This window comes from Arthrobacter sp. CAN_A212, assembly GCF_015752345.1.
In the GTDB taxonomy this organism is placed as follows: domain Bacteria; phylum Actinomycetota; class Actinomycetes; order Actinomycetales; family Micrococcaceae; genus Arthrobacter_D.
In genome coordinates, this window is record NZ_JADOUT010000011.1 from 1 (window position 1) to 55,103 (window position 55,103).

At 64.3% G+C, this 55,103-nt stretch carries 59 protein-coding genes, 1 tRNA gene and 3 pseudogenes (1 of these 63 running past the window's edge); 31 read left to right on the plus strand and 32 right to left on the minus strand.

What is annotated here, in order from left to right; translation table 11 throughout:
• Positions 1–297 precede the first annotated feature (297 nt).
• Together IWX64_RS09645 and IWX64_RS09650 are read left to right on the plus strand one after the other, a co-directional pair.
• Positions 298–843, plus strand: a complete 546-nt coding sequence (locus IWX64_RS09645) for a TetR/AcrR family transcriptional regulator (protein ID WP_196866923.1) — start codon at positions 298–300, stop codon at positions 841–843.
• Positions 840–2,417: an MFS transporter gene (locus tag IWX64_RS09650; protein WP_334683229.1), complete on the plus strand. Its 1,578-nt coding sequence runs from the start codon at positions 840–842 to the stop codon at positions 2,415–2,417. The genes IWX64_RS09645 and IWX64_RS09650 overlap by 4 nt, the downstream gene beginning before the upstream one ends.
• Positions 2,418–2,698: 281 nt before the next feature.
• Here IWX64_RS09650 and IWX64_RS09655 read toward each other — a convergent pair.
• From IWX64_RS09655 to IWX64_RS09675, 5 genes and pseudogenes are all read right to left on the minus strand, one after another.
• A pseudogene (locus IWX64_RS09655) lies at positions 2,699–3,262 on the minus strand (NADPH-dependent FMN reductase).
• A 396-nt stretch (positions 3,263–3,658) separates the two neighbouring features.
• Complete coding sequence (locus IWX64_RS09660) at positions 3,659–4,912, minus strand: NAD(P)/FAD-dependent oxidoreductase (RefSeq protein ID WP_196866924.1); 1,254 nt, start codon at positions 4,910–4,912, stop codon at positions 3,659–3,661.
• The gene (locus IWX64_RS09665; protein ID WP_334683230.1) at positions 4,909–5,634 is read right to left on the minus strand and encodes a UBP-type zinc finger domain-containing protein; all 726 of its coding nucleotides are present in this window, start codon (positions 5,632–5,634) and stop codon (positions 4,909–4,911) included. The genes IWX64_RS09660 and IWX64_RS09665 overlap by 4 nt, the downstream gene beginning before the upstream one ends.
• A complete protein-coding gene (locus IWX64_RS09670) occupies positions 5,579–6,451 on the minus strand; it encodes an NmrA/HSCARG family protein (RefSeq protein WP_196866926.1) in 873 nt (290 codons plus the stop codon). Before IWX64_RS09670 ends, IWX64_RS09665 begins: the two co-directional genes overlap by 56 nt.
• A gap of 630 nt (positions 6,452–7,081) precedes the next feature.
• A pseudogene (locus IWX64_RS09675) lies at positions 7,082–8,044 on the minus strand (IS4 family transposase); the annotation flags it as partial.
• Positions 8,045–8,540: 496 nt separating this feature from the next.
• Here IWX64_RS09675 and IWX64_RS09680 point away from each other — a divergent pair.
• The gene (locus tag IWX64_RS09680) at positions 8,541–8,897 is read left to right on the plus strand and encodes a hypothetical protein (RefSeq protein WP_196866927.1); all 357 of its coding nucleotides are present in this window, start codon (positions 8,541–8,543) and stop codon (positions 8,895–8,897) included.
• A pseudogene (locus tag IWX64_RS17020) lies at positions 8,894–9,088 on the plus strand (DUF302 domain-containing protein); the annotation flags it as partial. The gene IWX64_RS09680 and the pseudogene IWX64_RS17020, both read left to right, overlap by 4 nt.
• A 173-nt stretch (positions 9,089–9,261) precedes the next feature.
• Here IWX64_RS17020 and IWX64_RS09690 read toward each other — a convergent pair.
• Positions 9,262–9,591, minus strand: coding sequence for a DUF7793 family protein (locus IWX64_RS09690; RefSeq protein WP_196866928.1), 330 nt, complete (start codon positions 9,589–9,591; stop codon positions 9,262–9,264).
• A 101-nt stretch (positions 9,592–9,692) separates the two neighbouring features.
• Entirely contained in the window at positions 9,693–10,817 is a 1,125-nt protein-coding gene (locus tag IWX64_RS09695; protein ID WP_196866929.1) for a baeRF2 domain-containing protein, read from the minus strand.
• 186 nt (positions 10,818–11,003) lie between these two features.
• Here IWX64_RS09695 and IWX64_RS09700 point away from each other — a divergent pair, with 186 nt between their 5' ends.
• The 3 genes from IWX64_RS09700 (at position 11,004) to IWX64_RS09710 (ending at position 12,696) form a co-directional block, all read left to right on the plus strand.
• Positions 11,004–11,681 carry a phosphoribosyltransferase gene (locus IWX64_RS09700; RefSeq protein ID WP_196866930.1) on the plus strand — a complete coding sequence of 226 codons (678 nt, stop codon included), beginning with the start codon at positions 11,004–11,006 and terminating at the stop codon, positions 11,679–11,681.
• Positions 11,682–11,759: 78 nt separating this feature from the next.
• Complete coding sequence (locus IWX64_RS09705; protein ID WP_196866931.1) at positions 11,760–12,008, plus strand: hypothetical protein; 249 nt, start codon at positions 11,760–11,762, stop codon at positions 12,006–12,008.
• Between the two features lie 43 nt (positions 12,009–12,051).
• The gene (locus IWX64_RS09710; RefSeq protein ID WP_196866932.1) at positions 12,052–12,696 is read left to right on the plus strand and encodes an alpha-ketoglutarate-dependent dioxygenase AlkB family protein; all 645 of its coding nucleotides are present in this window, start codon (positions 12,052–12,054) and stop codon (positions 12,694–12,696) included.
• 33 nt (positions 12,697–12,729) lie between these two features.
• Here IWX64_RS09710 and IWX64_RS09715 read toward each other — a convergent pair whose 3' ends face one another.
• Positions 12,730–13,245, minus strand: coding sequence for a mycothiol transferase (locus IWX64_RS09715; protein WP_334683231.1), 516 nt, complete (start codon positions 13,243–13,245; stop codon positions 12,730–12,732).
• 39 nt (positions 13,246–13,284) lie between these two features.
• Entirely contained in the window at positions 13,285–13,980 is a 696-nt protein-coding gene (locus tag IWX64_RS09720; RefSeq protein ID WP_196866934.1) for a FadR/GntR family transcriptional regulator, read from the minus strand.
• 142 nt (positions 13,981–14,122) lie between these two features.
• On the opposite strand from IWX64_RS09720, the gene IWX64_RS09725 reads away from it, so the two are divergent.
• Positions 14,123–15,352, plus strand: coding sequence for an alpha-hydroxy acid oxidase (locus IWX64_RS09725; protein ID WP_196866935.1), 1,230 nt, complete (start codon positions 14,123–14,125; stop codon positions 15,350–15,352).
• Between the two features lie 12 nt (positions 15,353–15,364).
• On the opposite strand, the gene IWX64_RS09730 is transcribed toward IWX64_RS09725, so the two are convergent.
• On the minus strand, positions 15,365–16,330 hold the full coding sequence (locus IWX64_RS09730; protein WP_334683232.1) for an alpha/beta hydrolase: 966 nt from the start codon (positions 16,328–16,330) through the stop codon (positions 15,365–15,367).
• A 117-nt stretch (positions 16,331–16,447) separates the two neighbouring features.
• Here IWX64_RS09730 and IWX64_RS09735 point away from each other — a divergent pair, with 117 nt between their 5' ends.
• The 4 genes from IWX64_RS09735 (at position 16,448) to IWX64_RS09750 (ending at position 20,868) form a co-directional block, all read left to right on the plus strand.
• On the plus strand, positions 16,448–16,765 hold the full coding sequence (locus IWX64_RS09735) for a hypothetical protein (RefSeq protein WP_196866937.1): 318 nt from the start codon (positions 16,448–16,450) through the stop codon (positions 16,763–16,765).
• 211 nt (positions 16,766–16,976) lie between these two features.
• Positions 16,977–18,803 (plus strand): S-layer homology domain-containing protein, encoded by a 1,827-nt coding sequence (locus IWX64_RS09740; RefSeq protein ID WP_196866938.1) that lies wholly within the window; start codon positions 16,977–16,979, stop codon positions 18,801–18,803.
• Positions 18,804–18,952: 149 nt separating this feature from the next.
• Positions 18,953–19,189, plus strand: a complete 237-nt coding sequence (locus tag IWX64_RS09745; protein WP_196866939.1) for a hypothetical protein — start codon at positions 18,953–18,955, stop codon at positions 19,187–19,189.
• 47 nt (positions 19,190–19,236) lie between these two features.
• Entirely contained in the window at positions 19,237–20,868 is a 1,632-nt protein-coding gene (locus IWX64_RS09750; RefSeq protein ID WP_196867043.1) for a ribonuclease J, read from the plus strand.
• A 72-nt stretch (positions 20,869–20,940) separates the two neighbouring features.
• Here IWX64_RS09750 and IWX64_RS09755 read toward each other — a convergent pair whose 3' ends face one another.
• The 4 genes from IWX64_RS09755 to IWX64_RS09770 are packed head-to-tail and all read right to left on the minus strand — an operon-like array spanning position 20,941 to position 23,160.
• Positions 20,941–21,795, minus strand: a complete 855-nt coding sequence (locus IWX64_RS09755; protein WP_196866940.1) for an SDR family oxidoreductase — start codon at positions 21,793–21,795, stop codon at positions 20,941–20,943.
• Complete coding sequence (locus IWX64_RS09760) at positions 21,792–22,238, minus strand: MarR family winged helix-turn-helix transcriptional regulator (protein WP_334683233.1); 447 nt, start codon at positions 22,236–22,238, stop codon at positions 21,792–21,794. The genes IWX64_RS09755 and IWX64_RS09760 overlap by 4 nt, the downstream gene beginning before the upstream one ends.
• Positions 22,235–22,867 carry an NAD(P)-dependent oxidoreductase gene (locus tag IWX64_RS09765; protein ID WP_334683234.1) on the minus strand — a complete coding sequence of 211 codons (633 nt, stop codon included), beginning with the start codon at positions 22,865–22,867 and terminating at the stop codon, positions 22,235–22,237. Before IWX64_RS09765 ends, IWX64_RS09760 begins: the two co-directional genes overlap by 4 nt.
• Before the next feature lie 59 nt (positions 22,868–22,926).
• Positions 22,927–23,160 (minus strand): hypothetical protein, encoded by a 234-nt coding sequence (locus IWX64_RS09770; RefSeq protein WP_196866943.1) that lies wholly within the window; start codon positions 23,158–23,160, stop codon positions 22,927–22,929.
• A gap of 176 nt (positions 23,161–23,336) precedes the next feature.
• On the opposite strand from IWX64_RS09770, the gene IWX64_RS09775 reads away from it, so the two are divergent.
• The gene (locus IWX64_RS09775) at positions 23,337–23,927 is read left to right on the plus strand and encodes a DM13 domain-containing protein (protein WP_196866944.1); all 591 of its coding nucleotides are present in this window, start codon (positions 23,337–23,339) and stop codon (positions 23,925–23,927) included.
• A gap of 92 nt (positions 23,928–24,019) precedes the next feature.
• Here the strand turns inward: IWX64_RS09775 and IWX64_RS09780 are convergent.
• A tRNA-Ala gene (locus IWX64_RS09780) sits at positions 24,020–24,092 on the minus strand.
• 51 nt (positions 24,093–24,143) lie between these two features.
• On the opposite strand from IWX64_RS09780, the gene IWX64_RS09785 reads away from it, so the two are divergent.
• From IWX64_RS09785 to IWX64_RS09795, 4 genes are all read left to right on the plus strand, one after another.
• Entirely contained in the window at positions 24,144–25,664 is a 1,521-nt protein-coding gene (locus IWX64_RS09785; RefSeq protein WP_196866945.1) for a DHA2 family efflux MFS transporter permease subunit, read from the plus strand.
• A gap of 187 nt (positions 25,665–25,851) precedes the next feature.
• Positions 25,852–27,351, plus strand: a complete 1,500-nt coding sequence (locus tag IWX64_RS09790; protein WP_196866946.1) for a S10 family peptidase — start codon at positions 25,852–25,854, stop codon at positions 27,349–27,351.
• Positions 27,352–27,451: 100 nt separating this feature from the next.
• A complete protein-coding gene (locus IWX64_RS17025) occupies positions 27,452–27,580 on the plus strand; it encodes a hypothetical protein (RefSeq protein WP_334683235.1) in 129 nt (42 codons plus the stop codon).
• Between the two features lie 9 nt (positions 27,581–27,589).
• Entirely contained in the window at positions 27,590–29,380 is a 1,791-nt protein-coding gene (locus IWX64_RS09795) for a glycoside hydrolase family 15 protein (RefSeq protein WP_196866947.1), read from the plus strand.
• A 9-nt stretch (positions 29,381–29,389) separates the two neighbouring features.
• Here IWX64_RS09795 and IWX64_RS09800 read toward each other — a convergent pair whose 3' ends face one another.
• Both IWX64_RS09800 and IWX64_RS09805 read right to left on the minus strand, forming a co-directional pair.
• A complete protein-coding gene (locus IWX64_RS09800) occupies positions 29,390–31,030 on the minus strand; it encodes an amidohydrolase (RefSeq protein ID WP_196866948.1) in 1,641 nt (546 codons plus the stop codon).
• An 88-nt stretch (positions 31,031–31,118) separates the two neighbouring features.
• Positions 31,119–31,619, minus strand: coding sequence for a DUF456 domain-containing protein (locus IWX64_RS09805; RefSeq protein ID WP_196866949.1), 501 nt, complete (start codon positions 31,617–31,619; stop codon positions 31,119–31,121).
• A 108-nt stretch (positions 31,620–31,727) separates the two neighbouring features.
• Here IWX64_RS09805 and IWX64_RS17290 point away from each other — a divergent pair, with 108 nt between their 5' ends.
• On the plus strand, positions 31,728–32,876 hold the full coding sequence (locus tag IWX64_RS17290; protein ID WP_442859046.1) for a TIGR04086 family membrane protein: 1,149 nt from the start codon (positions 31,728–31,730) through the stop codon (positions 32,874–32,876).
• 99 nt (positions 32,877–32,975) lie between these two features.
• On the opposite strand, the gene IWX64_RS09815 is transcribed toward IWX64_RS17290, so the two are convergent.
• The gene (locus IWX64_RS09815) at positions 32,976–35,084 is read right to left on the minus strand and encodes a cytochrome c oxidase assembly protein (protein WP_334683236.1); all 2,109 of its coding nucleotides are present in this window, start codon (positions 35,082–35,084) and stop codon (positions 32,976–32,978) included.
• A 117-nt stretch (positions 35,085–35,201) separates the two neighbouring features.
• Here IWX64_RS09815 and IWX64_RS09820 point away from each other — a divergent pair, with 117 nt between their 5' ends.
• Entirely contained in the window at positions 35,202–35,792 is a 591-nt protein-coding gene (locus IWX64_RS09820; protein WP_196866950.1) for a vitamin K epoxide reductase family protein, read from the plus strand.
• A gap of 64 nt (positions 35,793–35,856) precedes the next feature.
• Here IWX64_RS09820 and IWX64_RS09825 read toward each other — a convergent pair whose 3' ends face one another.
• Together IWX64_RS09825 and IWX64_RS09830 are read right to left on the minus strand one after the other, a co-directional pair.
• Positions 35,857–36,180, minus strand: a complete 324-nt coding sequence (locus tag IWX64_RS09825) for an ArsR/SmtB family transcription factor (protein WP_196866951.1) — start codon at positions 36,178–36,180, stop codon at positions 35,857–35,859.
• A gap of 123 nt (positions 36,181–36,303) precedes the next feature.
• Positions 36,304–37,215 (minus strand): SDR family oxidoreductase, encoded by a 912-nt coding sequence (locus IWX64_RS09830; protein ID WP_196866952.1) that lies wholly within the window; start codon positions 37,213–37,215, stop codon positions 36,304–36,306.
• A gap of 317 nt (positions 37,216–37,532) precedes the next feature.
• Between IWX64_RS09830 and IWX64_RS09835 the strand changes: the two genes are divergently transcribed.
• The 7 genes from IWX64_RS09835 to IWX64_RS09865 all read left to right on the plus strand — a co-directional run bounded on the left by IWX64_RS09835 (position 37,533) and on the right by IWX64_RS09865 (position 42,402).
• Complete coding sequence (locus IWX64_RS09835; protein WP_196866953.1) at positions 37,533–38,375, plus strand: SDR family oxidoreductase; 843 nt, start codon at positions 37,533–37,535, stop codon at positions 38,373–38,375.
• A 10-nt stretch (positions 38,376–38,385) separates the two neighbouring features.
• Entirely contained in the window at positions 38,386–39,015 is a 630-nt protein-coding gene (locus IWX64_RS09840; protein ID WP_196866954.1) for a flavin reductase family protein, read from the plus strand.
• Entirely contained in the window at positions 38,976–39,257 is a 282-nt protein-coding gene (locus IWX64_RS09845; protein WP_196866955.1) for a hypothetical protein, read from the plus strand. Before IWX64_RS09840 ends, IWX64_RS09845 begins: the two co-directional genes overlap by 40 nt.
• Positions 39,258–39,348: 91 nt before the next feature.
• The gene (locus tag IWX64_RS09850) at positions 39,349–39,540 is read left to right on the plus strand and encodes a helix-turn-helix transcriptional regulator (protein ID WP_196866956.1); all 192 of its coding nucleotides are present in this window, start codon (positions 39,349–39,351) and stop codon (positions 39,538–39,540) included.
• A complete protein-coding gene (locus tag IWX64_RS09855) occupies positions 39,530–39,958 on the plus strand; it encodes a hypothetical protein (RefSeq protein ID WP_196866957.1) in 429 nt (142 codons plus the stop codon). Before IWX64_RS09850 ends, IWX64_RS09855 begins: the two co-directional genes overlap by 11 nt.
• A gap of 154 nt (positions 39,959–40,112) precedes the next feature.
• Positions 40,113–41,195 (plus strand): fatty acid desaturase family protein, encoded by a 1,083-nt coding sequence (locus IWX64_RS09860; protein ID WP_334683237.1) that lies wholly within the window; start codon positions 40,113–40,115, stop codon positions 41,193–41,195.
• Positions 41,196–41,322: 127 nt separating this feature from the next.
• Positions 41,323–42,402: a tartrate dehydrogenase gene (locus IWX64_RS09865; protein ID WP_196866958.1), complete on the plus strand. Its 1,080-nt coding sequence runs from the start codon at positions 41,323–41,325 to the stop codon at positions 42,400–42,402.
• Positions 42,403–42,440: 38 nt separating this feature from the next.
• On the opposite strand, the gene IWX64_RS09870 is transcribed toward IWX64_RS09865, so the two are convergent.
• The 9 genes from IWX64_RS09870 to IWX64_RS09910 all read right to left on the minus strand — a co-directional run bounded on the left by IWX64_RS09870 (position 42,441) and on the right by IWX64_RS09910 (position 49,486).
• The gene (locus IWX64_RS09870; protein WP_196866959.1) at positions 42,441–43,286 is read right to left on the minus strand and encodes an HpcH/HpaI aldolase/citrate lyase family protein; all 846 of its coding nucleotides are present in this window, start codon (positions 43,284–43,286) and stop codon (positions 42,441–42,443) included.
• A gap of 1 nt (position 43,287) precedes the next feature.
• On the minus strand, positions 43,288–43,482 hold the full coding sequence (locus IWX64_RS09875; RefSeq protein ID WP_196866960.1) for a hypothetical protein: 195 nt from the start codon (positions 43,480–43,482) through the stop codon (positions 43,288–43,290).
• Entirely contained in the window at positions 43,457–43,888 is a 432-nt protein-coding gene (locus IWX64_RS09880; RefSeq protein WP_196866961.1) for a hypothetical protein, read from the minus strand. The genes IWX64_RS09875 and IWX64_RS09880 overlap by 26 nt, the downstream gene beginning before the upstream one ends.
• A gap of 4 nt (positions 43,889–43,892) precedes the next feature.
• Positions 43,893–44,015: a type B 50S ribosomal protein L36 gene (ykgO, locus tag IWX64_RS09885; protein ID WP_196866962.1), complete on the minus strand. Its 123-nt coding sequence runs from the start codon at positions 44,013–44,015 to the stop codon at positions 43,893–43,895.
• A 9-nt stretch (positions 44,016–44,024) separates the two neighbouring features.
• A complete protein-coding gene (locus IWX64_RS09890) occupies positions 44,025–45,095 on the minus strand; it encodes a GTP-binding protein (protein ID WP_196866963.1) in 1,071 nt (356 codons plus the stop codon).
• Between the two features lie 117 nt (positions 45,096–45,212).
• Positions 45,213–46,358 carry a glycerate kinase gene (locus tag IWX64_RS09895; protein ID WP_196866964.1) on the minus strand — a complete coding sequence of 382 codons (1,146 nt, stop codon included), beginning with the start codon at positions 46,356–46,358 and terminating at the stop codon, positions 45,213–45,215.
• Between the two features lie 208 nt (positions 46,359–46,566).
• A complete protein-coding gene (locus IWX64_RS09900) occupies positions 46,567–47,439 on the minus strand; it encodes a 2-hydroxy-3-oxopropionate reductase (RefSeq protein ID WP_196866965.1) in 873 nt (290 codons plus the stop codon).
• Complete coding sequence (locus IWX64_RS09905) at positions 47,436–48,245, minus strand: hydroxypyruvate isomerase family protein (RefSeq protein ID WP_196866966.1); 810 nt, start codon at positions 48,243–48,245, stop codon at positions 47,436–47,438. The genes IWX64_RS09900 and IWX64_RS09905 overlap by 4 nt, the downstream gene beginning before the upstream one ends.
• Before the next feature lie 299 nt (positions 48,246–48,544).
• Positions 48,545–49,486, minus strand: coding sequence for a type IV toxin-antitoxin system AbiEi family antitoxin domain-containing protein (locus IWX64_RS09910; RefSeq protein WP_196866967.1), 942 nt, complete (start codon positions 49,484–49,486; stop codon positions 48,545–48,547).
• Between the two features lie 319 nt (positions 49,487–49,805).
• Between IWX64_RS09910 and IWX64_RS09915 the strand changes: the two genes are divergently transcribed.
• Positions 49,806–50,783, plus strand: a complete 978-nt coding sequence (locus tag IWX64_RS09915) for a ring-cleaving dioxygenase (RefSeq protein ID WP_196866968.1) — start codon at positions 49,806–49,808, stop codon at positions 50,781–50,783.
• Between the two features lie 9 nt (positions 50,784–50,792).
• Positions 50,793–51,431 (plus strand): alpha/beta hydrolase, encoded by a 639-nt coding sequence (locus IWX64_RS09920; RefSeq protein WP_196866969.1) that lies wholly within the window; start codon positions 50,793–50,795, stop codon positions 51,429–51,431.
• 197 nt (positions 51,432–51,628) lie between these two features.
• Here IWX64_RS09920 and IWX64_RS09925 read toward each other — a convergent pair whose 3' ends face one another.
• The gene (locus IWX64_RS09925; RefSeq protein ID WP_196866970.1) at positions 51,629–51,826 is read right to left on the minus strand and encodes a hypothetical protein; all 198 of its coding nucleotides are present in this window, start codon (positions 51,824–51,826) and stop codon (positions 51,629–51,631) included.
• Positions 51,827–51,917: 91 nt separating this feature from the next.
• Here IWX64_RS09925 and IWX64_RS09930 point away from each other — a divergent pair, with 91 nt between their 5' ends.
• Together IWX64_RS09930 and IWX64_RS09935 are read left to right on the plus strand one after the other, a co-directional pair.
• Positions 51,918–52,916, plus strand: a complete 999-nt coding sequence (locus IWX64_RS09930) for an acetamidase/formamidase family protein (RefSeq protein WP_196866971.1) — start codon at positions 51,918–51,920, stop codon at positions 52,914–52,916.
• Positions 52,917–52,925: 9 nt separating this feature from the next.
• The gene (locus tag IWX64_RS09935; RefSeq protein ID WP_196866972.1) at positions 52,926–53,687 is read left to right on the plus strand and encodes an SDR family NAD(P)-dependent oxidoreductase; all 762 of its coding nucleotides are present in this window, start codon (positions 52,926–52,928) and stop codon (positions 53,685–53,687) included.
• 10 nt (positions 53,688–53,697) lie between these two features.
• On the opposite strand, the gene IWX64_RS17030 is transcribed toward IWX64_RS09935, so the two are convergent.
• Both IWX64_RS17030 and IWX64_RS17035 read right to left on the minus strand, forming a co-directional pair.
• The gene (locus IWX64_RS17030; RefSeq protein ID WP_334683238.1) at positions 53,698–54,159 is read right to left on the minus strand and encodes a DUF1206 domain-containing protein; all 462 of its coding nucleotides are present in this window, start codon (positions 54,157–54,159) and stop codon (positions 53,698–53,700) included.
• A gap of 6 nt (positions 54,160–54,165) precedes the next feature.
• On the minus strand, positions 54,166–54,525 hold the full coding sequence (locus IWX64_RS17035) for a DUF1206 domain-containing protein (protein ID WP_334683239.1): 360 nt from the start codon (positions 54,523–54,525) through the stop codon (positions 54,166–54,168).
• A 329-nt stretch (positions 54,526–54,854) separates the two neighbouring features.
• Here IWX64_RS17035 and IWX64_RS09945 point away from each other — a divergent pair, with 329 nt between their 5' ends.
• On the plus strand, positions 54,855–55,103 hold the 5' portion of the coding sequence (locus IWX64_RS09945) for a nucleoside deaminase (protein ID WP_245345508.1). 243 nt of this gene lie beyond the right edge of the window; the window shows 249 of its 492 coding nt (coding positions 1–249); its start codon is at positions 54,855–54,857; the stop codon falls past the right edge of the window.

A 55,103-nucleotide genomic window follows, 5' to 3' on the forward strand; every position in this document is an offset into this window, starting at 1 on the left:
AATCCGAGCCCACTGAGCATCCGACAAAACAGCAGTACGTGACATACCACCAGCATCCCAAAGACCTCACCGAACAATAAGGAGACACGCCCTAGGTTGTCCAGCCGGTATCAACCACTGTGCGTACAAGTCATTTTAATGACACCTCGGACGCGAGTTGGATGGCGTGACCATCCTGAGGTGACGACAGCCGGCGCTGGGCTGACCGCCCCCGAGAAGTCCAGGACACGGCCCATTTCAATGATCATGAAACCCAAGTGTGAGACATTTACGTCTCATTCGGGTATTGTGAGTCTCATGACGATTGATACATTGGTAGACAGTGCGATGGGTTTGTTGGCTTTGCGGCCTGCGGCGACGATGGATGAGATAGCGGAGAGTGCAGGTATCGGGCGGGCGACGCTATTCCGGCGCTTCGCGTCCCGAGACCTACTGGTCCGAGAACTGTCCAGGCAGGCTGTGTCGAGCTATGTGGATGTTGTGGCGGGTTCCACACTGCGGGAGGACCGACCATCGATTGCTTTGCGCCGCCTTGCGTGGGCATTAGCAGAACTGGCACCACGGTACGGTCTCCTCGCACTTCAACCGTTGTCGGAGCGTGTTGAATCGGAGATCCTCCTCGCTGCGGACGCAGCGGATGAGGAGATCAAGGATCTAATCAGACGCGGCCAATCCGGAGGAGAGTTTCGGGTTGACTTACCTGCCGAGTGGATTGCCCAGTCCCTGACCTGGCTCATCGTGGGCGCCGCGGACGGTCTTCGCCTGAAGACCGTGGCTGAAGCGGACGTTCCACGACTGGTCAGCGAGAGCATCCTCGCCATCGCAGCCAGGGGTGAATCGTGAGCGGCAGCCAGCCAAGTGATCCACTAGATCCGATCAGTCCGAAGAATCCGCTGAGGGCCGGACGGCGTGAGTGGGCAGCTTTGGTTTTCATTGCATTGGCCGTACTCCTGATCGCTATCGATGGGACGGTCCTCAGCCTGGCAATTCCGTTCATCAGCGCAGATCTGCAACCGACCTCGACCCAGATGCTCTGGATCGTAGACATTTACTCCTTCGTCCTGGCGGGACTGCTGGTCACGATGGGAACACTGGGTGACCGTATCGGCAGGCGTCGGCTGCTCCTGATAGGCGCCGCCGGCTTCGGTGCCGCTTCCGCCCTGATCGCATTCGCTCCGACAGCGGAGCTGCTTATCGCAGCACGTGCACTTCTTGGTATCGCAGGAGCGACCCTCCTCCCGTCGACCCTTTCACTGATCCGAAATATTTTCAGCGACCCGCGCCAGCGCACCCTAGCGATCGGCGTCTGGAGCGCCATGGCTGCCGGCGGGGCAGCGGCAGGGCCGATTCTCGGCGGAATACTGCTCGAACACTTCCCCTGGGGGTCAGTGTTCCTCATCAACATTCCAGTGATGGCCCTACTGCTGATCGCCGGACCCTGGACCATCCCTGAATCGAAGAATCCGGACCCAGGACACTTCGACGTCTGGAGCGCGATCCTTTCACTCGCGGCGGTCCTGCCCGTGGTCTACGGCATCAAAAACATCGTCGAACAAGGGCCCTCAACGCTCCTGCTGATGATCATGGCGGCAGGTTTCCTTGCAGGAACGGTCTTCGTTCGGAGACAAAAACGACTAACCCACCCGATGCTCGACATGCGCCTATTCAAGAACCGGATGTTCTCCGGGGCCGTCCTGACCAACCTGCTGACCATCTTCGCCTTCGTGGGACTGCTGTACTTTGGGTCGCAATACCTCCAACTCGTGCTGGCACTCGCACCGCTCGAGGCCGGGCTCGCGCTGCTTCCCGGCATGATCGCCTCACTCCTCGGATCACTCCTCGCTGCCCCCCTTGTCCAACGGATACAACTACACAGGTTGGTGGCAACGGGACTCCTCCTGGCGGCCAGCGGGTTCTTCCTCCTCACTCAGGTGCCCGTAGCCGGTACGCCGCTCCTCTTCGAGACAGCGTTCATCCTCGTCGGAGCAGGCCTCGGAGTCGTTGTCGCCCTGACCAACGACACAATCGTCAGTGCCGTCCCAGCGGAACGCGCCGGAGCAGCCTCAGCGGTCTCGGAAACAGCCTACGAACTCGGAACAGCACTAGGCACCGCGATCCTAGGTACCATCCTCGCAGCCTCCTACCGCGCCGGACTGGACTTCAGCTCACTCACCAACACTCCACAAGCCGATTCGAACCGCGAGAATGCCCGCGAAAGTATCAGCTCCGCACTCACCACCGCCGCCGACCTCCCAGACAATTCAGCTCAGACACTAATCGACCTCGCACGGACGGCATTCACCCAAGCAGTACACACCACCAGCTGGGTAGCCCTCGGCATCCTCCTGATCTGCGCCGCCCTAGCCCTCTTCGTGCTACGCGCCACCCCACACACCGAAGACACGGGCACCCCGTAACACACCTAATAAGGGAACCGGCCCGCTCGGTTCCGGATGACAAGGGAAGCCCACGGCCGTTCATTGTGCCACTTATCGTCGATGTGCAGTGGGTCTGTTGACATCGCTCGTCAGAAGTCGCGCGAGGTCAAGACTGCCTTCCGCCTATGAATCTTCTGCACAGAAGGGGCTTTCACAAGCCACTGAGGAGGCCAACCCGGGCCTCACCTAGGGTTGCCAAAAGTTGGCTTCCGCGACAGCAGGTATCAATAGGCCGGGCGACGACGTTCACGCCGGGGGCTCTAAACCGAACGTAGCGGCTTGAGCACTCCGGCCCACGCCTCCAGCTGATCGAACAGGACCGCAACGGCACCGTCGTGCTGGTGGCCGGGATTGAAAGTGGAGAAATTCTCGAAGTCGTTGAACAAGGAAAAGGAGAGCTGTTGACGAACGTCGGCGATTTGCAGCTCGGCGCTGATGCCGCGCAGGTGCTCAATCGCACGGGCGCCGCCGAGTGAGCCATAGGAGACGAAGCCGGCTGCCTTGTTGTTCCACTCCGCGTACAAGTAGTCGATGGCGTTCTTCAACACACCGGAGGTCGAGCGGTTGTACTCCGGAGTGACAAAGATAAACCCGTCATATTGGGCGATCTTGGCGGCTCACGTCTTGGTGTGCTCGTGCTCGTACTGGCCCATCGACGGCGGCAGCGCCTCATCGAGGTGGGGGAGCGGGTAGTCCAGGAGGTCAACCAGCTCATAGGTAGCGGTGCGAGCCTGGGCCTTCTCCACCACCCATTCGGCCACAGCCTGCCCGTTGCGACCGGGGCGGGTACTTCCAAGGATGACGGCGATCTTCAGGTCGCTCATGGGCGCGGGACTTTCTCTCGGTATGACTTGAACGTTCGCAGGATACCCAGAATAAAACGCATCGCATGAACATTCAAGTAAAGTCCGTGGTCGGGCACCCTCAATCCGCAACGTTCAAGGGAGTGCCGACGGCAGGCATCGCCGCTCCAAGGTGCACACCGTGGGGATGGGAAGTTGGTATCGCGGTCCGCGGAGGACCTCAAATGGGGCTACCCAAACCTGTCACAGTCACATCGACTTTTTGGAGGGATGACTCTGCCGGGCCCGAGGAAAGCACGATAGCCACCGCGACTAGAGCGACCTGACCGCTTCAGGGCGAACCCGTGACCGCCGGTGCGGCCAGCGCCCGCACGATTTCAGGACCGGGTCCACGAGCGGGTAGCCACCTTCCGGGGTTCATTCTCGTGCAAGGTACCGGTGCACTAACTGGACCGCCATGGCACCTTCACCGACCGCGGTGGCTACACGTTTGGTGGAGCCGTGTCGCACGTCGCCCGCCACGAAGAGACCCGGTCGGTTTGTCTCAAGCGGGTAAGGGTCGCGTCCCAGCGGCCAACCCAGGTCCACCAGCGGCCTTGGTAGGTCGTCACCGGTGAACAGGTAGCCTGCCGGGTCCAGGGCCAGACGGTCGTCGACGGCCCACTGCGTGCGCGGCTCGCCTCCGATGCAGAGAAACAGCGCGTGGGCCTCAACGGTCACGGCGCCGCGTTCGCGGTCTTGGTAGGTGATTTCACGGAGCCAGTTGTCACCAGCGACGGACGTAATGCTGACGCCGGTGAGGATCGTGACGTTGTCGGTGGCCTTCAAACGGTTTAGCAGATATGCGGACATCCTGGCAGCGGGGTCCTGCCCGCGTACCAGCAGGGTCACCGACCGGGCGAATTCCGCGAAATTCACGGCGGCCTGACCGGCCGAGTTCCCAGCTCCGACCACAAACACGTCCCTGCCTCGCGTGCCCGGAGCCTCGCTCGACGCCGCCCCGTAGTACACGCCCGCGTGCAGGAGCCCGTCGATCCCGGGGGCATCCAGACGGCGCCAGTCGACACCGCTGGCACTCAACACGGTACGCCCGGCCAGTTGAGCGCCGTCGGCCAGGTTCAGCAAAAGCCGCCCGTCCCGCTCGCCTCCGCTGACGACTTCGCGCGCCAGCAGGAGATCCGCGCCGAGCCGCTCCGCCTGGGAGCGGGCCCGCCCGGCGAGCTCAGCACCGCTGATGCCGTCCGGGAACCCCAGGTAGTTCTCGATCCGACTGCTTGTTCCCGCTTGCCCGCCGAAGGCCTCACTTTCCAAGACGGCCGTACTTAGTCCCTCGGAGGCGGCGTACACGGCCGCGGCCAGGCCCGCCGGACCGGCGCCGACGATCACGAGGTCGTAGGTATCTAGACGAGGCGCCCGGAGCAGTCCCAGTCCCCGGGCGAGTTCGACGATGCTTGGGTTGGTGAGCCGGGTTCCGTCCGGAAGCACACAGATGGCGTCTTGGCTATCCGACTCGTCGAGGTAGACGAAATTGACATCGTTGCGGGTCAGGAAGTCCCGCAACGGGTACGCGTGCCGGCCCCCGGTGACCACGACTCGACCAGTACCCCCGCCCGCTGGTAGGCCCTGTGCCGCGCCAGGCGTGGCCGGACTGGTGGGCGGTGTAGCGTTCATCGCCGGCCCACGCTGTGCGATGGCGCCGGAGCGGCGCCCCCGAGCTCAAACAGGAGGCTGTCGGGGTAGCAGAAGAACCAGTCCTCTCCGGGCTCGAAAGACCTGACAACCGGATGGTCGGCAACGCTCGCGTGTGCGGTTGCATGTCGGTTGGGGGAGCTATCGCAGCAGCCGACGTGGCCGCAGGCCTGGCATACCCTCAGGTGTACCCAGCGGCCGCCGGTCAGCAGACAGTCGTGGCATCCATCATCGCTCGGGGTGACTTCAACGATCGTGTCCAAGTGGGTGCAGGTCGGCACAGTTTGCTCCTTCAGGAATTCGGGGACGGCTGGCGTAGCAATATTGGCGATGGATTGAAGGTCACGGGCTGACCATGCCTCGAGCTGGCTCTGAGCTCCAACCACCCGAATCCGGTTGCCCCGAGCCAAAGGCCAATCAGGTGCGCGCACATGAGCAGCGAAGTAGTCGAGGTCGCGGTTTCCCGATCGCCTCGGCAGTAACTCTGGCGGCTTCTTCGGCGAGGTCCACGACGAGAACCTTCGCCCCGAGAGCGGCGATGTTTTAGCAGCTGCCTGCCCGATTCCACCGCCGCCCCCAGTAACGAGTGCGCCTTTACCGGCGCCTAAATGTGCCATATCCTCTGTGCTCTTTTTTCTTGGTTTGTGGTTAGGCGGAAGGGGTCCAGCCGGTGACCTCGAGCCAGCCGGGAAGGTCGAGGGCATCGGGGACTATCCTGCGGGTCCCAGTCAGATCGGCCCGGTAGGCGGGCAGGTTGGCGAACCAGCGGAACATGGCCTTCGAGTCTTCGTTGTCGCCGAGGACATCGACGGGCAGTGCCTCGTATCGGGCGGGCAGGTTCATCTTCTGGCCGATCGCGGTAGCGATTTCGGTGCCGGTTCGCTCATCGCCGGCGATCTCGATGCTTCCACCGGGGATCTCTGCGCCGAGCAGTGTCGCCGCTGCGACCCTGCCGACGTCGCGGACAGCGATCATCTGCAGCGGGATGCCGTCCGGGAGCGGGAGGCGGACTACGACCTCACGGTTCTCGATACTCGGGCCGGTGAAGGTGAAGTTGTCGATGAAGAACACCGGGCGGACGATCGTCGCGTTCAGGCCAAGTTGCTCGATGTGCTCCTCGACGCGGCGCTTGCTCTCGAAGTGTGGGATGCCGGAGTTGCGCTCCGCGCCGCCAACAGAACTGAACACGGTAAGCGGGACGCCGACCGAGGCCGTGGCGGCGGCCAGAGCAATACCCTGAGCAGTTTCTTTCTCAAGACCGTCTGCGGACCAGCCGGGCGTGGTCATGAAGAAAAATGCGTCCACCCCGGTCAGTGCCGCCTCCAGGGTGGCAGTGTCCGTGACATCAGCGTGGGCAAGTTCAACGCCGCGGCCAGCGAGGGCCAACGCTTTTGCAGATTCGGGCTGGCGGACAAGGGCGCGGACGGTCGCCCCGGCATTGAGGAGAGCGTCGACGACGGCGCCTCCCTGCTGTCCAGTGGCGCCGAAAACAGCGATCAGGCGGGGCATCGCGTCAGTCATATCGTTCCTACTGGTAGCAGTGCTGGTGTTGTCGAGTTACCTACCGACAAGTTCGTAAACGGCGGCGGATCTGTGACTTCAAAGTCGCTGCCATTGTCGAGAACGTGCATTGACGTTACGACGGGCAAGACCCACGGTCAAGACCTCAGTGAGAGTTATCTGATCGAGTTGTCCATAGCGTCATCAATCGCAGTCCGCCTCGCCTTAGTCATCGCAAGCAATCGCTCACAATTCGCTAGGAGGGTGCCTTATGCGTGCGGCAGTTACTCCTCCGATGTGTTGCGCCGAGTACACCCCCGGGGCTGCCCACTGGAGGACTCGGAGGAACAGAAATAGTCAGCGCGTTCGTCGTCGAGGAGCAGGAATAGCGTCGGCTGTGACCCTGATGAGCGTTGCGAGCCAGGACACGTCTTCCCAGCGTTCAGAGTCTATGAGCAAGGATAGTTTCGCTCCCGGCTAGGCCCAATACCGTTTACTTAGTCGACTCGGATGCTCGGTTTCGATATTCGTTTTAGTGGCCAGCCCGACATTTTGCGTTTGACGACGCGCGGGTTGCTGCGTTGTCGGCGTGGCGGCAGGAGGTCGTGGAGTATCTCTGCGCTGAAGCTGGCGAAGGCTTTCCGGAGTTTGTCAGGGGGAAAAAGCCGGGCGGTCGGCGAGGGTTCGCCGTGCTGCCCGGAGAGTGCGTGTGAACGAAAACCGTAAGGGGTCTTCTTCGAACAATTGGGCGACTTCGCCGATGAGGGACCGCAGGGCGTAATGAACGCAGAGGTAGCCGTAGATTTCCTGCAGGACCCCGTCGGAGGTTTTGGAGCGCAGGACGATTCCGGGGCCGCGTTGGTGGGTTTTGAGTTCGTCGAAGCAGGACTCGATTTCCCAGCGCCGTCCGTAGAGCTCTGCCAGGTCCTGTGCCGGTGCTGCGTGCGGGTCCAGGACGGTGGTGATGAGGCGGAAACTGCTGGTGTTCCCGCCGCTGGTGACGGTGTATTCAATCATTCGGACGGGGATTGCGTCCGTGTTGTTTCGGCGGGCCTTGGGGTTGGCGTAGAGCGCCGAGCGGTACGAACCGTCGGGCAGTTCCTCAAGCACCGGCAGGACGTTGCTGGCCTTCATGCGCCACAGTAGTGCCGCACCGGTTGCTGCGCTGTCCCTCCATGCGTGGTAGCTGAAGAACCCTCGGTCGGCCATCAGCAGCATGGAGGCGTCCAGGTCCGCGTGGAGCCCGGGAAACATGTCCTGTTCGGCAGTGTCGTAGCCGGCGACTACGGCCCCGATCACCGCATGTGTCCCGCATTCGACCAGTCCGAGTACCCGTGCCTGCGGGTACGCGCTCTTGATCAAGGTGGCCGTGCCTGGCCGTCCGTAGTACTTCTCGTTCGCTGGCGTGTCTGCAATGTCCAGGCATGTCCCGTCAACGCTGACCAGTCTCCAGGACTTGTAAAATCCGCTGCCTCCAGGCGCCGCGAGGGGCTTCGCTGCCTCCGCGAAAAGTTCAGCCATTACCGTCGAGCCCAGCCGGGTGCGCGCCTTGAAAATCGCGGCTTTCGTTGGCATCTGCCAATCTTTGAAGCGGCCCGTAATCCACTCCATGCCTCGACAGTAGCGGGCACCTAGGCCACGTACACGATGGAGTATTTGAAGATCATGAACCCAACCTATGGCCGAGATCCGTCGGGGTCTCGAAAGAATCGGACACTAGATCGGTAGGCCTGATCGGAGCACCCGGACTCGAGGGCGGTGGAACTTGATCACCATGGCCAGCTGCTTCGGCAATAGACCAGTGGGGCTCGTAATCCTTCGGTGCACCGTGGAACTATTTGCCTGCGCGGACCGTAAACCCGTCAGCTCATCCATGCGCTGTGCTGATGCCCTCCGAGCCGCAGAACAAGCTCAGATCCCGCAACGATAAGGACTTCAGCGTCCCGGCAGCCGAAAACGGGGAGGCCGTATCACCGGGTCCTAATCCGCAAATTCTGCTATCGGATCACTTCAGCTTGTCATAAGGTGGGTTATCGGCGTTATCTGATATGTGATATGGGGTGTGATACCGCCCTTGATACAGCATGCGTTTCATGGAATGATGTACCGCATGACAGCTGTTGCAGGAGCCCGTGGCGGGCTAAAGGCACATCAGGATTCCATCCGTCTTCCCGATACCGAGCTGGTTCGCGACTTGCGCGACATTCTCGGGGCGAAGCTGGTTGCATACATCGGCTCGGTGAAGGAAACCCGCGCCGTGCGCCAATGGGCCGATGGCGAACGAAGGCCCTCGTCCGAGGTGATGACACGGTTGCGCCATGCCTATCATGCGGCCGCGTTGCTTGCTGAGCGGGACTCCCGCGCCGTGGTCCAGGCGTGGTTCCAAGGCGTGAATCCCCAGCTGGACGATGTCCCGCCGGCGCGGCTGCTGCGAGAAGGCCGGGTTGAGGATGCGGCACCGAGATAGATGTCCGTGCCACCTTCACAAAGAAGCTTGGCCAGAAGGCTGGAGATGACATTGGTGACTACATCATCCTCGGTGCCTGCAACCCTCAGCTGGCCCAACGCGGGATCACCGGGGAACCGCAACTCGGCGCCCTGCTGCCCTGCAACGTCGTGGTACGACGTGCACCTGAAGCCACTGAAACAACCATAGAAACCATCGACCCCCAAACCATGGTCCAGCTCAGCGACACCGAAGCGACCCGCGACGTCGCAAACGATGCCGACAACCGACTCAAACGAGCCCTCCACACCATCACCGAAAAATCACCCGGATCCTGATAGCTTCACTGTCGCCGATTGTCCGTCGAAGTATCTGCCGGCGTGCCTTATGGGGATGGCTCCAGAAGCCATGCGATGGCTTCTGCCTCGTCGGTGAAAAACTGGGTGGGAGTTGCCGAGGTGTAGGCAAAAGCGGTCATGACCATACTCACCTGATCCATCCCCAGCACCGCTGTCTTCGACGAACACGTATCTTCGATCAGGAGCTCGCGGGCCTCCCGTGTGATCCGTTCGACGGAACCAGTGTGAACCAGGAGTGGCCGTCTCCCAGCGCCGGAAACCGCTTCGACAGCTCCAATGGTCTCGCGCACATCGCCACCGGTAATGGTCACACCCGGAGCCCACCTGATCCTGTTGAAATCCGGCTCAAAACTCATGACGAACCTCTTGGCAACCGCCCCCATACTCATTCCCACAGCATTGCACAGGGCACCGACACAATTGGGGGAGAGGAAGAGGTGGGCCGCGTGGGAGTGCGCTAGGTCGAGGATCCGTTCGGCCAACGCAGCAGAGCCGCGATCCGGTGCGGGTCCAGCGCACCCGGCGGGAACAGCACCACGTGAGCGTCGGTGAGAGCCGCGGCCCGGAGCAGGGCCGAGGGCGCCGTGATCGTCCCGACCAGGCGGGTGCCGGCCGTCTCGTTCGTCGATGCTGCAAGCCACGGCTCGGCCGCGAGCGCCAGGAGCCGCTGCTCGCCCCACGCCGCCCGCTCCAGCAACAGTGTTCCCACCTGGGCTCGCTGCAGGGCGTGCACCACCGCACCGAGGCCCACTGCGGACTCCGGGTGGTCGCGGCCCAGCTGGCTGTCCAACCGCTCCAACAACCGCTGTTGCTCCGCGTCGATACTGGCCGCTACCCGTTCGGCGACCAGCCGTGCGAAAGCGTCACGGTCCGCCCCGTCGGTGCGGGTGTGACTTTCGATCACCGACAGGATGGCTTTGCTTGCCTCGGATAGGTGTTCGGCGACCAGATTCCGCGCCCGGATATCCCCGGCAATAATCAACAGTCGCGCCCGGCAGTTGCGGACCACCCGGTCAATCTCGCCCGCCAGCTCTGCGGCGTTGGCCCGCCAAATGTTCTCTGTGCGGTGGAGGTATCCGCCCTGCGATGCCCCGCCACCCGGAATCTTCTTGAGGTTCTCGGTGGAGCCTTCCACTTCGGTACTCACGTCGTCCGCCATGTTGGCGTGATGCAGATGGATGACCCCACCGTCGCGCCCCGCCTCCGCCACCACGTAGGCGAACGCATCCGGGCGGTGATGCACCAGGGGCACCAGGTTGGGGACCGGGCCGACGTCGATCACCTGCGGCATCACCAGCTCGCCGGGGAGAAACTCGTCGAACTCGACCTCACCGTCGTTGACCAGGAGGAACCGCGCCACCGGATCGGGCAAACCCTTCGCGGACCGGGTCAGGGCAACCCGAATCGCCTTGAGGTCTGCCTTGTCCGCGCCCGCCCGGTACAGCGTTCCCGCGATCAGTTCGGGGCGGGCGTCATCGGCGTGCAGGGAATCACCAGCGCCCGTACTGGCGTCGGTGTAGACGGTGCCCCACGGTCCGGGCCGCCTATAAAGGCCGGCGTGCGTGTGCAGTGCGCTGCTCACGTCGTCTCCCCCATCGTCCGGCGTTCGCAACAGCGGGGTCGCGACGCTCTGGCTCGTTCTCCTGCGGTGCCCCGCTCATTCATGGCGGGCCTCCTGGTTCCTTGAGATGATCGACTTTCGTCGGACCGGAAATGTAGGGTTGCATTCGGTTTACCACTCATCGCCGACGATGAATAGGCCCAGAAGATGCGAATTACATCGACAGCTCCCCGCAGGTTCCACGACAGGCAGGACGCCGGCCGCCAACTCGCCCGCGAGCTGCACGCGCTGGCCGGAATCCCGGATCTTTTGGTACTGGGTCTTCCCCGCGGCGGGGTGCCTGTCGCGGCCGAAATCGCCCGGGTGTTGCAGTGCCAGCTCGACGTCGTTCTGGTCCGCAAGGTGGGGGTGCCCGGTTTCGCCGAACTCGCGATGGGCGCCGTGGCCGCCATCGGCGGCAACCGCAGCACCGTCCGGAACGAGGGGGTACTGGCAGGGCTGGCCGGCGATGGGAACACCATCTTCGAAGCGGCTGCCTCCCGCGAACGGATCGAGCTGGCACGCCGCGACCTGCTGTACCGCTCGGAACGGCTGCCGCCCACGGTGAAGGACCGCAGTGTGGTGTTGGTCGACGACGGCGTCGCCACCGGGGCGACCCTCCGCGCGGCCGTCGAGACTGTCCGGCAGCTGCAACCCAAGCAGCTGATGGTGGCCGTCCCGGTGTTTCTGGGGCAGTCCCTGGCCGACACTCAAACGGTGGCGGACCGGACGTTCTGGCTGTGGGATGCGCCGTCACTTGGGTCGGTGGGGCAGGCGTACCGGCACTTTGAGCCGGTGCCCGACGAGGAGGTCATCAGGTTGCTACAAGGCGGCCCGCGGGAATAGATGGGATTGGCGTGCGGTTGACATAACTAGATAGCTGGCACGAGCTGGCACCATCGGCTCAACCCCTGGAGGCCCAGCATGCCCACCACCTGCATCAAGACCGACCCCTGCCGCACCAACCCCACGCCCGGCACTGGCAGCCGGATCCGCAGCCTGCGCGCCCTCAAACGAGGGGACCGGATCGAGGCGCGGATGCAGGCCGACGTGCTCTACCGCGGGCTGGTCGAAGAGACCGCCCCCGGACTCGGCACCGTCTGGATGCGCGATGAAACCGCCGATTCACGGTTGGCACTCAGCCAGGACGACTTTACCTTCTGGACCACCTAGACACCTGCACCCCTCATCGAACAATTTCGGCCAGAATAAGGGCATGGAATCCTTACTGCCCCGGGAGCGCAGCGAGCCCTCGCCGGGCGCCGTCCACCTGCCAGGGTGGCTCAGCCTTAAGCAGCAGCAGGAGCTGATCGATGCCTGCCGAAAGTGGGCCACGGGCCCTGTCCCCATGCGTGCCGCGCGGATGCCCAATGGCTCAATGATGTCGGTCAAGACCGTGTGTCTGGGCTGGCACTGGCAGCCATACCGGTACACGAGGACCGCCGACGACGCCGGTGGTGGACAGGTCGCCGAGTTCCCCGATTGGCTGGTCCAGCTGGGCCGCGACGCCGTAGCCGCGGCGTACGGCGACCCCGCCAACTATGCCCCGGATGCCGCCCTGATCAATTTCTACGACGACGACGCCGCTATGGGCATGCACCAGGACAAGGATGAGGTGGCATCCGCACCGGTGGTTTCGCTGAGCATCGGCGACTCCTGCATTTTCCGCTTCGGCAACACCGAAACCAGGAACAAACCCTGGACCGATCTCACCCTCGAATCCGGTGACCTGTTTGTGTTTGGTGGGCCCTCCCGGTTTGCCTACCACGGCGTGACCAAGACTTATCCTGGCTCGGCGGATCCAGCGCTAGGACTCAAGGGCCGGTTGAATCTGACGCTGCGCGAAACGGGCCTGTCGTAGGCCGAAGGGCTGTTCGTCTCCCCGGCGTCCTGCCTAGATCAGCAGGCCGCGCACGTACGCCGCCTGCCCGGCGTGCTGCATGCAGTCTTCCACCACACTGACCAATCGCACCCGCAAGGTGACGGGTGGGTCCCAGGACGCATCGAGGATACGGTCCAGATCCACTTCGCCAAGGCCAGCGATGTATTCCAGCGTGCGGGAGTGGACGGCGTCGTAGTACTCCACCAGGAGCTCCGCAGAAGCGGGGCGGACCTTCTCCACCTGTGACGAGGAATGACCGTAACCGGTGTCGGCAGGATCCAGGTCCAGGCCGAATCGCTCCGCCCACCCCTCCCTCAGCCACAGTTCCGGGAGCTGGGCGGCGTCGGCAATGTGGTTGTCCTGGACCCGGGTGAGGTGCCAGATCAGCCAGGCGACCGAGTTTCCCTTGCCATTACCGGTGGCAGTGGGACGCACCATGAGTTGGTCGGCGTCCAGGCCGCTGACCGCTCGGCGAATGGCGTCCGGCATCCTTCCGAACGCCTCCTCGAGGATCTCCGTTGATGTCACAGCTCCTGCCTCCTTCATAGGTTTCGGGTTCGATCCAGGCTATAAGCCGGCCTCGCGGTAGAACCCTTCGATGTGCGCGGCAATCAGGGCTGCCGGGTTGCCGCCAAGTCTGGCGCCGTCGTCGTCCCCGCGGATCGCCTGATGAATGGCCCGATGCTCCGACCTGAGACGCGCGGCGGTGGTGTTCCAATCCGGGAGGCGGCTGGTGAGTTGCTGGGTGTAGGTTTCGATCGACCCCCGGAGCGAGGACATCATCGCCCCGATCAGCACGTTTCCGGCAGCCTCGGCGAGCGCCACATGGAAGAGCGCGTCGAGCCGCAGAAACTCGGCGGCAGCCAGACCAGGGGCGTCCATTTCGTCGAGTAGTGCCGCGGCGGTTGCCATCGAGGGCGCTGCGGCGCGGGCGTGGCCGGCGGCCCACGTTTCGAGCAACAGTCTGGTCTGGACGATATCCTCCACCGGAAGGTGGGAGCTGGCGACGTGGAAGCGCAGGGCTGAGCCGAGGGCCAGTGCAGGGTTCGCGGTGATCACCGTCCCTGCGCCCGGACCGGATCCCACCCCCGCGCGGACCACCCCCATCGCTTCGAGGACGCGGATGCCTTCCCGCGCCGAGGCGCGGGAGATATTCAGCTGCTCTGCGACAGCCCGCTCGCCGGGTAGCCGCTGGCCAACGGCCAGGCGGCCGGCAGCGAGCTCCGCTTCGATCCAGGATAGGACCAACTCATGGTTGCGCATCCACCCATCGTACTCAGTGGTCCGACCACACACGAGGAAAGTCCGCACAAAGCGCTGCAAGGGTTGCGCGGTCAATCCTGAGGACGGTAGGGTCAACCTCACGCCCTGTGGTCCTACCACACCGGATTAGAGCGAGGTCAGCATGCCGTCCCAGATTCCTCCAGCACTCAAGCGACGCTTCCCGAAGGTCGGTGACCTGGCGCCCCTGATGCAGTTCAGAAAGCCGGAGCTGGGCTCCGCAGCGCGGCTGAAGCGGGCAAGTACCATCTGGGACCTGCGGGATCAGGCGAAGAGGCGAACTCCCACCGCCCCCTTCGACTACACGGACGGCGCGGCCGAAGCTGAGATCACCCTGCGCCGGGCGCGCGGCGCCTTCCTGGATCTGGAGTTCCGTCCAGGCATCCTCCGCAACGTCGAGACCGTCGATTCCTCCGTGTCGGTGCTGGGCAAACAGTCCTCCCAGCCGTTTGGAATTGCCCCCACCGGTTTCACCCGGATGATGCAGTCAGAGGGCGAGTACGCTGGATCGCAGGCGGCCGAGGCCGCAGGGATCCCCTACACGCTGTCCACCATGGGCACCGCTTCCATCGAGGATGTCGCAGCGGCCGCCCCCCACGGGCGGAACTGGTTCCAGCTCTACCTCTGGACCGACCGGGATCGGTCGATGGAACTCATCGACCGGGCTGCCAGGGCCGGCAACGACACCCTGATGGTCACCGTCGACACCGCTGTCGCCGGGTCACGGCTGCGGGATGTACGCAATGGCCTCACCATCCCGCCTGCGCTGACCGCGAAGACCGTCCTGGACGCGTCCTACCGCCCGGCCTGGTGGTTCAACTTCCTGACGCACGAACCGCTGGCCTTCGCGTCGCTGTCCCGGTACTCCGGCACGGTGGCAGACCTGATCAATTCCATGTTCGACCCCACCCTGACCTACGAGGACCTCGACTGGCTCCGCGACGTCTGGAAGGGCAACCTGGTGGTGAAGGGCATCCAGACCGTCGACGACGCGAAGAAGGCCGTCGACCACGGCGTGGACGGACTGGTGCTGTCCAACCATGGGGGCCGGCAACTCGACCGCGCCCCAATCCCCCTGCATCTGGTCCCGGACGTAGCTGCGGCGCTCAAGGGCAAGACCACCATCATGCTGGATACCGGGATCATGAGTGGCGGCGACATAGTGGCGGCAATGGCTCTCGGCGCGGACTTCACCCTGATCGGGCGGGCCTACCTGTACGGGCTGATGGCCGGCGGGCGGGCCGGTGTGGACCGCGCCATCGAGATTCTCAGCAAGGAGACCGCCAGGACCATGCAGCTACTCGGCGTGAACCGGGTGGAGGACCTGAACCCGGACCATGTGCGACTGCTCTAGCAGCACAGTGGACTAATCTCCCCGTAGTGCACGTCGGGCATCGGCCTGCCGGTTCCTCCCCTCTTCCACCAGGGCGTCGCTATTCGTGGCGTTCCCCCTCACCTCGGTTGCCGCGCCCTTGATCTCCTCGGTAACGTTCTCGAGGACGTCCTGCGGATCAACCTCCACCCCTTCATCCGGGAGTTCCGGGATCCGGTCGATGCCGCCGTCGTCACCCGCTGACCCGCGGCCGGCATGATCGACGCAGAGGCGCGCCACTTCCCGGGCATGCGCGTGCATGACCGAGTGCGCCGCACCCTCCACCTCGAACGCGCTCGATCTCGGGAGCCGGTCGGAGAGGGCTGCAATCCACTCAGGCGGGCAGACGTCGTCGTACTGTCCGCGGATCAGGAGTGTATCGGCCTGGATCCTGGCTGCCACATCCTCGATCCGGTAGGCCAGCATGTTGGGCAGCACCCGAAAGAACCAGTTGAAACCGCAGAACAGGTAGGCGGTCACCGCAAGCACCTTCACGCGAAAAGGTTCACGCCAGCTGGACGTAGCGAACCGCCACGCCTGGGCGGGTAGGTTCCGGTGGTCGGCGTCGACCACCGGGCTGATCAGGACGATGGTGCTCAGCCCGGGCCGGCGGGACGCCAAATCGGCAACCACCTGGGTTCCCATTGAGTGGCCCACCACTACCGGATCAGGAGCGTCCAGGGAGTCGATGACGTCGCCGAGAAGGTCGGCGTACTCGCTCATCGACAGGCCACTCCCGTTGTGGGGCACGCCCCCGAATCCCGGCAGATCCAGCGCATACACGGGTCCAAACTGTTCCAGATGGGGCGCCAACTGTTCGAAGTAGTGAGAAGACACTCCAATGCCGCACACCAGGACGAACGGACGATCCCCGCGGGTGCCGACGGAACTAACCCGGGTCCAAAGATCTCCGCTATACACACGATCGACGCGAATTCTTTCCGCTTTATTTCTGCCCACGTTCTATTGTCAACCACAAAACTTGCGGACACCCGTTTTGGGTCTAGTATCAATCTTGAAACCGCCCCTTGAAGCGCGTTTCAATCACAACTGGGGACAACCGAATGGAGCCGGCGGATGCATTATCCGTTGCAGTACCGCCGTGCCCGCGCACTGGTTTACGCAGTCCTGGTGTTCTGGCTGTGGGCCTGGCTGGGGAGCGGCTTTTTCATCACCAACCTCTTCGGATCGCCCGTTTACGCCCTCCTGGCCATGTATGCGCTGGCCGTTGCGATCCTTGTCTCCTTCCCGATTTTTCTGCTGGCCATCCTCCGGATGCTGCTGACCCGGCCACGCCCAACCGGCGCCGTCGTCACCTCCCTCGGCACCAGACGGGGCTCAGCCCTGCCACCGTCTCCCGAGTCCGAATCGTGGTTTTCGGGCAAAGCTTCCTGACCGAGGGAAAACCTGCGGTAATCCTTCGGGTATTTCGGAAAGGCTTTGACAAATTGGGCGGTGCCCGTCGCAATCACAAATCTATGCTTTTGAGGTGACCTTTTAGAGGTTCGGTACCCGTTCGTGCCGAACCTTGTTTTGTGTAGGACCTCCCGGGATCTGCCGCAAAGCGGTCAGGTCTCTCGCCCCGGTTGAGTAAGGGAATAAACATATGCGCGTCTTCACGCGATCCGCCGCGGCCCTCACCGGCCTGATTCTGCTGGCCTCGAGTTTCACCACCATGACCGCCGCACCAGCGATCGCGGCGCCGGTCTCCCCGGAAGACAAAGCAATTGTTGAACCGAATGACGGCACACCGCGCTCCATTCACACCTACGAGCCCGGCTACGACTTCGAAACCGGTGGTCAGCCTCAGGAAGTGCTCGGTGAGGGCGGAGCGGCTCAGCCCCAGGATGTCCCCGCAAACCTCGAACCGATGCAGCGTCAGGGCGTTATCAAGGTCAAGCTGGTGACGGTGCAACTTGCCGACAACGCCGGTCAGATCTCAATGGCCAACGCCGTGAACTCCGTAAATGTCTCGAGCAACTACTGGAAGGCAATGTCCAACAACCGGCTCTCCATGTCGGTCACCTCCCAGGTAGCGGGACACAAGACCAAGGCAAAATCCACCTGGTCCTACAACGAGATCATGAACCAGGTGACCAGCGAGCTGCGCTGGACCTACAGCCCCTACTCGGCCCTCGTCGTCTTCATCCCGTCGGCCCTCCCCGGCGGAATCCTCGGTTATGGCTGGAGCAGCAATGGCACCAGCGGCCGCGTTCTGATGCCGCAAATGAGCAACTTCACCACCAACGTGGTTGCCCACGAATTTGGGCACGTCCTCGGCCTCATGCATGCTGACGCACTGCAGTGTGGCAGCGGAGCCTCAGACACCGGTGTCACCAACGGCCGGTTCACTGACCCGACCTGCTACGTCCGCGAGTACGCCGACACGATGGACCTGATGGGCTCCGCCCAGTGGTTCCAGACCCCGGTCATCAGCGCTAGCTTCTGGGACTACGGAAAGTTCGGTCGCGGCGACGAAATCCGCAACACCGGGGTTGCCTCCGGACGCAAAACCTACACCCTGAGGCCCTGGGCAGGAACGGCCTCCAACCGGGCAATCAAGTTCACCGATCCGGTGAGCCGCGAGGTGTATTACCTCGAGCACCGGGCACCGGTCGGCTATGACCAGGCGCTTGCAGTCAACGGCAACTTCGGAGTGAAGATCACCCAGCTCGGTGGAGCTGCCCCAAACGCCTCACTGATCCTCATGCCCTCCACCAAGCCGTTCCCCGGTTACTACGCTGCCAACCACGCCTGGAAGCCAGGAAGCACCTTTGTCACCGCTGCCGGCACCCGTGTGACGATCAACACCGTATCCACGACCGCCGCCACGGTGACCGTCGAGGTCGGCGGGCCCTTCTGGGACATCGGAACCTCCGGGTTCCGCGGCGAGATTGAGTGGCTCTATTCCAGGGGACTCACCACCGGCTACACCGATGGCACCTACCGACCCCTCGCCACCATGAACCGCGACGCCATGGCAGCGTTCATCTACCGGCATGCCGGAAGCCCCCGCTTCACTGCGCCGGCACGGAGCCCGTTCAAGGACGTGCCCACCAACAGCCAGTACTACAAGGAAATCGCCTGGATGGAATCCGTGGGACTCGCCACCGGGTGGAGCGACGGCACCTACCGGCCGCTGATGTCCATCAACCGCGACGCGATGGCAGCGTTCCTGTACCGGTACACGGCTGACGCCTGCAACCTGGGCGGGGCGGCCGGATTCACCGCCCCCACGGCCGCACCCTTCACGGACGTTCCCCGGGGCGCGGAGTTCTATAAGGAGATCTCCTGGATGAAGCATTCCGGAGTGTCCACCGGATACGACGACAGAACCTTCCGCCCCCTGGAAGGCATCACCCGTGAAGCCATGGCCGCATTCGTGTACCGAGTGGACGGTGTGCAGAAGCAGCTGGGCGGCTGCAAGCTCTAACACGTTAGATCGAAGTACTCCGCAAGGGCGGCAGGGTCACCTGCCGCCCTTGCGGGTTTAACGCTTCCCATCCACCGGCGCTGAACCGCTGCAGGTCACCGACCGCCCGGAATACGGCATGGTAGCGTACCTTCCAGTAAGGTAAATAGGTGGACTTCTCCCTCGAACTACCGGCAGGCCATGTGTATTCCTGCCCGCTGAACCCGCAGCCAACACTGCAGGCAGCCGAGCGGACCACCACTTTCGACCTGGCGGCAGTCTCCCGCCACCGGGTAAGCGGCAAAGTTGCCCGCGCCCATGAGGGACAACAGATTTCGGCCGGTCACGGCCACCCTGCGGCTATCCGCAGCTCGCACACCCCCATCGAAAACGAGTTAATACTGTGAACAACAAGACCACCCTGAACACACCCCCTAACCTCGCGCGGGGCGCGATGCGCATTGTCGCCCTCGGAGGGCTCGGCGAAATTGGCCGCAATATGACCGTGTTCGAGTTCAACGGCAAACTTTTGATCGTCGACTGCGGCGTGCTTTTCCCCGAGGAAGTGCATCCCGGCGTCAACCTGATCCTCCCCGACTTTTCGGCCATCCGGGACCGGCTACAGGACATTGTCGGCGTCGTGCTGACCCACGGCCACGAGGACCACATTGGTGGTATCCCCTACCTCCTGAAGGAACGGGCCGACATCCCCCTGATCGGTTCACGCCTGACCCTGGCCTTCATCAAGGCCAAGCTCAAGGAACACCGCATTACCCCGAAGACCATCCAGGTTGAGGAAGGCGCCCGGAAACCGATGGGTCCTTTTGACCTCGAATTCCTCGCCGTCAACCACTCCATCCCCGACAGCCTGGCGGTAGCCATCCGCACCAGCGCCGGAATGGTGCTGCACACGGGCGACTTCAAGATGGACCAGTTCCCCCTTGACCGGCGTATCACCGACCTCGTTGGTTTCGCCCGGCTGGGCACCGAGGGCGTCGACTTGTTCCTCACTGACTCCACCAACGCCGACGTTCCCGGCTTCACCACCTCGGAGAAGGACCTGCTGCCTGCCATCGATACGGTCTTCCGTACCGCCCCGCGCCGGATCATCGTTTCCAGCTTCGCCAGCCACATCCACCGGATCCAGCAGGTCATCGACACCGCGCACCGGCATCACCGCAAGGTGGCCTTCGTGGGCCGCTCGATGGTCCGCAACATGACCATTGCCCGCGAGCTGGGCTACCTCACCATCCCCCGCGGCATCCTCGTGGACTTCAAGAAACTGCAGCAGGCAGACGACCACAAGGTGGTCCTCATCTGCACCGGCTCCCAGGGCGAGCCCCTGGCCGCGCTGTCCCGCATGGCAGGTGGCGACCACGCCATCCGCATTGGCCAAGGCGACACGGTTCTGCTGGCCAGTTCGCTGATCCCGGGCAACGAGAACGCCATCTACGGTGTCATCAACTCCCTCACCCAGCTGGGCGCCAACGTGGTCCACAAGGGCAACGCGAAGGTGCACGTCTCCGGTCACGCGAGTGCCGGCGAGCTGGCCTACTGCTACAACATCGTCAAGCCCCGCAACGTCATGCCGGTGCACGGAGAATGGCGTCACCTCAAGGCCAATGAGGCCATCGCCGTCGCCACCGGCGTGGATCCCAAGAATGTGATTCTCGCTGAGGACGGCACCACCATTGATCTGATCGACGGCAAGGCAACCATCTCGGGCAAGATCCCTGCCGGGCTGGTCTTCGTCGACGGCGACAGCGTGGGCCACACCACCGAGGACACCCTTGAGGAACGGCGCCGTCTCGCCGAGGAAGGCGCAGTCACCGTGCTCGCCATCATGGATGCGAAGACCGGTGAAATGGCCGAGCCACTCGAATTCTTCACGAAGGGCTTCGAGTGCAGCCAGGACGACCTCGACAAGGCGTCCGAGGCGATCGAGAAGTCCCTGTCCAACCCGGGTGGGCGCCGCGGTGGCGGCAACAACGATCCTGAAGAGGTCATCGAACGGGCAACTGCGTCCTGGATGCGCCGGTTCTACAACCGGACGCCAGTGGTGACCGCGATCGTCGTCGACGCCTAACTACCTGAGGAATGCCCGCCGCCCCGGACCCTCTGTGGTGGGGATGGCGGGCATTCTTGCTTTCAGGGGGACCTATTGCCACACTGTCCGGAAGTCAGACACAAATTGTCGTAGCGGTGTCGCTGGTTGTCCCGAAATTTTGCGCACGGCGCGGTTGGGTAACGCGGAAAGGTTGAGCCGCACAACTTTGTGAATCATCTTTTGCACGGCGATATAGTCTTCGGACGCTCCGTCAGTGGCCAACCGTGACAGGTAGTCATCCTCGCTTGGGCGATCGTATTGGATGGGCCGACCGAGCACTTCAGTCATCACCTGTGCCACCTGCCAGTACGTCATACTCCGCTCGCCGGAAAGGGTGTAGGCCTTTCGGAGGTGCCCCGGCTCCGAAAGGACTGATGCTGCGACGCGTCCGACGTCGCGCGCGTCGATGAACGCGATGCGCGCGCGTCCTGCAGGAACGAAAATTTCACCTCGAGTGCGAATAGGTTCGGCGTACGTTGTCGAAAGATTCTGCATAAAGAAGTTCGGTCGGAGAAAGGTGTACGGCGCCTTGATCTGTCGCAGGTACTCCTCGACCGCATGATGTGGCGTCTTACGATTCATCTGGACACCCTGGAGAGAGAGGAAAGCTATCTGTCGGATGCCTTTGCGTTGAGCCGCGTCAATTACCGGAAATAACATGGACCGAACATCGGCTATCGGTGGCGGGCGCATCAGAAAAAGACGGTCCACTCCTTCGAACGCTTCCTCCAGCTCAGCCGGAACCGCACCGAACGTGAACGCACGGACCTGGGCCGCCTCCGGCACCTCCGTCCGGACGGCGCGACCGTGCACTCCTGCGATGACCTGCTCCCCACGGCCCAATAGATGCCTGACGACCGCCGAGCCCACGGTGCCAGTGGCACCGGTTACCAAAATAGCTGTCATGGGGCCCCTGACACCTTGGAGAGAGAGGTGGCAACGTTGACCAGTTCATCGTCGGAAAGATCCCCGAACCACGGCGTGGCACCGACAACCAGTGCTGTTTCAAACGCGTCGACCTGTTTCCTGGCGGGATCGGTCAGGCACAACACTCTTGCGCGGCCGTCGTGCTCCGCAGGTTTCTGTTGCACCAGGCCCGCCGCGCGTAGGTGTTCGACTGTCTGAGTGATCGCACCGCGGGTGACCTGCAGGATGTCTGCGAGGCGTCCCGGAGTGAACGGCTCGCTTCCGTGGGCCAACAGAAAAAGGATGTCCACTTGGGTCCGCGTGAGTGTGACGTCCCCGAAAGGCGTGGACCTCGGTGAAGCCAGTACCCGGGAAAGCCGGACTACCTCGGTGAGGATTGTCCTGATCTGCTGTGATCGTTCGCTAGCGGGCGACGTGCTCATGCGCTGACAAACGGCATTTCCCCGACATGGGAGCGGTCCACCACCTGAGTAACAATGAAGTCCGCGAGATCGTCCCGGCTAATTTGCGTCGAGGCCTCGACGCCGACCCAGCCCACCCGGTAGGACCCGATGCCTGGTTTTTCTGTCAGCCTCGGCCCCCGCACCACCGTCCACTCCAATCCAGAGGCCTTCAACACGTCGAAATGCCCTTCTGCATCCGCGAGGACCTGGCCAGACAGCCTTTTCAACAGGAATCGAATGATCCGGTCCGGCAGACGCGGCTGGTCCAGTGGCGCTGCCAGCCCCCCGCCCGACAGCGTGACGATCCGGCTCACCTCGTGCTGCTTCATGGCCGCCACGATGGTTCGGGTGCCGTCCGTCTGGAGTGACGCCGGGGAACCTTTCACCTGACCGAACAAGCTGAGGACCACATCCGATCCCGCCACCGTTTCGTCGACAGACTGCGGATCCATCACGTCACCGCGAATGACGGTCAGCATCGGCGAAGACATCTGCACCTTGCCGGGGTCACGCACCAGGGCCCGTACTGTGTACCCGGCGGCGAGTGCACGGCTGAGCACTCTCCGTCCAGTCTTTCCCGTTCCGCCGAACAACGCGATTGTCACCATGAATATACTTTAGCTGCTAAACCATTTTTCGGCTATGGCTTAGGGCTACCGTGGGCACTTCAAGCTTCCCCTCCTTCATCGTTGCCGACCGCCTCGATCCAGTCGATGACTTCATCTGAGAAGTAGCTGTCCGAGGCTTGACCTTCATCGGTCGGTCCAGCATCCGAGGGGGCCGACCCGCCCGCCTGCCGGATCTGGCGAACAATATGCGCGGGCACCCTGTCGCCGTTGTTCGCGACCAGCCAGGCCCGCGTCGCAAACGGCAGCTTCGACCACCATGGTGCGTCTTCCATATCGGAAAGTGTGGCACTTCCAACGTTGCAGGCAAAGGGTCACTGATCGATGAGGAACTACCCTGGTTGCGATCCCAGGATTGACTAAGATGATGCAGCGGTTCCTGAGGACCCAGACCGAGGCCATGCCCTGGTGTTGACCGGAACTTCGTCATCGGCAGGATCGTTGGAAGGGCATGAACAGACGCATTGTTGTTCCGATTCTGGTTTTTTTGGGCCTCGCCGTTGTTGCCGTCGGACTGTATCTGTTCCAGCCGTGGCGGATGTTTACCAGTTCAACCGTCACCGAGGACATTCCTGCCGTTTCGGAGACCGTGAGCCCTGCGCCCACCCAATCCGGGCAGCCATCAACGGAGGCCGCTAGTCCTGAGCCCACCCAGTCCGGGACGCCATCAGCTGAACCCTCCGCAATCGCTCCTCGTGAAATTCTCACGGGGGGCCTCATCAGCCACGAACACGCCAGTACCGGAACCGCGAAGATCATTGAACTCGCCGACGGGAGCCGGATTCTGAGGCTTGAAGGCCTGGATACCTCTGACGGCCCGGACCTTCGGGTGTGGCTTACCGACGCCCCCGTGATCGAGGGAGTAGACGGATGGCATGTCTTTGACGACGGCGCCTACCTTGACCTGGGTGCCCTCAAAGCCAACAAGGGCAATCACAACTACGTGATTCCGCCCGGGGCAGACCTGGCCGCCTATAGCTCGGTCAGCATCTGGTGCGCACGATTCGCTGTTTCATTCGGCGCGGCCGAATTGAGGGGATGAAATTCGTCCTGCGCCAGGGACGGACACGGCAGATGCATCGATGACTGCCCCTAACGTTTCTCGGGCACAGCCACCCGGATCACGATCAAGAGTGGAGCTTAGGGGAATCGAACCCCTGACCTTTTCATTGCGAACGAAACGCTCTACCAACTGAGCTAAAGCCCCGCAGAAAGTACTGTAGCAAATCGCTGCCCAGACCCGGAGTAACCTCAAAGAATGACCACACAACGCTCCGCTGAGGAGCAGACCGAGATCAACGCGTGGCCAGCCCTCTGGGCGCTGGTCATTGGCTTCTTCATGATCCTGGTGGATTCCACAATTGTCTCCGTCGCCATCCCTGCGATCATGAACGGGCTGAACGCGGATCTGGACAGCGTGGTGTGGGTCAATAGCGCCTACCTGCTCGCGTTCGCAGTGCCCCTGCTGATCACCGGCCGGCTCGGGGACCGGTTCGGCCCGCGTCGCATCTATCTGATTGGCCTGACGGTTTTCACCCTGGCCAGCGTGTGGTGTGGCCTGGCCGGGTCAGTGGAAATGCTCATCCTCGCCCGTGTCCTGCAGGGCCTGGGAGCTGCGATGATGACACCCCAGACCATGGCGGTCATCACCCGGATCTTCCCGCCGGAACGCCGTGGTGCCGCCATGGGGCTGTGGGGCTCGGTGGCCGGCGTCGCGACCCTCGTCGGTCCGGTGCTTGGAGGTCTCCTGGTTGACTCGCTCGGCTGGGAATGGATCTTCTTCGTGAACGCGCCGGTCGGCGTCGTCGGGCTCATCCTCGCGTACCGGCTGGTGCCACAGCTCCCAACCAACAGTCACAGCTTCGATTACCTGGGCGTGGTACTGAGCGCCGCCGGCATGTTCTGCCTGGTATTCGGCATCCAGGAGGGCGAGAGCTACAACTGGGGAACCATCGCCGGTCCCATCTCCGTCTGGTCGCTGATCATCACCGGCGTGGTCCTGCTGACGGCCTTCATCCTGTGGCAGCGGTACAACCGCAAGGAACCCCTGGTGCCGCTGAGTCTCTTCAAGGACCGCAACTTCTCCCTCGGCAACACCTCGATCTTCGCGATGGGCTTCGCGATCACCACCGTCGCCATCCCGCTGATGCTCTACGCGCAGAACGTGCGCGGCTTCTCCCCCACCGAGGGCGCACTCCTGCTCACCCCGATGGCGATCATCTCCGGATCCCTGGCTCCCCTGGTAGGCAAGTTGGTCCAACGGGGCAACCCCAAATACATGGCGATCTTCGGTTTCGCGGCCATGTCCGTGTCCCTGTTCTGGTTGGGAGCCATCCTGACGCCGGATGTACCGGTGTGGGCACTCCTGCTGCCGATCTCCCTGCTGGGCCTGGCGAGCGCCGGCATCTGGGCGCCGGTCTCCCTGACGGCTACGCGGAACCTGCCCCGCGCCTCGGCCGGAGCCGGATCGGGCGTTTACAACACCACCCGGCAGGTCGGCGCGGTGCTGGGCAGCTCGGCGATCGCCGCGATGATGCTCTCCCGCCTGACCGCCAACATTGGCGACGGCGGAGCCGAAGCCGTTCCCGGACAGCAACTCCCGGAGACCCTCCAGGCTGGGTACGCGGCAGCGATGGGGCAGTCCCTTTTCCTTCCGGCCACGGCCATCCTCATCGGCCTCGGCGCGGCCCTGTTCTTCGCCCGGCCGCATCGCCGAACCGGTTGGGCCGGCGAAGAAACCCCGTCGGGCGTTCCGTCGGAGTCGAGCGCAGCCAAGTAGCCACCCAAGGCTCCGATTCGGTGAGCAACCTGGACCGGAGGCGTCAATCTGGACATCGGTGAGGGAAAGGTTGACCCCCGATGTCCAGGTTGCTCACCAAACACGACGGGACGATGACGCCCACCCCGCCACAGACACACCCCGACGCCGACTGGTTGCCTCGGGGAACTACCTGTAGGCTCTAGCCATGGCTGACGAAACCACAGACCCGAAGAGCGCCGACTCCACGACCGAGAAGGTCAACGAGGTCAAGGACGTAACCGACGACTTTGCTACCCGGCAGCACACCACCGCCTCGGGCCTGAAGTACACCAGCACCACCGGCCGGTTGGTCCTGCGTCGTGAGGAGACCAAGGACGGCAAGTCCGACGGCTTCAAACCCAAGGCCGAAATCTTCATCGTCGCCTACACGAAGGACGCTGAGGACACCGGCCCCGACGGCGGCACGGCACCATCCGAGCGTCCGGTCACGTTCGCGTTCAACGGCGGTCCCGGCTCAGCCTCGATCTGGCTCCACCTGGGCCTCCTCGGTCCCCGCCGGGTCAATTCCGGAGACACCGGCGCCATGACGCCAGCACCCTACGGCCTCGTGGACAACCCGGAAACACTCCTTGAGCACAGCGACCTCGTGATGATCGACCCGGTCAACACCGGCTTCTCCCGGGTGGTCGAGGGCGAGAAGTCAGACGAGTTCCACGCGTTCATCGAGGACCGCGATCTGGTGGCCGAGGTCATCCGCCTCTGGACCACCCGCAACAATCGCTGGCTCTCCCCCAAGTACCTGGTCGGCGAATCCTACGGAACCCTGCGCGCCGTCGCTGTCGCCGGCCGCCTGTTCGACGCCTACGGAATGGCCGTCAACGGCCTGGGCCTCATCTCGACGGTCCTGAACATGTCCACGCTGCGGTTCTTCCCCGGCAGCGACCTGCCCTACGCCCTGCATATCCCCACCTACGCCGCGATCGCCCATTTCCATGGCCGCCACCCCGGCCGGGATCTGGCCGACGTCGTCGCCGAAGCCGAGTCCTTCGCCGCCAGGGATTACGGGTACGCCCTCACCCAGGGCAGCCGCCTCAGCACGGAGGAGTACGACGACGTCGTCGCGCGGCTCGCCGCGATCACCACCCTCGACGAGGGGTTCATCCGGCGCACCAACCTGCGCTGGCAATACGGCGAATTTGCCGCCGAGCTGCTCCGGAAGGACGGACTGGCGGTCGGCCGGATCGACGGACGGTTCACGGCCCAGCCGGTCAGCCTGCAGAACTCGGCGATGACTGATGACCCAAGTATCCGGGCGATCACCGGCCCCTACGCGGCAGCAATGAACCACTACGTGCGGGCGGAACTGGGCTACGAGAACGACCTCCCCTACGAGGTGCTCACCGCGCGGGTCCACCCCTGGAGCTACAAGACGTTCGAGGGCGCGCCCGTCGACGTGAGCCAGACCCTTGAGCGGTTGCTGGTGCACAATCCCACGCTCCGCGTCCACGTCGACTACGGGTACCAGGACGGCGCTACCCCGCACTTCGCCGCCGAGTACGTCTTCGCCCACATGACAATGACCGACCAGATGAGGGCGCGCTTCACCCACCACTACCACGAGGCCGGGCACATGATGTATCTCAAGCCCGAGTGCCGCCTGGCCCAACTGGCAGCGCTCAAAGACTTTGTCACCCCTACGGACTAGGTGTCATAGCGTCGCCCGAAGTTTCTTTCCAGCTGAACTCTAAGTAAGCTTAGGGTTCGATGCGGAAAGCCGCAATCACCCAAAAGATAAGGAACACGTCGTGCTGCTGAAGAGAATCCTGTGGACTTTGGTCCCCGTCATTGCCTCCAAGCTGTGGAACAAACGACGTGGCAATAACCAGAACACCCGTGCCAACAAGACCCGGTACAACGAGAAGCACGGCCGCTAACCCCGGTTCGTGACAGACCACAACGAGTTAGCCGACCGTAAAGACGGCTACGTCGACCTGCGATCCTACGCGGCGATCGGCGACGGCCGGACGGTCGCGCTGATCGCGCACGACGGGTCCATCGACTGGTACCCCACCCCTGATCTCGACTCCGCGCCGCCATTCGCACGCCTGTTGGACGCCGACGACGGCGGCGCGCTGGAGCTGTGCCCTGCCGAACCGTTCACCACCCAGCGAGCGTACGTCGAGGGCACCAACGTCCTGACCACCACGTACACCACCGCGTCCGGCACGGTGCGGGTCACCGACTCGCTGAACACGGGAGTGGCGGGCAGGCTGCCCTGGGGTGAGCTGGCCCGCCGGATCGATGGCCTCACCGGTCGCGTACCCATGCGCTGGGCCATCCGCCCGGGCAACTGTTTCCAGACCGCCTCCCCCTGGGTGCAATCCACGGACCACGGTGCGGTCATCCGCATCGACGGCACCGCGCTGGGTGTGCGCGGGATCAATGAGGGAGAAGTGTCGATCGAAGGGCAGGCCATCTCCGGGGCGCTGACCACCAGCCCCGGCTCCCGGCACCTCGTTGGCGTCGTCTCCACCCACGACGAACCGCTGCCGCTTCCCGACCCGCAGTCGGTGGACGCAGGCGTGGACCGGACCATCACGAACTGGCAGACCTGGTCCAGGGAGTTCAGCTACGACGGTCCCTACACCGACGAGGTGCTGCGCAGCGCACTCGCCCTGAAGCTGCTGATCCATAGCCCGTCCGGGTCGATTGCCGCGGCGGCCACCACCTCGCTCCCTGAGAGCAGGGCGGGAGGCAAGAACTGGGATTACCGGTACACCTGGCTGCGGGACACCGCCTACACCCTGCACGCCCTGGTGCGGGCCGGGGTGCGCGAGGAGGTGCACGCCGCCGTGTCCTGGATGCTGAAGAACCTGCGCACCCAGGGCCGGGACATGCAGGTCTTCACCCGTCTCAACGGGGACACCCCGCAGGGCACCCGCATGCCGGACCTTCCCGGCTGGCGCGGGATCGGACCGGTGGTCGACGGCAACCCGGCCGCGGGTCAACTTCAGCTGGGCGTCTTCGGCGACCTCTTCGACATCGTGCGGCTGTACGTCGAAGCCGGGCACGTTCTTGACCCCACCACCTCCCGCCAACTCGCTGACATCGCCGACCAGGCGTGCGACACCTGGCAGCAGCGTGACGCCGGGATCTGGGAACTCCCGGAAGAACGGCACTACACCACCTCGAAGCTCGGGTGCTGGCACGCCCTGGACAGCGCGGTGAAACTCTCCGAGGCCGGCCAGCTGCAACGACCCGCCGAGCGCTGGCGCGCCGAACGCGACCGGATCCGCGACTGGGTCGAGGAGAACTGCTGGTCGGAGGACCGCCAGAGCTACGTCTGGTACCCCGGCTCGGAGGAACTGGACGCGTCGATCCTGCTGCACGCGATCAGCGGGTACGAACGTGGCCCCCGGATGTCCTCCACCATTGACGCGCTCCGCGACGAACTGGGCGCCGGCCCCCTGCTCTACCGGTACAGCGGCATGCAGCAGGAAGAATCCACGTTCGTCGCCTGCGCCTACTGGATGGTCGCTGCGCTTGCCCAGGTCGGCCGCACCGACGAGGCACGGTCCCAGATGGAGGAGCTACTGCCGCTGGCGAACGACGTCGGCCTCCTCGCCGAGATGATCGACGGCGACGAGCGCCACGAGTTCATGGGCAACCTCCCCCAGGGGTTGAGCCACCTGGCCCTCATCACCGCCGCCCTGTCGCTCGCCGACAGCGACTAGCGTCCAGCGTCACAGCTGGTAGTGGGTGAACCGTCCGCCCATCAGGGTGGCCAGTACCTCGATGTCGGCGATCTGGTGGGTGGGAACGTCCAGCGGTGACTCGGCCAGTACCGCGCAGTCGGCCAGCATCCCCGCGGCCAGCATCCCCTTGACCCGGCCAAACCCGGTGGCGTCCGCCGATCCGACGGTATGAATCCTGAGGGCTTCCGCGGCGCTGAGCCGCTCAGCGGCGGACCCAAAGACGGTACCGCTAGACGTCAGCCGGTCGACATACGCCTGAAGGGAGCGCAGCGCCGTGCCATCCGCGCATGGCCGGTCCGAGCTACCGGCCAACCGGATCCCCGCATCGAGGAATGACTTCGCCCGGTAGGTAAACGCGGACCTGCGCGGTCCGAGCGAGCGGGCCATCGCGTCGCCGATCGGGTGGAAGAAAGACGCCTGCGGTGCCACCGCGACGCCCAGTGCGGCGAGCACCTCCAGCTGGTCAGGCCTGACCACCGCTGCGTGCTCAATCCGGTGCGGTAACCGGGCCGGTCCTTCGTGCCCGGCGCGAACCTGGGTGCGAAGTTGGGTGAAGGTGTCGATCGCGAGGTCGATGGCCGCGTCACCGATTGCGTGGGCGGCGATTGACCAACCGGCCCGGTGCGCGTCCAGCATCTGTCGTTGCAGGGCGACGGGTTCGTCCAGCAGGTACCCCTTGTTCGAGGACCCGGTGGCGTAGGGCACGGTCTGGGCTGCGGTCTCACTGGATAGCGCGCCATCCAGGAAGATCTTCGCCGGCCCCAGCGACAGCAGACTGTCACCGAACCCGCTGTACATCCCCAACCCCAGACCCGCACCCGGGACGGTCTGCAGGGTTTCGATCGCTGGCATCAGCTGGGCTCTGGCATGCAGTTTGCCCGCCGCCCGGGCGTCCTGGAAAGCGCCCAACTCGTCCGGCGCGTGGCCGATCCAACCCCCGCCAACCCCGGCATCCGTGAAACTGGTGATCCCTTCCCGCGCGTACCGCGAGGTCGCTCGATCAATTGCGGCGAGGAGGGTGTGCCGCGGGTAGGGGCGGAGCAGGTCGAGCACCAGTGCCTGCGCCGTTTCCTGCAGCAGACCAGTCGGCTCCCCCAACTCATCCCGGACGACCCTGCCGCCCACCGGGTCGGCGAATCCCGGCACCAGCACGCCGGCGCGGCGCAGGGCTTCGGTATTGGCGATCCCTCCGTGGCCCGAGGTCCGCCTGATGAAGAGGGGCCGTCCGGCCGCCACCCGGTCCAGTGCCGCACGGTCGGGAAACCTGCCCCCAAACCGATGGTGGTCGAAACCGCTGGCAACCAGCCAGCCGCCGTCGTCGCCCTCCCCCGCGGGACGGGTTTCGGCGGACGCGTGCAGCAGTGCGTAAACCTGGTCCAGATCGGTGAGCGGGGACAGGTCCACCTCACCGAGGGTGAGGCCGAACCACGCCGTATGACAGTGCGCGTCATTCAGTCCCGGGATCAGGACCTTGCCGTGCAGGTCGACGACCTCCCGGGCCGCCAACCCCGCGAGATCGTCGTCGAGGCCAACAATCCGCCCGTTCAGGATGCCGAGGCTGCCCGCCGTCGGGCGGGCGGGATCCATGGTGATGATCCGCGAGTTGGTGAGGATAAGATCCAGCTGCATGGTTCGCTCCGGGCGGTGAAGGGTTGGTGAGTTCTGGAGGGTGTGCCGTAGTCAGTGGGAATCACACAGGGGCACTACACACTTATTCCTACACGGTGGCGAAGTGCACCCAGACGCCGATCACCCAGACGCTTCCCGCAAGCAATGCGAGGCCAAGCTCAACGAGGATGCCAATGCCGGTGGCTTTCAGCGCTGCCCCGCTGGATGACAGGGCGGGAGCGAACTGACGCTGGCGGGCGAACTCGCTGGCGAACAGGCCCGCGGCAAAGCCGACAAACAGACCGACCACGGGGATCAGGAACATGCCGATCACCCCGGTGACCAGCCCCACCACAACTGAGCGGCTGGGAATCTGACGCTGCTGCAGTTTCCGACCGGTCAGGACGGCCCCGGCGAGCAACCCGGCGACGGCGAGGACCGCTCCGACGCCGAAGGCCACCCAGCCGGCGGTGCTGGAGACCACGAGTGCCCACATCAGGAGCGAGCCGATGATCAGGATGCTGCCCGGCAGGATGGGCACAATGACACCGGCGATGCCCACCACGATCAGCAGACCGCTCAGCACGGTCATCAGGATCTGAAATTCCATAGGGAAAGTCTCTCACTGCCCGGCCCCACTCCGGGCCACGCTTGTTCCGGCCACAAGGCATCACTAAGGTTACTGATAAAGCCCTAGGGCCCGATAGCAGGAGGCACGATGAGCACGCCAGGATCCGAGCACGACCCGTCCGACAGCAATACTCCCCGCGACACCACCCCCAAGCACGCCGGCGGAGCATCGGATCGTCGTGAGCCCAACTCGTCAACGCCCGACGACGGCGATGCCTCGCAGGCGCATACACCCGTCGACCCCTCCCGCGATAACGACCCTGACGCCACCCAGGCGCACACACCCGTCGACCCCTCCCGCGATAACGACCCTGACGCCACCCAGGCGCACAGCCACGTCCCCACCTCGCGCTTCAGCGACAGCGACAGCGGCCATAACAATGGAAGTGATACCGCTGCGGTGACCAAGGAACAGCGCTACGGCGATGACCAGCCCACCGAGGTGCACCGGACTACCGACGGCGATCGCACCCGGGAGCACCGGACCCAGCCCGACGGCATGGCTGGCGCAGTCGCCACAGGAGCGGGTGCTGGCGCCACGGCGTCGCCCTCGACCAGGACCCAGCCCGTCACTGCACAGCCGGTAAGCCACACCGCTGATCCCGACGACGCCCGCTACCGGGACTCACATGACGATCGTCCCGCCCTGCCGGCATCAGCGGAACGTGCTGCACTTCTGCAGCATGAGAAGGACACCTTTGGCGGCATGAAGTTTGGTTCAGCGTTCTTCGGTTGGCTTACCGCCACCGGGATGGCGGTCCTCCTGACGGCCCTGGTCGCCGCGGCCGGCGCAGTCTTCGGGTTGTCCACCAACACCGACCTCAGCGACGCAGCGGATCAGGTTGCCGCCGATCCGCAGACGGTTGGCATTACAGGAGCGATCGTTCTCCTGGCGATCCTGCTCCTCTCGTATTTCGCGGGCGGATATGTCGCTGGCAGAATGGCCCGGTTCAACGGCGCGAAGCAGGGAGTCGCCGTCTGGCTGTGGGCACTCATCATCGCGGTGCTGGTTGCGATTCTCGGACTGATCTTCGGCAGCCAGTTCGATATCCTGGCGAACCTCAACAGCTTCCCCCGCATCCCGCTCAATGAAGGCAACCTGACGACGGCGGGGATCATCGCCGTCGTCGTGGCCATCGCGGTGGCCCTCATCGGCGCGGTCCTGGGTGGCCTCACCGGCATGCGGTACCACCGCAGGATCGACCGGGCGGACTACGAAAACACCACCACCCGCTAGCGGTCAGCAGCACAGCGACCCGCCGCGCCCCGCCCGTCACCAGACAGGCGGGGCGCAGCTGTCTGTGGCCCCCTGTCTGACAATGAGGAGGCGGGAGGGTCACCGCCCGGGCGACCGCCGCTGCAAGCTCTCGAGGTGCTGGTTGTAGGCAGTGAGCTTGGCGTCGTCGTCCCGGTCGGCGGCACGGTCCTCGCGGACCGCAGTGCGCTCGTCGTCCTTCCGCCAGGCCATGGCGACCCCCAGGGCAAGGAGAACGGTGGGGATTTCCCCAATCCCCCAGGCAATTGCCCCGCCCCGCTGCTGGTCTGCAAGCAGCGCCGCTGAATCGGTGAGCTGCAGGCTGGCCCACCAACTGGGCGCAAGAATCTCCGTGCCGCCCAGGAGGGATAGCCCGAAGAATGCGTGGAAGGCCATGGTCGCCAGCAGGATGATGAGCCTGAACGGGTACGGTGACCGGGCCGGTCCCGGGTCAATCCCAATCAGCACCCAGGCAAAGAGGTACCCGGTAAACAGGAAGTGCACGATCATGAACAGGTGCCCCACGTGCGTGGACAGCGCCAGTTCGAAGACCGGCGAATAATAGAACCCCACCATGCTGCCCACGAAGATCAACCCGGCGACAGGCGGCCGGGTCAGGAAATGGCTGAACCGTGAGCGGAAGAGCCAGAGCACCCATTCCCTCAGACCCCGGCTGCCGTCGGTACGCGGCCGGGTCGCCTTCAGGAGCAGAAGAATCGGGGCGCCGAGCACAAACAGCACCGGGGCGTACATCATGAGGCCCATGTGCTGGATCATGTGACCGGAGAAGCTGGTCCTGCCGTACACGGCGGGACCACCGCTGGTGAGCCAGATCAGCAGCGCACAGCCAGCGAGGAACGCCAGGGTGCGGGGAATGGACCAGGCGTCTCCCCGGCGCCGGATCCTGGTGACCGCGGCGGTGTAGGCGCCCGCGGCGACGAGGATCAGGAACCCTATCGTCCAGTCGGGGTGCCACGATGTCAGGAAGCTGGGGACAGTGAGTGGTTCCGGGAATGGATAGCCGAGGAGGGACCGTTGCAGGTCGACGTCGGCAATTGACCCTTGCGGGACGGGTGGAGGGCTTGCGGCGAGGCCCGCGGACCCCCCGATGGTGACGATCATCAGCGCAGCTTCGGACACCCCGAAGATGGTGAACGCCCGCCGGTCCTCGGGGTTGCGGTCCAGACGGGGCAGGATCCTGCGGCGTTGATACCACCCGGCGAGGCCCAGCACCGTGAGGCTGCTGACCTTCACCAGGACGAGGATCCCATAGGGCGTGGCCAGATCGGCGAAGGACCCGAGCCGGAGGCTTGCGTTGATGATGCCGGAGAACGCCACTGCCCCGAAGGCCCAGGCGGCCAGCGCGGAGTAACGCCGAAGAACCCGGCCAGTGTCCTTGCCGAACTGGGATCCCAGCAGCAGCACCGCCCCGAGGCCACCCACCCACACGCAAACGCCGATGAGGTGGAGGGCGAGCGAATTCACCGCATTGCCGTGATCATCAGACCCGGCGGCATGCCCGGCCAAAGCCAACGGGAGGATCCCCAGCATCGCGATGGCCAGCGCGATCCCCGCTCCGGTGGTTGACCGGACCATCGGCAGCATGACCACCAGGACGAGGACAGCCATGAGCGCCACCAGCAGAATCTGCCCCAGCTCCAGTTCGGTCGCGAAGAACAAGAAGATGGAGAAGAAGCCGGGGCTGAGAATCGACTGGCCCGCTGTGTCGGCAGCAATCAGCCCCAGCGAGGCGACCGAGGACACCAACCAGACGCCCGCTGACACAACTGCCCAGCGAAGAGCCTTCCACTGGGCGAACCCGATGATGGACTTGTTACGGTTCGATGCTGGGAGGAGACCCGCGCAGAGCACCAGGAAGCCGATGGTCAGGGCTGCGCTCAGGTCCTGGACAACGCGTGCCGCGGGTCGCGCATGCACCACAAAGTCGCCGGGATCCGCCATCGTGGTCCGGTACGTGGTCAGGGCCTCGCTGAAGTACATCGCCAGGATGGCGGCCGCAAGGCTAATCGGCACCGCGATCCCGAGCACCACCCGGACGACGGTGCGCTCCGGGCTACCCGCCTCCGGCAACCGATCCCCGGCTGCCTCATGGGCCGGGTCGGGGTCCGCTTTCGACGAGAGTGGGTCTTCCTGAGGCGCCGAGGGCCCCGAGTGCGCTATGCCGGTCATAGATCCTCCTGAATACTCAGTCTAGCTACTTCTACGAAACGTAGAAGTGCGCTCAAGGCGTTGGCTACGCTTTGCCGAGGCTTTGCGCCCGGTCGCCGATCAGTTGAGGATGTAACCATGGAGATCCGCACCCCTCGTTTTGCCCACGACCGGCCCTTCGGCTTGCTCCTGGTCGTCACGGGGCTGGTGGGATGGCTCGCGTCCGGGCAACTGGTTCTGGAGCGGCTTGCCGTCTACGCCGACCCGAACTACGTCACCAGCTGCGACGTCAACGCATTTGTCTCCTGTGGTGAGGTTTTCAAGACCTGGCAGGCCAGCCTGTTCGGCTTCCCGAACCCCCTCCTGGGCGTCGTCGCATTCAGCGTGGTGATCACGACGGGGGCCATGCTCCTCGCCGGCGCCACGGTAGCGAAGTGGTACTGGCGTTCGCTCCAGATCGGCGTCGCGGCGGGGATGGTCTTCACTATCTGGCTATGGAGTCAGGCGCTCTTCGCGATCGGCGTCCTCTGCATTTACTGCATGGTGGTGTGGGCGGCCATGATCGTTCTCACCACGTTCCTTACGTCACGAAATTTTCTCCGTGGCGTGTTCCCCGCGGGTGAGCGGTGCCGTGGGCTCCTGGGCGGATGGACCGGCACGACGGCGGCGCTCGTGCTGATCATGACGGCGGCCACCGTGTTTTTCCGCTTTGTGGGGGTGTTCGCCTAGCTACCCCCGTCCGCTGGTACTTAGGAAGCGCAGAGGAGGGGTCGGTGCTTCCCCGCCGTACCTGTCAGCTTCGGCGGCGCGCCCGCGCCAATTCCGTGCCGATGGCGTCGCGCCGCCCGGTCCAGAACGCACGGAAGGGCGCAAGCCACTGGTCGACGTCCTGGAGCGGTCCGGCCTCCACCGCGTAGAGGCGGCGGGTGCCGTCCCCTCGAACCCGGGCAAACCCTGCTTCCCTCAGCACCCGAAGGTGCTGGGACACGGCTGGTTGCGAAATCCCGAACTCTGTTCGGATCACCCGGGCAATATCGCCGGCAGACCACTCCTCGCCGAGGAGCAGTTCCAGAATCCGGCGGCGGACCGGGTCCCCCAGGACATCAAACGCATGCATAAGCAGAACCTATCAAAGAGTGCTTATATAACTCTGGTCGCATATTCCTGCCGTTCCGGCCGCGAGCCCAGCGTGCCGGGCTTCCGGCCGGAACGGCGTGGATCGTCCAAAGTCGTCAAAGACTTACGGCGAAGGCTTACCGCCGTTGACGTTAAGCGTCTCGCCGACTACGTAGCTGGACTCCGACGACGCTAGGAAGACGTACGCCGGGGCAAGCTCGGTGGGCTGTCCGGCGCGACCCAATGGGGTGTCCTTGCCGAACTCGGGCAGCTTGTCCTTCGGCTGTCCATCCGAAACCTGCAGTGGCGTCCAGATGGGACCCGGCGCGACCGCGTTCACCCGGATGCCCTTGGGTGCCAGCTGTTCGGCCAGGCCCTTGGTGAAGTTGTTGATGGCCGCCTTGGTGCTCGCGTAGTCCAGCAACGTCGAAGATGGACTGTAGGCCTGGATCGAGGTGGAGTTCACGATGCTTGACCCGGGCTTCAGGTGCTTCAGCGCCTCGCGGGTGATCCAGAAGAACGAGTAGATGTTGGTCTTGAAGGTCTCATCCAACTGCTCATCGGTGAGGTCCTCGAGGCTCTCGACGGCGATCTGCTTCCCGGCATTGTTCACCAGGATGTCCAGACCACCCAACTGCTCGGCCGCATCGTTCACGAGTGACCGGCAGAATGCTGCGTCGGTCAGGTCGCCCGGAAGCTTGACGGCCTTCTGGCCAGCCTCCTCGATGATGCGGGCAATCTCGATTGCGTCCGGCTCCTCCTCGGGGAGATACGACAGTGCCACGTCGGCGCCTTCACGGGCAAAGGCAATCGCAACTGCTGCGCCAATGCCGGAGTCCGCTCCGGTGATCAAAGCCTTCCGGCCCTGGAGTCGGCCGGTGCCGCGGTACGACTTCTCGCCGCGATCGGTCTGTGGTTCCAGGTCCCGATCCAGCCCAGGCTCGGGTTGATCCTGTTTAGGCGCCGAGATGCTCGGGAACCGTGTTACTGGATCCTGGAAGGTGTACTGGTCTGTGGTCAACGTCTTGTCTGTCATCTATTTCCTCACTGCCGTGCGAATGTACGGTCCGTGCAGACCAGCCGGGGTGCGGATGAGATGTCACGACCCCTGAAAGCTAAGTCTACTGACTATTCTACGGCGTGAGGGCTTCCGGAGACAAGGTGGCACTGGGCAACTAAAAGATCTGGGCGAAGAAACCCGCGCCAATGCTTGCTACCAGGGCGATGATGAGGAGCCAGACGATCGGTACACGATATTTGTTGATGAAGCGCATGGTTCCCCAGTCTAGGCGAGCGCGGCCGAACACCCTCTTTCCCGGAAATAATTGGCGGCCCCGCCACGCTGCAGAGGGTATGAACAACCTTGTCGCGGTAACTGGATCGACGGGAGCCCTGGGGGGCTCCACGGCACGTCTACTCTCAGCGGCCGGGCTGCCACTTCGCCTGCCGGTCAGGGACCTGAGCCGCGCGCCGGCCCTGCCGATGGCGACGGCCGTTCAGTGCAGTTATGCCGACCGGTGGGCAGCCGTCAGAGCCCTCGAGGGGGTGCACACACTCTTCATGGTGTCGGCGGGTGAAGCCGAGGACCGCGTCGACCAACACCTCACGTTCGTCGACGCAGCACGGGAGGCGGGGGTCCGCCACGTCGTGTACACCTCATTCTTCGGCGCGGCCCCTGACGCCACGTTCACCCTGGGACGCGACCACTGGGCCACCGAAGAGCATCTTCGCAACTCCAGGATGGCGTACACCTTCCTCCGCAACAACCTCTACCTCGACGTGCTGCAGCACTTTGCCGACGACGCAGGAGTGATCCGCGGCCCGGCGGGCACTGGCCTGTTGGCAGCGGTGGCCAGGGACGACGTCGCCCAGGTGGCCGCGGTGATTCTCAGGGATCCCGCGGCACACAGCGGCAAGACCTACGAGCTCACCGGCCCCGACTCGTTTAGCCTCAAGGAGGCCGCCACCATCATCACTGCCCAGACCGGCCGCGCTGTCAGCTACCTGGCCGAATCCGTTGAGGAGGCGTACGCCTCGCGCCAGCACTTCGGCGTGGCCGGCTGGCAGCTGGACGCCTGGGTCAGCACCTACACGGCGATCGCTGAAGGCGGGCTGGCCCGGACCACGACGACGGTGCAGGATCTCACCGGACGGCCAGCCCGGGATCTCGCCAGCGTTCTCCATGAGGGCCGCTAGGCTCAGGCATATGCGCAAAGACTTCAGCAGGGACTCCACCTCAGCACGGGACTTCTACCGCCTCCTGACCTCGACGGTGGTGCCGCGGCCGATCGCCTGGGTGTCCTCCCGGTCGGCGGCCGGCGACGACAACCTCGCCCCGCATTCGTTCTTCACCATCGCGTCAGTGAACCCGCCGATCGTTCAGTTCACCTCGGTGGGCCGCAAGGACACGCTGCGCAACATCGAGGAGACCGGCGAATTTGTGGTGAACCTGGCCCCCGAGCCACTGTTCGAGCAGATCAATGCGACCGGCACAAACTTCGACCGAGACGTCAGCGAGTTCGACGCCGTAGGCCTCACCCGCGAGCCGAGCCTGACCATTGCCACCCCACGGGTCCTGGAGTCGCCGGTCGCCCTGGAGTGCAAACTCCACCAGGTCCTGCCCATCGGGGATTGCTTCGTGGTCTTCGGCGAGGTCACCCACGCGGCTGTCTCGACCGAGGTGCTCGAGGGCACCCATCCGCTGATGGACCGCCTCAAACCACTGTCACGGCTGGGCAGGGACGAGTGGGGTACCACGGGGGCGATCCAGACGATCAAACGGATCCCGGTCGAAGAATGGCCGGGGCACTTCGGCGGCTCAACGGGGACCGCGTAAACACCCGGAGCAGCAGTGCCCTGAAGGACATCCGCTCATCCTTGGGCTGCGCGCTGGCCATCAGGAGGGCGCCGCTGGTGGACATGGGGCTCACATCCACCACCGATGGCAAGCTTGCAGCGGTGCTCGGCCTGGGATTTCCCAGCCAGCGGGTCGGTGCCGCCGACGTCGGGCGTCTCGGTCCCATCGTCAAGGGTGCCGCGGACCAGGCGAGCCACTCGCTAGGTCAGCCACGACACTGAAATTCCCCCGAGGTAAAGCGCCCTTGACACGTCGAATCTGGTCAAGGAAACTTGTCTATATGACAAGCGTCCTTGACCACCTTGAGTTTCAATGAGAAACGATCTCAGCGCGCTCCGGCGCGCGGCGAACATCTCCCAGCGCGAGCTGGCCGAGGTCTTGAGAGTGTCACGACAGACGATCAACTCCATCGAGACCGGCCGCTATGACCCGTCCTTACCCTTGGCAATCGCCATCGCCCGCCATTTTCACAGCACTGTTGAGGAGATTTTTCATGTGGACTGATATGTACACGTCAAAGCAGAAGGCCCTCACTCTCGGACTGGTTCTGACTGGCCTGACGGTGCTCATCGTGACCGGGCTACTCCTGCAGGAGTATGGCCCGGGGAACATGGGTGCCGGGCTCCTGTCCGGGGGTGCTGTGGGCCTGGTCGCTGCGCTGGTCGGCCTATGGCGCATCACTAGAACACCCGATCGCACCACTACTTTTGAACGCGCCTGGACCCAGACCGGTGACGAACGGGACGATGCGGTTCTGACACGTTCGCTGGCGGTGCTCGGACTACTCTCCTTCCCGCTGACCGCCGCCGCGGCGATCGCCATTGGGTTGGGGGCGGCAGTGGAGATGATCATTGCCCTGCTCCTCTTCGCAGAGATCCTCGTCGGGGCTGTAGCGTTCTCCGTGGTCAATCGGCGGAGTTAAGCCGGCGCCGCCCGGCGCGCCTCCGCTTCGCTACCTATGCCGCTAAGTGCATACTTGCAGGCGGCGTCCAGCTAACCTGCGTAACCTCGAAGGAATCGCGGGGTTAGCAATCCCTCCGTCTGCTGTGAAGCAGCATCCTACGCAGGGACACTTATTGACTATCGCAACCTCCGGGCGCAGCGTGCGCGTTTCCAAGCCGAACGACATCGTCGCCTCCTACTCCATCCTGCTCAAGCAGGTGCGTAAGGAAGGGTTGCTGAACCGACGCCGTCGTTTCTACGTCGCGGTCTTCGCCGCTCTTGCCCTGACCATGGGTGCGGCCTGGACCGGGTTTGCCCTGCTGGGTGACACCTGGTTCCAGCTGCTGATCGCCGGCGTGCTGGGCATCGTCTTCACGCAGATCGCCTTCCTGGCCCATGAGGCCTCGCACCGGCAGATCTTCAAGACCCGCGGTGCCAATGACTGGTCCGGTCGGATCCTCGCCGCTGGCGTCGTGGGCATCAGCTATCAGTGGTGGATGAACAAGCACACCCGCCACCACAACGACCCCAACATGGTGGGCAAAGACCCCGACATCGAGATCGATACCATCTCTTTCATCGAGGAAGACGCGGCGAAAGCCAAGGGACTCCATGCCTGGATTACCCGGCGCCAGGGGTACCTGTTCTTCCCACTCCTCACCTTCGAGGGGATCAACCTGCATGCCAAGTCCATCGGAACCCTCTTCCGGCCCGGTGCGGTGCAGGGCCGCTGGGTCGAGCTTGCCCTACTGGCCATGCGCTTTGGTGCCTACCTCGGCATCCTGTTCTGGTTCCTTCCCGTGGGCATGGCCTTCGCCTTCATTGGGGTCCAGATGGCCGTGTTCGGCGTCTACATGGGCGCGTCCTTCGCCCCCAACCACAAGGGCATGCCGATCATCCCGAAGAACAGCAAGCTCGACTTCTTCCAGAAACAGGTTCTTACCTCCCGAAACATCCGGGGCGGCAACTTCGTGAACAACGCCTTCGGTGGACTCAACTTCCAGATCGAGCACCACCTGTTCCCGGACATGCCCCGCCCGCACCTGCGCAAGGCGGCCCTGATTGTCCGCGAGCACTGCGAACGCCTGAAGGTGCCCTACACCGAGGTGGGTGTCGCGGCCTCCTACGGAGCCGTGGTGTCCTACCTGAACCGGGTGGGCCTAGCCGCGCGTGACCCCTTCGATTGCCCCATGGTGAACAAATACCGGCACCAGTAGCCGACGCGTTCCCTCTTTGACGGCGGCCTCCACTAACCCCTGGTGGAGGCCGCCGTCGTTGTTTGTGACAGGATCATTTCATTGGCCTCTTGCCGGATCATTCTCCTGAATTGAAGGACACATACTCATGACTCTCCCGAACTATCACATCGCAGTCATCGCTGGTGACGGTATCGGCACTGAAGTTATGCCCCCGGCCCAGCGATTGCTGGAGGCCGCCGGAGCGCGGTACGGGTTCTCCTTCGAGTGGGAGGAACTCGAGTGGGGCTGCGAGTACTACGCGCGCACGGGCGCCATGATGCCGGAGACGGGCATGGCCCAACTGGCCGAGTGCGACCAAATCCTCCTGGGCGCCGTCGGCTATCCCGGCGTGCCCGACCACGTCTCCCTGTGGGGGCTGCTGATACCCATCCGCCGCGCCTTCCAGCAGTACATCAACCTGCGGCCGATCAAGCTGCTTCCCGGGATCGAGAGTCCACTGCGCAAGGTGCCCGCCGGGGGCATCGACTTCCTGGTGGTGCGGGAGAACAACGAGGGCGAGTACTCCGAGAGCGGTGGGCGCCTGTACCGCGGAAGCCCCCAGGAAATCGCCATTCAGGAATCAGTGTTCTCCCGGTTCGGGGTGGAGCGTGCCATGCGTTACGCCATCGGTCTGGCGGAACAGCGCGAGGGGAAGCTCGCCTCGGCCACCAAGTCCAACGGGATCATCCACACCATGCCGTTCTGGGACGAGATCTTCCGGGAACTTGGCGCCGAGCATCCCCACCTGGAGATCTCCGAGTACCACATCGACGCGCTGGCTGCCCTGTTCGTGCTGGACCCAGCGCGGTTCGACGTCGTCGTCGCATCGAATCTGTTCGGTGACATCCTCACGGACCTGGGCGCGGCCATTATCGGAAGCATCGGCATCGCGCCGTCCGCCAACCTGAACCCTGAAAAGGAGTTCCCCTCCATGTTCGAGCCGGTGCACGGCTCCGCACCGGACATTGCCGGCCAGGGCAAGGCGAATCCACTTGGCCAGGTCTGGGCAGCATCAATGATGCTCGATCACCTGGGCCACCAGGATGCGAGCGAGGCAATCATGACGGCGATGGGACACGTCCTCGAAGAGACCGAGGTGCGCACCCCGGACCTGGGCGGATCGGCCAGCACCGAAGTGGTGTCCGAGGCGCTCATCAACGCGTTCAACGCCGCTTCACCGGTTTGACTGCCCGAACGCCTGGTCCGGACAAATAACCGTCCGGGCTAGGCGTTCCACAACCCGTACGAGTCGGCCAGGGAGGAAATTTTCTGCGCACGGGCCAGCCGCGGCAGGTACGATCCGTCTCCCACCACCGCACCGGCCTCATGAGCGCTCAGGAGCTCGTAGGCCCACATGATCTCGGACTCGCTGGGTGAGAGGCCCTTGTTGATCGTGTCGGTAGCGTCCGGCAGGAGGCACAGCTTCCCGGTCATTCCCATGGACGCGGTGACCTTGCAGGCCTCAAGCAGAGTATCGCCAAGGGCGCCGACGGTGGGTCCATCGATCGGGCCCGGCAGTTGACCCACCCGCGATGCGACCACCAGCTTCGCCCTCGCATAGGCGAGCGCCATCGGCTCGTCGGAGGCGCCGGTATCCCGACGGAAATCGCCGACCCCGAACGCTAGCCGGAAGGTGCCCGGAGCGCTGGCAATCGCCGTGGCGTTCTCGATGCCCAGCGCAGACTCAATCAGCGCGAGCACCGGGGTGCCGGCCTGCAGTCGCATGGCGGTGTGGGTGACCTGTTCGGGCTTCTCGGTCATGGCCAGCATCACTCCGCGGAGCCCTGGCGCCTTCGACAGCGCTGCCAGGTCATCGGCCCAAAAGTCGGTTTCAATGCCGTTGACGCGGACCCAGGCGGTCATGCCGGTGGAGAGCGCTTCGACCACCCGCTCGCGCGCCTCCTGCTTGCCGTCGACCGGCACGGCATCCTCCATATCGAAGACCACCGAGTCGGCCTCCGAGGTCAAAGCGGGCGCGAAATTGGACTCGGACGCCGCTGATGCAAGCAGCCAGGAGCGGGAAAGCTTGGCAGGAAGCGCAGCAGCGCGGCTGTTTCTTAAGGAAGCCATACTAGAACACTACTGAACCGTCGGAGCCATAATCCACCGCAGCACCGTAGGCGACGTAAACACTACGACCAATTCGCCGCTCGGCCGTCCGTGACTCCGGGTCGCCGGTGACGACGGCAAGCAGAGATCGTCCAACGATCACCGTGAGTGCACGTGTTTCTCCTGGGCCATCAGCCGCCGCGCTGCTGATGGCCATTCTGGGCTTCCACGGACTGAGGAGACTCCGGAGACTCCAAGCGGACGGGCGGTCCGACACCCAGCACCGAATCGGCAAGCGAGTCAGGTAGCCTGATGGCGCGTTGGCCCGGCGTCCAGCGCTCCACCCATTGGCGGAGAGCCGTCGACTTCTCGGCAGATTCCACACCGCCCAACCAAACAGATGGTCCAGTCAGCGCCACCTCAGAAAAGCGAAGTGCTACTGCAGCGACAGCGCCCTGCGCGCAGTGCTGCAGGCACCCCGCTGAGATGAGTACGCCACCCGAGGAGTGTGCGACTGCGTCGGCGAGCCCGCCACCGCCCGCGGTTCGCATGAGCGCCGCGCAACGATGCCCTGCGCACAGGGCGACGACGATACCCGCACCCGGCGCGTTGACTTCGCTCATCGGACTAGCCCTGACGGGCTTTCATCCGAGGGTTCTTCTTGTTGATGACAAAGGTCTTACCGCGTCGCCTGACAATCTGTGCTCCTGGTGCTTTTTTCAAGGCCCGAAGGGAGTTGCGAACTTTCATGATGCTCCTTTAGCGTTCTTGGCCAGGTGCTGCCTGGTTGCCAGTTCTGATGTGGGATAGATCCGCCGCGTCCTGCAGTTCGTCATCGGTGAGGGCGCAGTCGCTGAGCGCCTGGCCAATGACCCCTGCGTCGATATCGTCGCCGGTGAGCGCGAGGTGCGTGCCCCGGCACAATTCACCATGGGTATCCAGGCTCCATGCGCCACCGTTGCCGAGCGAAATGCGGGGGCCAACTCCGTGTACCGCAATGCGGGTGTCCAGTACGCCGGCGATCCAGACGCTGCCCCTGACGAAACAGCAGCCCTCGGATATGATGCCCAGCGCGGTGCGGAACCGATCTGGGTGCAAGGGTCGACCGATTCGCAGCTGAAAAGTACTAAACGGCGTGGAGGATGCTGACGGCGCAAAGACTCCGCCGGGAAGACTCCGCGCACGGGACGCGGCATCGTCATGCACGCCAAAGTCTTCGGCGCCCATTTCACCGGCAGTCAATACCCGGGCGTGGGGTGCCACCTCGCCGATGAGTTGGCAGCCGCGCAACGAAAGCTCCTCGTTTACCCCCAGCAATTCGCTGGTGGTCGTCAGCACCGAATCTGCAAACAGAAGCTCCCCCACCAGGAATTCGCCGGGGGTTCGCGAGTCTTCAGGAACAGCCGTGTAGCCAGAAGCGAAGAGGGTGTGATGGTCCCAGAGTTGGTCTTCAACATCTTCTGGCCTCACCGCAACGGCGACGGTATCAATACGGAACGCTTGGGGGTTTACCGCATGCAGCCCATCGATCGCGTTCTCGGCAGTGGTCCCTGGCGGCAGTCCGACAATGGCCAGTGGGACTGAAGCCTCCTTCAACCGAAGGAGGGCCGGCGCGAGGTCAAGCCTCACAGTGCAGCTGAGGCACCCATGCTCGAGGAGAGTCGATTCCCATTCCACGAGCTCGTTGTCCCGATGGACGCGGCGGGTCACCACTCCCTCGTCCAGCAGGTCATGGCTAATTACCGGTGTCCCCGGATAAAGATTTGCCACCCTCGCCGTCACGCTATCGCGGCTGAGGGCATCGAGAGAAGTAATCAGGATGAGATGCATGAGTCCAACTATATGAGAATCGTTCTCATATAGGAAATCTCTTCCGCGGCGTCATGGTTTCCGCGGAGATCCCTCAGTTCCGCGGGGTCACGCGTCCCGTCCGTATCGTCGGGGTCGCTAGTGGGCGGTCAACCCCACGTGGCGGGCGATGTCCCGGCCAACCTGCTCCAGCAGGGTCGCCGCATTGGCGATGCACCGCTCGACGTCGGGCTCCAGGTCTGTGAGGGCGAACGTGCGCTCGAAGCCCGCCGTCGTCAGCTGCTCGGGGGTCAGGACCGTGCGGCCGCAGACGGCCACCGCCCGGACCTTTGCTGCAGCAGCGGCGTTCGCCACTCCCATCGGAGTCTTGCCACCCAGGCTCTGTTCGTCGAGGCTGCCCTCGCCGGTAATCACCAGGTCGGCGTCACGCAGTTTCGCGGCCAGTCCGGTGAGCTCCAATACGACGTCGATTCCCGGCCGACGCTGAGCGTTCAAAACGGCGAGCGCTGCATAGCCGACGCCACCAGCCGCGCCCGCGCCGGGTGCTGTCACCATGTGGGCGGCCCTCGGACCCGCCGCGTCCGCGAGGACACTCACGAACCGGGCCAGTGCCGCGTCGAGTTCCTCGACATCCGCTGGGGCCGCGCCCTTCTGTGGCCCGAACACTGCGGCGGCCCCTGTGGGGCCGAGCAGCGGATTGTCGACGTCGGACGCCAGGGTGATGAACGCGGCCTCCAGCCGGGGGTCAAGGCCGGCCAGGTCGATTCGGCTGAGCCCGGCGAGCGCCGCGCCGCCGTGCGGAAGGTCGACGCCGTCGTCGTTCAGCAGCCTGGCCCCCAATCCGGTCAGGACACCTGCACCGCCGTCCGTGTTGGCGCTGCCCCCCACCCCGAGCACGATGTCCGTGCAGCCGCGGTCGAGGGCGAATCTGATCAGCTCGCCGGTTCCGCGGCTGGTGGCGCCGCGTGCGTCAAGGCTGCCCCCCGGCAACACGGCGAGGCCGGAGGCGAGAGCCATCTCGATCACGGCCTGCTGGCCTCGGATCGCGATCGGCGCCTGGAGCGGTTCCCCGGTCGGTCCGGTGACGACGGTGAGGTGGAGGGTAAATCCAGCGGCCACCGCGGCGTCCAGGGTGCCCTCTCCGCCGTCGGCCGCCGGCACCTGGTCGATGGTGAGGTTGGTGTCCGGCCCGGCTGCCGCACGCAACCCGGCGGCCACGGATTCGGCGACCTCGGGGGCGGACAGCGAGCCCTTGAACTTGTCCGGTGCTATCACGATGCGCATAGTGCCATTACATCACTGGCGGCCTGGCCCGGGTCGCTGTGTGTCCTGTCATGAGGCGGCCTCGTGTTCGGGACCTCTGGATCGAGGCGTGAGCTGACGGAGCACCTTGCCCCGTTCCTCTACCGGGGTGTTCGCCACGATCAGCGCGCCAACGGTGAAGCACGGGCTGGAGTCCACCACCGCCCTTCTGCTGTCTTCAGACTGATTATTAGCCGGACAGCTGATTGATCAGCTTGAACAGGCCGGAGTGGTCCAGATCGCCGTCACCGGTAGCGACGAGCGAGGCAACCAGTTGCGCGACGAGGGCACCCAGTGGGGTGGCGACGCCGGCTTCGCGGGCAGCTGAGGTGACAATGCCGAGGTCTTTGTGGTGCAGTGCGAGCCGGAACCCGGGGTCAAAGTTGCGGTCGAGCATCTTCTGGCCCTTCTGGTCCAGCACTTTGGAGCCCGCCAGTCCGCCGCCGAGCACTTTCAGGGCGGACGCAGTGTCCACGCCGTACGCCTCAAGGAAGGTGATGGCTTCGGCGAGGACGCCGACGTTCACTGCGACGATCAGCTGGTTGGCAGCCTTGACGGTCTGCCCGGACCCGGACGGACCCACGTGCACGATGGTTTTCCCGACGGCGGCGAAGACGTCCTGGGCGGCCTCGAAGTCGGCCGCGTCGCCGCCGACCATGATCGACAGGGCTCCGTCAATGGCGCCCTGCTCGCCTCCGGAGACGGGCGCGTCGAGAGGGCGCAGTCCGGCATCCCTGGCCTCGTCGGCGAGGCGGGCGGCGACGTCGGGCCGGATGCTGCTGGCGTCGATCCACAGGGCTCCCTGCCGGGCGTTCGCAAACACGCCGCCAGCACCACCGACGACCTCTTCAACGTCGGGGGAATCCGGCACCATGGTGATGACGACGTCGGCATCGGCCACCGCGTCGGCGATGCTGGAGGCACCGCGCCCGCCCTCGGCGGTGAGCTTGTCGATCCGGCCCTGGCTGCGGTTGTACCCGGTGACGGTGTGACCGGCGGCGACGAGGTTAAGGGCCATCGGGAGCCCCATGATGCCGAGTCCGATGACTGCAACGTGTGTCATTGTGCTGATCCCCTACTGCTGACGGTGGTGGCGAGCCAGGAAAATGCCTGGTCGGCGGGTGTCTTGTATTCGAGGCCTATAAGGCCCTGGTACCCCCGGGTGCGGCTGCGGTCGATCCAGTCCGTCAGCGGGAGGTTGCCGCTACCAGGGGCACCACGACCGGGCGCATCGGCGATCTGGATGTGCCCGAAGTCCTGGGCATGGGCGTCGATGACGGCGCCGACGTCGTCGCCGTTCACTGACAGGTGGTAGAAATCGGCGAGGAGCTTGATGTTGGTGGTGCCGCGGGCGTGCACCCGGGCGATCACGTCGAGGGCGTCCTGGGCGGTCTTGAGCGGGTAGCGGTCGGCACCGCTGATCGGTTCCAGGAGCACGATTCCGCCGATCGCGGCGACCGCCTCCGCGGCGAGCACCAGGTTGTCGACGGCGAGCGCGTCCTGCTCCTCCGTACTGACCCCTTCCACACGGTTGCCGTACAGGGCGTTGAACGCCGTGCACCCCAGACGCTCTCCAATCCCGACCACCACAGGCAGGTTCTCCCGAAAGTCCTCGCTGCGTTCGGGCCAGGACACCAGGCCGCGGTCCCCGCCGGGCATGTCCCCAGCGTTGAAATTTAGTCCGGTCAGCTGGACGCCCGCACTGGTGATGGCGTGCTCGAACTCCTCGATCTCAGCTGCCGACGGGGTGGACGTGGGGAAGGGCCACCAGAACTCGACCGCGTCGAACCCGGCCGCTTTCGCCGCCACCGGGCGCTCCAGCAGCGGCAGCTCAGTGAGCAGGATTGAACAGTTCACTGTGTAGGTCATCAGGAACCCCAAATTCTCTTGTTATTCCGCGCACTGGAATGCGTCTTTTATCTGACGAAAGACTAGGTCGGGTCGAAGATGCCCGTCAACCAGTTTCTCGATAGATACGGCCCAGAGAGCAAGATCCGCCGCTTGCAACCGGCGGATCTTGCCCCGAGGGCCGCTTTTGTGTCGGCAGCGGTGCGTGAGGGCCGCTTTTGTGCCGACAACTGCGTGTGAGGGCCGCTTTTGCGCCGGCAACGGCGTGCGAGGGCCGCCGTTGTAGCGGCAGCGGCGTGCAGCTAGGACCGCGTGCGGCGCTAGGCTGCTCGACGCGCTTCAGCTCTCCGAAGGTGAGTGAGGATCCGTGCCTTGAGTTCCGCTTCCCTGAACAGGTCAGACCATTCGATCCGCAGGATGGTCCATCCGAGCTCGACCAGTGCCTTCTCGCGTCGGCGCTCCTCAAAGAGGACCTGGGAAGTGGGCTGATAGTCGAAGTACTTGATGCGACCATCAAACTCCATGGCTGCCCGTAGCTCTCGCCAGGCGAAGTCCAGTCTGTAGTCACCCAGCCTGCTGGAGACCCATACCTGCTGTTCGGGCATCGGAATCTGCTGGGATCGCATGGTATCCAGGGTGAGCGTTTCGCCGGGAGATTCCGACAAATGGCTCGCATTCGCTATCACCCGCCGTGCGTTCCGGATGCCTTTGTGATTGACGAGACTCTCAGTGACGCGTTTCATTCCCTCCCTGCTGGCCCCCAATCTGAGGGCGTGTTCAGCTGTGACAAGTCCCTGCCGATACTGGAGGATCCGTGAGCAGTCCACCACCGTACGCTCCAATGAGGTGACGAGCAGGCCGCGCCTCTGGGTCACCTCCGGGGCCGTCAACCACCCCTGATGTTTGCGCACATCCCGGGCATGGCTCGTCGGCGAAACACTCGACGACTGGGTGATGTGGATCAGGAGATCAGGGTTCAACAGGTACAACCCGTGCAGACGAGCTGCCGAAGTATGGCTATAGACCGGAGTTTCATTGCCCAGGGACGCCCCGACCGCGCGATGCGCAACCACCTGAAGCACTTGCTGGCCGTCCGTCGTCAACGTCTTCCACCGTTCACTGGACTGGTAACAGCCGCGCCGGAGCCGGACCAGCTCCCCCTGCCGGGCTAGGGCGGCGATGGTGGCGGTGGTCAACCCCCGGTTAAGGAGTTCAGGTGTAAGCCATAGCTCCTGTCGCTCCAGCCAATCCAACCTCGTCATGGCAATCAGGATGCCCAGCCAAACCGTGCACCACCATGGGTCTCCTTGGTTATGTGGACAACCCGCTCGAGTCCGTTGCAGGCGGTGGCTGCGACGCATACCTGCAACAGCACGCTTCCGCCTGACACCCGATGCCGCCTGCGCCAGAAACGGCCCTTAGGGCAAGACCTGCCGCGTGCAAGCGGCGGATCTTGCCCTAAGGGCCGTTTTTGCGGAGAACCACCAGGGGACCCCACAAACACGCCGGGAACAATTGAAAGGATCCATGCGTTTGCATCTACATACCGGCGGCCACCGCTGGATCTAACGAGGAGGAAGTGTGACCGCACAAACCGAAGGGCTCCACCACGTCACCGCAATCGCGGGTGACCCCCAGAAGAACATCGACTTCTACATCAAGGGCCTGGGCCTGCGACTCGTCAAGAAGACCGTGAACTTCGACGATCCCGGCACCTACCACCTCTACTACGGCGACGAAGCCGGCAGCCCCGGCTCCCTGCTGACCTTCTTCCCCTGGCAGGGCATTCGAAGCGGCAAGGTCGGCACCGGACAATCCACCACCACCGCGTTCTCTGTCCCCGAGGGCACCCTCGGCTGGTGGCAGGAGCACTTCAAGGCCATCGGCGTCGATTCCTCGATCGCCCGCGCGTCCTCCGAGGAAGAGCGCCTGTCGCTCCGCGATCCGGACGGCCTCCAGATCGACCTGGTGGCGTCGTCGCTCTCTGATCCGCGTAACCCGTGGGACTCCGCCTCCGTCCCCGCCGAATATGCCGTCCGCGGCCAGCACTCATCGGTGCTCACCGTCGAGGATCCCACCGCGAGCCTCGAAACCTTCACCCGGGACCTGGGCATGAAGATCCTCAGTGAAACCGATGGGCGGTACCGTCTCAGCACGCACGACGGCGAGCCCGGCACCGTCGTCGACCTGGTCACCGACCGCCGCGGCGAGCGCGGCCTCGTGGCCGGCGGCACCGTCCACCACATCGCGTTCCGGGTGCCCGACCAGGCTACCCAGGAGGTGTGGCGCCAGGAGCTGGCGGAGCGCGGCTACGCGGTCACGGCCATCCTTGACCGCCAGTACTTCACCTCGATCTACTTCAGGGAGCCAGGCGGCACCCTGCTAGAAATCGCGACCGACACCCCGGGCTTCGACATCGACGAGCCGCTGCTTGAGCTGGGCCGCTCCCTGAAACTGCCACCATGGCTGGAGCCCAACCGGGACGCCATCTCGCACGCGGTCGCGAAGATCAAGGTGCCCGATGAGAACAACCCGTCCATCGCCACCTTCCTGAGCTAGGAGCACCAGATGACCAACGTTGACCAGTGGCCGCACCTCCACGACGCGGGAACACCCGACAGCCCCGTCCTCCTGCTGCTCCATGGCACTGGCGGCACCGAACATGACCTGCTGCAGCTGGCCCAGCGGCTGGCGCCCGGGGCGGGTTACCTCGCCCCACGGGGTCCGGTGCAGGAACAGGGAATGAACCGGTGGTTCCGCCGCTTCGGCGAGGGCAAGTTCGACGTCGACGACGTCGTCCGGCGCGCCGGCGAGCTTGCCGACTTCGTTCAGTGGGCCCGCCAGAACTACGGCCTGGGCGAGCGGAAGGTCATCGCGGTCGGGTTCTCCAATGGCGCGAACATCGCCCTGGCCACGGTGCTGTTGCACCCCCAGGCACTGGCCGATGTTGTCGCCTTCTCCGGGATGTATCCGCTGGGTGACCGGTCGTTCGACGGCGACCTGTCAGGAACCGCCGTCGCCCTCTTCAACGGGGAGGCAGACGCCATGGCGCCGGTGACCAGCGTGACGCAGCTGAAGTCGGTGCTGGACAACACGGGATCCGACGTCCACCAGGTGGTGCGCGAGGGTGGGCACGGCGTGCACCCCGTCGAGGTGGATGCCGCGGCAACGTGGATCGGCTCCCGCACCGCCCCCGCCGCCGGGTAAACCACCTCTACCCCAGCCCACCCAGCCAATCGAGTCGGTCCGGGTGGGTGCCTCGAGGCCGCTGTCCCCCACGCAGCGGCCCCGCGGCACGATTAGTTGGGTGCCCTCCACAGCGAGCACCCGGGTCCGTCGCCGGTCACCGTCAGGCGTGCGCCGCCGCGGCCTGCGGCGCCGTCGCAAGACGAGGCAGCACGTGTTCAGCCCAACGGGCCTTCACTGTCGCAACGGCATCGGCGCCCGGGTGTCCCAGATGCACCGCCGTCGATTCCGTCCCGGGCCTGACCCAACCGGTCATCGGCGAGGAGCCCCACGATCGCAGTCACATCATCGACGACCGCCAACCTCAGGTGGGCAGCACGCCCATGCGCGAGGTCCAGCGCTTTCAACTGTGCCATCGCCCCCAATGTACTCGTCGCGAGGGTGCCCGCGGTTGGGTCGCCCCATCACGCCCTTGTCAGCGCCGCACCCCCGACATAGCATCCAGTAATGGATGCTGTTGAGTACACTCCGCGCCGCGATCAACTGGTCTACACGTTTGGTGGCGCCGCGCCGGTGATGACCGTCCAGCCCGGGACGGTGTTGAAACTGTGGTCCGAGGACGCATTCAATCACGCGTTGACCAGTGTCGATGACCTGTCCAGCGAGAAGGTCGACCTGCGGTTTGTGAACCCCCAGACCGGCCCGTTCTACGTGGCTGGCGCGGAGCCCGGTGACACGCTGGCCATCCACATCGTCGATCTGACGCCGGCCCGTTCCTGGGGTGCGTCTGCCACCATTCCCTTCTTCGGCGGGCTGACCAGCACCGACCGAACCGCGTTTCTCCAGGAGCCTTTGCCGGACACCACCTGGATCTACCACGTGGATACGGCGCGGCAGCAGGTCGGGTTCCAGGCACGATACACCGACTTCGAGGTAGCCTTGCCGCTCGAACCGATGCTCGGCACCATCGGTGTGGCGCCGCCCGGTGGCGAGGTGCGCTCGTCGCTGGTGCCCGAACGGTTTGGCGGGAACATGGACTCCCCCGAGGTCAAAGCCGGTACCACCGTCTACCTCGGCGTGAACGTCGAAGGTGCGCTGTTCTCGATCGGTGATGGGCATTACCGGCAGGGCGAAGGCGAGGCTTGCGGCACAGCCGTCGAAGGCGCCATGAACTCCACCATCATCGTTGAGCTGATCAAGGGTGGCGCGCCCGCCTGGCCGAGGCTCGAAAGCGACAGCCACTGGATGGCCGTCGGTTCCTCCCGGCCCATGGAGGATTCCTGGCGGATCGGTCAGGTGGAAATGGTGCGGTGGTTCGAGGAACTCTTCGGACTGCACCAGATGGACGCCTATCAGCTGCTCACCCAGACAGCGCTGGCACCCATCGCCAACGCCGTCGACGCCAACTACAGCGTGGTCATTAAAGCGGCTAAACACCTTTTCCCCCGGGTACATGCCTTTGACGGAATACATGACGAGCTGCGACGACGCAGCCAGAACCTCTAGGAGAAACCCATGGACCTACAACTCGGCGGGCTGACCGCTCTGGTAACCGGCGGGACCAAGGGGATTGGGCGTGCCATCGTTGACTCCTTCGCGGCTGAGGGCGCCAACGTCGCGTTCTGCGCGCGGGATGCGGCCGAGATCACTGCGACTGAGGAGGCCTTGGCCGGGAGCGGCGGGCGGATCATCGGTACCGCCATGGACATGGGCGACGCCGACGCCGTCGCCGCCTGGGTAGAAGACGCCGCGTCGACCTTCGGCGGGATCGATATGGTGGTGAGCAACGTCAGCGCGCTGGCCATTCCCGACACCGATGAGAACTGGGAAGCCTCGCTCCGGGTGGACCTGATGGGCACTGTCCGGCTGGTCAAGGCCGCGCTGCCCCACCTGACGCAGAGCGACGCGGCGTCAATTGTCGCAATCTCGAGCGTCTCTGGCCGTGAAGTGGATTTCGCTTCCGGCCCCTATGGGACGGTCAAGTCCGCCCTCATCGCCTACCTGGCTGGACTGGCGTTCCAGCTGGCAGACCGGGGGATTCGCGCCAACACGGTCTCCCCTGGCAACACCTTCCATGCGGGTGGGGTGTGGGAAAGCATCGAACAGGGCAACCCCGAGTTGTTCACCCTGGCGATGGGGTTGAACCCGACGCACCGGATGGGTACCCCGCAGGAGGTCGCGGACACGGTGGTCTTCGTTTCCAGCCCCAGGTCCAGCCGGACCACCGGAGCCAACATCCTGGTGGATGGTGGCTTGTCCCGCGGGATTCAGTTCTGAACTGCGGCAGCTACATCCGGCCGAACCGCGCCCGGATGACAGCGAAAACTCCGTAGCAAATCAGGCCAGCGGCGATGGCCACCAGGACGGCATCGCCAAAAGGGTGGTCTTGCAGGGCCTTGAGGCTGCCGTCCAACCCTGTCGACTCCGACGGTCGGTTGGTGACCGCCGCGACCACGAAAAGCAGGCCCACCAAGAGGAGCGCCGCCCCCTTCGTCACATGTCCCACGACCCCCATCGCGTCGATCACCGCACCGCGACGCGAGTCTTCGAAGTGCTGCAGCTCCGGCCGAAATGTCCTACGGAGCCCTTTCACCACGAAGTACCCTCCGATCCCCAGCACCGTTCCGCCCACCACAAGCACGGCGAATAGTCCAAGGGGGTACGCCGTGATGGTCCGGGTGAAATCCCTGGTGAACTCGCCGGAGTCGGGCCCGTCCCCCAGGGCAAACCTTCCCATGGTCACCGCCATGACCCCTTAGGTGACCGCCAGGGATCCCGACGAGACGGCTTTCTCCAGCCGCTTCCCCACGGCATTCCGGCGGTACCGAAGCGTGGCTTCGCTGAGCTGCCACAGGGCAAGTCCCCCACAGCCGAGCGAACACGCCCACATCGTCCAGGGACCCGCGGTCCCGGAAGCCAGCTGTTCCAGGGCCCCAGTGGGTTCGGCCTGGCCGGTTCCCCCGAATGCCACCTGCAACGCAATGACACCAATGAGAATGTGGACCACCGCCAGCACCGCGAACCCGAACCAGGCGAGAACGTCCAGTGCCACCCCGTCGGTGATCTTTTCGGCGGTATCCGCGATCCCGGACCCGGTGCTTTCCTCAGCAGCCACGCGTGCTCCCCCATTTTCCAGTCGCTCCACCCTATCCGCGTCGGTGAGCGGCGCGGAAAACGTCGGGGCGACCGGCGGACCGGGGTAGCCCCGGGCGTTGACGCTGCGTCAAGGTCAGGACAGTGGGAAGGCACCCTTTCCGGCCCTCTTCCGGGCGGCGAATGGGCGATGCTACAGTTCGAGGACGAAGCCAACGGCGGGCGTCCTGCACAGGAGCGCTATCTACCAGGTGGACCTGCACCTTGACCAACCCGCAGCTCTCTGGCACCGCCCACGTAGGAATCCCGGCCGGGCGAGTGACGATAGTTGCCCACCACGGGAGAGTTACTTTGAGTACCAACGACGATGAGCGTTTCCTGACCGCGGCGATTTCGCTGGCCGTTGACAATGTCACGAACGACGGCGGCCCCTTCGGCGCGCTGATTGTCACCGGTGACGGACGCACCTTTGACGGAGTCAACCGGGTCACGTCGAACAATGACCCGACCGCCCATGCCGAGGTCATGGCCATCCGGAACGCTTGCTCGGCGCTGGGAACCTTCGATCTGTCCGGAAGTACCCTTTACACCAGCTGTGAA

Coding starts and splice junctions, on each gene's coding strand:
- IWX64_RS09645 (WP_196866923.1), top strand. CDS start 298: ATGACGATTGATACATTGGTAGACAGTGCGATGGGTTTGTTGGCTTTG.
- IWX64_RS09660 (WP_196866924.1), bottom strand. CDS start 4,912: ATGAACGCTACACCGCCCACCAGTCCGGCCACGCCTGGCGCGGCACAG.
- IWX64_RS09665 (WP_334683230.1), bottom strand. CDS start 5,634: ATGCCCTCGACCTTCCCGGCTGGCTCGAGGTCACCGGCTGGACCCCTT.
- IWX64_RS09670 (WP_196866926.1), bottom strand. CDS start 6,451: ATGACTGACGCGATGCCCCGCCTGATCGCTGTTTTCGGCGCCACTGGA.
- IWX64_RS09680 (WP_196866927.1), top strand. CDS start 8,541: ATGACAGCTGTTGCAGGAGCCCGTGGCGGGCTAAAGGCACATCAGGAT.
- IWX64_RS09690 (WP_196866928.1), bottom strand. CDS start 9,591: ATGAGTTTTGAGCCGGATTTCAACAGGATCAGGTGGGCTCCGGGTGTG.
- IWX64_RS09700 (WP_196866930.1), top strand. CDS start 11,004: ATGCGAATTACATCGACAGCTCCCCGCAGGTTCCACGACAGGCAGGAC.
- IWX64_RS09705 (WP_196866931.1), top strand. CDS start 11,760: ATGCCCACCACCTGCATCAAGACCGACCCCTGCCGCACCAACCCCACG.
- IWX64_RS09710 (WP_196866932.1), top strand. CDS start 12,052: ATGGAATCCTTACTGCCCCGGGAGCGCAGCGAGCCCTCGCCGGGCGCC.
- IWX64_RS09720 (WP_196866934.1), bottom strand. CDS start 13,980: ATGCGCAACCATGAGTTGGTCCTATCCTGGATCGAAGCGGAGCTCGCT.
- IWX64_RS09725 (WP_196866935.1), top strand. CDS start 14,123: ATGCCGTCCCAGATTCCTCCAGCACTCAAGCGACGCTTCCCGAAGGTC.
- IWX64_RS09735 (WP_196866937.1), top strand. CDS start 16,448: ATGCATTATCCGTTGCAGTACCGCCGTGCCCGCGCACTGGTTTACGCA.
- IWX64_RS09740 (WP_196866938.1), top strand. CDS start 16,977: ATGCGCGTCTTCACGCGATCCGCCGCGGCCCTCACCGGCCTGATTCTG.
- IWX64_RS09750 (WP_196867043.1), top strand. CDS start 19,237: ATGCGCATTGTCGCCCTCGGAGGGCTCGGCGAAATTGGCCGCAATATG.
- IWX64_RS09755 (WP_196866940.1), bottom strand. CDS start 21,795: ATGACAGCTATTTTGGTAACCGGTGCCACTGGCACCGTGGGCTCGGCG.
- IWX64_RS09760 (WP_334683233.1), bottom strand. CDS start 22,238: ATGAGCACGTCGCCCGCTAGCGAACGATCACAGCAGATCAGGACAATC.
- IWX64_RS09765 (WP_334683234.1), bottom strand. CDS start 22,867: ATGGTGACAATCGCGTTGTTCGGCGGAACGGGAAAGACTGGACGGAGA.
- IWX64_RS09770 (WP_196866943.1), bottom strand. CDS start 23,160: ATGGAAGACGCACCATGGTGGTCGAAGCTGCCGTTTGCGACGCGGGCC.
- IWX64_RS09775 (WP_196866944.1), top strand. CDS start 23,337: ATGAACAGACGCATTGTTGTTCCGATTCTGGTTTTTTTGGGCCTCGCC.
- IWX64_RS09785 (WP_196866945.1), top strand. CDS start 24,144: ATGACCACACAACGCTCCGCTGAGGAGCAGACCGAGATCAACGCGTGG.
- IWX64_RS09790 (WP_196866946.1), top strand. CDS start 25,852: ATGGCTGACGAAACCACAGACCCGAAGAGCGCCGACTCCACGACCGAG.
- IWX64_RS09800 (WP_196866948.1), bottom strand. CDS start 31,030: ATGCAGCTGGATCTTATCCTCACCAACTCGCGGATCATCACCATGGAT.
- IWX64_RS09805 (WP_196866949.1), bottom strand. CDS start 31,619: ATGGAATTTCAGATCCTGATGACCGTGCTGAGCGGTCTGCTGATCGTG.
- IWX64_RS17290 (WP_442859046.1), top strand. CDS start 31,728: ATGAGCACGCCAGGATCCGAGCACGACCCGTCCGACAGCAATACTCCC.
- IWX64_RS09815 (WP_334683236.1), bottom strand. CDS start 35,084: ATGACCGGCATAGCGCACTCGGGGCCCTCGGCGCCTCAGGAAGACCCA.
- IWX64_RS09820 (WP_196866950.1), top strand. CDS start 35,202: ATGGAGATCCGCACCCCTCGTTTTGCCCACGACCGGCCCTTCGGCTTG.
- IWX64_RS09825 (WP_196866951.1), bottom strand. CDS start 36,180: ATGCATGCGTTTGATGTCCTGGGGGACCCGGTCCGCCGCCGGATTCTG.
- IWX64_RS09830 (WP_196866952.1), bottom strand. CDS start 37,215: ATGACAGACAAGACGTTGACCACAGACCAGTACACCTTCCAGGATCCA.
- IWX64_RS09835 (WP_196866953.1), top strand. CDS start 37,533: ATGAACAACCTTGTCGCGGTAACTGGATCGACGGGAGCCCTGGGGGGC.
- IWX64_RS09840 (WP_196866954.1), top strand. CDS start 38,386: ATGCGCAAAGACTTCAGCAGGGACTCCACCTCAGCACGGGACTTCTAC.
- IWX64_RS09845 (WP_196866955.1), top strand. CDS start 38,976: ATGGCCGGGGCACTTCGGCGGCTCAACGGGGACCGCGTAAACACCCGG.
- IWX64_RS09850 (WP_196866956.1), top strand. CDS start 39,349: ATGAGAAACGATCTCAGCGCGCTCCGGCGCGCGGCGAACATCTCCCAG.
- IWX64_RS09855 (WP_196866957.1), top strand. CDS start 39,530: ATGTGGACTGATATGTACACGTCAAAGCAGAAGGCCCTCACTCTCGGA.
- IWX64_RS09865 (WP_196866958.1), top strand. CDS start 41,323: ATGACTCTCCCGAACTATCACATCGCAGTCATCGCTGGTGACGGTATC.
- IWX64_RS09870 (WP_196866959.1), bottom strand. CDS start 43,286: ATGGCTTCCTTAAGAAACAGCCGCGCTGCTGCGCTTCCTGCCAAGCTT.
- IWX64_RS09875 (WP_196866960.1), bottom strand. CDS start 43,482: ATGGCCATCAGCAGCGCGGCGGCTGATGGCCCAGGAGAAACACGTGCA.
- IWX64_RS09880 (WP_196866961.1), bottom strand. CDS start 43,888: ATGAGCGAAGTCAACGCGCCGGGTGCGGGTATCGTCGTCGCCCTGTGC.
- ykgO (WP_196866962.1), bottom strand. CDS start 44,015: ATGAAAGTTCGCAACTCCCTTCGGGCCTTGAAAAAAGCACCAGGAGCA.
- IWX64_RS09890 (WP_196866963.1), bottom strand. CDS start 45,095: ATGCATCTCATCCTGATTACTTCTCTCGATGCCCTCAGCCGCGATAGC.
- IWX64_RS09895 (WP_196866964.1), bottom strand. CDS start 46,358: ATGCGCATCGTGATAGCACCGGACAAGTTCAAGGGCTCGCTGTCCGCC.
- IWX64_RS09900 (WP_196866965.1), bottom strand. CDS start 47,439: ATGACACACGTTGCAGTCATCGGACTCGGCATCATGGGGCTCCCGATG.
- IWX64_RS09905 (WP_196866966.1), bottom strand. CDS start 48,245: ATGACCTACACAGTGAACTGTTCAATCCTGCTCACTGAGCTGCCGCTG.
- IWX64_RS09910 (WP_196866967.1), bottom strand. CDS start 49,486: ATGACGAGGTTGGATTGGCTGGAGCGACAGGAGCTATGGCTTACACCT.
- IWX64_RS09920 (WP_196866969.1), top strand. CDS start 50,793: ATGACCAACGTTGACCAGTGGCCGCACCTCCACGACGCGGGAACACCC.
- IWX64_RS09925 (WP_196866970.1), bottom strand. CDS start 51,826: ATGGCACAGTTGAAAGCGCTGGACCTCGCGCATGGGCGTGCTGCCCAC.
- IWX64_RS09930 (WP_196866971.1), top strand. CDS start 51,918: ATGGATGCTGTTGAGTACACTCCGCGCCGCGATCAACTGGTCTACACG.
- IWX64_RS09935 (WP_196866972.1), top strand. CDS start 52,926: ATGGACCTACAACTCGGCGGGCTGACCGCTCTGGTAACCGGCGGGACC.
- IWX64_RS17030 (WP_334683238.1), bottom strand. CDS start 54,159: ATGGCGGTGACCATGGGAAGGTTTGCCCTGGGGGACGGGCCCGACTCC.